This window comes from Phenylobacterium deserti (assembly GCF_003254705.1).
Taxonomy (GTDB): Bacteria; Pseudomonadota; Alphaproteobacteria; order Caulobacterales; family Caulobacteraceae; genus Phenylobacterium; species Phenylobacterium deserti.
In genome coordinates this window covers 440,278-493,911 of the sequence record NZ_QFYR01000001.1, presented here as the reverse complement: position 1 = coordinate 493,911, position 53,634 = coordinate 440,278, and the positions used below count along the sequence as shown (strand labels likewise).

At 68.3% G+C, this 53,634-nt stretch carries 58 protein-coding genes and 1 tRNA gene (2 of these 59 cut by a window edge); 28 read left to right on the top strand and 31 right to left on the bottom strand.

All coding sequences use genetic code 11. The features are described from left to right. The 3 genes from pgm to DJ018_RS02450 form a co-directional block, all read right to left on the bottom strand. Window positions 1–483, bottom strand: partial view of a phosphoglucomutase (alpha-D-glucose-1,6-bisphosphate-dependent) gene (gene pgm / locus DJ018_RS02460; protein WP_111513267.1) — the 5' end (the start) only. The gene continues 1,158 nt to the left of window position 1, outside the view; the window shows 483 of its 1,641 coding nt (coding positions 1–483); it begins with the start codon at window positions 481–483; its stop codon lies beyond the left edge, outside the window. A gap of 115 nt (window positions 484–598) precedes the next feature. Further along, window positions 599–1,564, bottom strand: coding sequence for a KpsF/GutQ family sugar-phosphate isomerase (locus DJ018_RS02455; RefSeq protein WP_111513266.1), 966 nt, complete (start codon window positions 1,562–1,564; stop codon window positions 599–601). Then, window positions 1,561–1,806, bottom strand: coding sequence for a hypothetical protein (locus DJ018_RS02450; protein WP_111513265.1), 246 nt, complete (start codon window positions 1,804–1,806; stop codon window positions 1,561–1,563). Before DJ018_RS02450 ends, DJ018_RS02455 begins: the two co-directional genes overlap by 4 nt. 113 nt (window positions 1,807–1,919) lie before the next feature. On the opposite strand from DJ018_RS02450, the gene gpmA reads away from it, so the two are divergent. Beyond that, the gene (gpmA, locus tag DJ018_RS02445) at window positions 1,920–2,630 is read left to right on the top strand and encodes a 2,3-diphosphoglycerate-dependent phosphoglycerate mutase (RefSeq protein ID WP_111513264.1); all 711 of its coding nucleotides are present in this window, start codon (window positions 1,920–1,922) and stop codon (window positions 2,628–2,630) included. Here gpmA and DJ018_RS02440 read toward each other — a convergent pair. Next, the gene (locus DJ018_RS02440; protein ID WP_111513234.1) at window positions 2,627–3,652 is read right to left on the bottom strand and encodes a tetratricopeptide repeat protein; all 1,026 of its coding nucleotides are present in this window, start codon (window positions 3,650–3,652) and stop codon (window positions 2,627–2,629) included. The two genes, gpmA and DJ018_RS02440, sit on opposite strands and share 4 nt — an antisense overlap. A gap of 62 nt (window positions 3,653–3,714) precedes the next feature. On the opposite strand from DJ018_RS02440, the gene DJ018_RS02435 reads away from it, so the two are divergent. Further along, on the top strand, window positions 3,715–4,149 hold the full coding sequence (locus DJ018_RS02435) for a bifunctional diaminohydroxyphosphoribosylaminopyrimidine deaminase/5-amino-6-(5-phosphoribosylamino)uracil reductase RibD (protein ID WP_111513232.1): 435 nt from the start codon (window positions 3,715–3,717) through the stop codon (window positions 4,147–4,149). Window positions 4,150–4,192: 43 nt separating this feature from the next. After that, window positions 4,193–5,458, top strand: coding sequence for a pentapeptide repeat-containing protein (locus DJ018_RS02430; RefSeq protein WP_111513230.1), 1,266 nt, complete (start codon window positions 4,193–4,195; stop codon window positions 5,456–5,458). A gap of 61 nt (window positions 5,459–5,519) precedes the next feature. On the opposite strand, the gene DJ018_RS02425 is transcribed toward DJ018_RS02430, so the two are convergent. Beyond that, complete coding sequence (locus tag DJ018_RS02425; protein WP_111513228.1) at window positions 5,520–5,975, bottom strand: Hsp20 family protein; 456 nt, start codon at window positions 5,973–5,975, stop codon at window positions 5,520–5,522. 241 nt (window positions 5,976–6,216) lie between these two features. Between DJ018_RS02425 and DJ018_RS02420 the strand changes: the two genes are divergently transcribed. From DJ018_RS02420 to DJ018_RS02410, 3 genes are read left to right on the top strand one after another with little or no spacing between them, the layout of a single operon-like run. Further along, complete coding sequence (locus DJ018_RS02420) at window positions 6,217–7,104, top strand: class I SAM-dependent methyltransferase (protein WP_111513226.1); 888 nt, start codon at window positions 6,217–6,219, stop codon at window positions 7,102–7,104. 60 nt (window positions 7,105–7,164) lie between these two features. Next, entirely contained in the window at window positions 7,165–7,476 is a 312-nt protein-coding gene (locus DJ018_RS02415; RefSeq protein ID WP_111513225.1) for an SCP2 sterol-binding domain-containing protein, read from the top strand. Between the two features lie 10 nt (window positions 7,477–7,486). Next, window positions 7,487–8,995: an alpha/beta fold hydrolase gene (locus DJ018_RS02410; protein ID WP_111513223.1), complete on the top strand. Its 1,509-nt coding sequence runs from the start codon at window positions 7,487–7,489 to the stop codon at window positions 8,993–8,995. Here DJ018_RS02410 and hisN read toward each other — a convergent pair. Both hisN and DJ018_RS02400 read right to left on the bottom strand, forming a co-directional pair. After that, window positions 8,992–9,804 (bottom strand): histidinol-phosphatase, encoded by an 813-nt coding sequence (hisN, locus tag DJ018_RS02405; RefSeq protein WP_111513222.1) that lies wholly within the window; start codon window positions 9,802–9,804, stop codon window positions 8,992–8,994. The genes DJ018_RS02410 and hisN overlap by 4 nt on opposite strands. Window positions 9,805–9,814: 10 nt before the next feature. Beyond that, window positions 9,815–10,210: a helix-turn-helix domain-containing protein gene (locus tag DJ018_RS02400; RefSeq protein WP_111513220.1), complete on the bottom strand. Its 396-nt coding sequence runs from the start codon at window positions 10,208–10,210 to the stop codon at window positions 9,815–9,817. 112 nt (window positions 10,211–10,322) lie between these two features. On the opposite strand from DJ018_RS02400, the gene DJ018_RS02395 reads away from it, so the two are divergent. Then, window positions 10,323–11,243: a lysophospholipid acyltransferase family protein gene (locus tag DJ018_RS02395; RefSeq protein ID WP_111513218.1), complete on the top strand. Its 921-nt coding sequence runs from the start codon at window positions 10,323–10,325 to the stop codon at window positions 11,241–11,243. Here DJ018_RS02395 and DJ018_RS02390 read toward each other — a convergent pair. The 3 genes from DJ018_RS02390 to gcrA all read right to left on the bottom strand — a co-directional run bounded on the left by DJ018_RS02390 (window position 11,240) and on the right by gcrA (window position 13,638). Further along, window positions 11,240–11,461, bottom strand: a complete 222-nt coding sequence (locus DJ018_RS02390; RefSeq protein ID WP_111513216.1) for a DUF2093 domain-containing protein — start codon at window positions 11,459–11,461, stop codon at window positions 11,240–11,242. The genes DJ018_RS02395 and DJ018_RS02390 overlap by 4 nt on opposite strands. A 28-nt stretch (window positions 11,462–11,489) precedes the next feature. Further along, window positions 11,490–12,953 (bottom strand): exodeoxyribonuclease VII large subunit, encoded by a 1,464-nt coding sequence (gene xseA / locus DJ018_RS02385; RefSeq protein WP_111513215.1) that lies wholly within the window; start codon window positions 12,951–12,953, stop codon window positions 11,490–11,492. Window positions 12,954–13,131: 178 nt separating this feature from the next. Next, a complete protein-coding gene (gene gcrA / locus DJ018_RS02380; protein ID WP_111513214.1) occupies window positions 13,132–13,638 on the bottom strand; it encodes a cell cycle sigma 70 cofactor GcrA in 507 nt (168 codons plus the stop codon). 220 nt (window positions 13,639–13,858) lie between these two features. Between gcrA and DJ018_RS02375 the strand changes: the two genes are divergently transcribed. From DJ018_RS02375 to DJ018_RS02360, 4 genes are all read left to right on the top strand, one after another. Beyond that, complete coding sequence (locus DJ018_RS02375) at window positions 13,859–14,677, top strand: ABC transporter permease (protein ID WP_111514637.1); 819 nt, start codon at window positions 13,859–13,861, stop codon at window positions 14,675–14,677. A 155-nt stretch (window positions 14,678–14,832) separates the two neighbouring features. Further along, window positions 14,833–16,011 (top strand): aspartate aminotransferase family protein, encoded by a 1,179-nt coding sequence (locus DJ018_RS02370; protein ID WP_111514636.1) that lies wholly within the window; start codon window positions 14,833–14,835, stop codon window positions 16,009–16,011. Beyond that, a complete protein-coding gene (argF, locus tag DJ018_RS02365) occupies window positions 16,008–16,943 on the top strand; it encodes an ornithine carbamoyltransferase (RefSeq protein ID WP_111513213.1) in 936 nt (311 codons plus the stop codon). Before DJ018_RS02370 ends, argF begins: the two co-directional genes overlap by 4 nt. A 71-nt stretch (window positions 16,944–17,014) precedes the next feature. Beyond that, the gene (locus DJ018_RS02360; protein WP_111513211.1) at window positions 17,015–17,914 is read left to right on the top strand and encodes an Hsp33 family molecular chaperone; all 900 of its coding nucleotides are present in this window, start codon (window positions 17,015–17,017) and stop codon (window positions 17,912–17,914) included. 60 nt (window positions 17,915–17,974) lie between these two features. Here DJ018_RS02360 and metZ read toward each other — a convergent pair whose 3' ends face one another. Further along, on the bottom strand, window positions 17,975–19,159 hold the full coding sequence (gene metZ, locus DJ018_RS02355) for an O-succinylhomoserine sulfhydrylase (protein ID WP_111514635.1): 1,185 nt from the start codon (window positions 19,157–19,159) through the stop codon (window positions 17,975–17,977). 129 nt (window positions 19,160–19,288) lie between these two features. Here metZ and DJ018_RS02350 point away from each other — a divergent pair, with 129 nt between their 5' ends. The 4 genes from DJ018_RS02350 to DJ018_RS02335 all read left to right on the top strand — a co-directional run bounded on the left by DJ018_RS02350 (window position 19,289) and on the right by DJ018_RS02335 (window position 21,991). Then, window positions 19,289–20,308, top strand: a complete 1,020-nt coding sequence (locus DJ018_RS02350; protein ID WP_111513209.1) for a 2'-deoxycytidine 5'-triphosphate deaminase — start codon at window positions 19,289–19,291, stop codon at window positions 20,306–20,308. Window positions 20,309–20,425: 117 nt separating this feature from the next. Continuing rightward, entirely contained in the window at window positions 20,426–21,313 is an 888-nt protein-coding gene (locus DJ018_RS02345; protein WP_165842775.1) for a TraB/GumN family protein, read from the top strand. Window positions 21,314–21,395: 82 nt separating this feature from the next. Continuing rightward, window positions 21,396–21,800, top strand: a complete 405-nt coding sequence (locus tag DJ018_RS02340) for a hypothetical protein (RefSeq protein WP_111513206.1) — start codon at window positions 21,396–21,398, stop codon at window positions 21,798–21,800. Further along, complete coding sequence (locus DJ018_RS02335; RefSeq protein WP_111514634.1) at window positions 21,797–21,991, top strand: helix-turn-helix transcriptional regulator; 195 nt, start codon at window positions 21,797–21,799, stop codon at window positions 21,989–21,991. Before DJ018_RS02340 ends, DJ018_RS02335 begins: the two co-directional genes overlap by 4 nt. 3 nt (window positions 21,992–21,994) lie before the next feature. On the opposite strand, the gene DJ018_RS02330 is transcribed toward DJ018_RS02335, so the two are convergent. After that, complete coding sequence (locus tag DJ018_RS02330) at window positions 21,995–22,246, bottom strand: YciI family protein (protein WP_111513204.1); 252 nt, start codon at window positions 22,244–22,246, stop codon at window positions 21,995–21,997. Between the two features lie 14 nt (window positions 22,247–22,260). Beyond that, window positions 22,261–23,214, bottom strand: a complete 954-nt coding sequence (gene ispH, locus DJ018_RS02325) for a 4-hydroxy-3-methylbut-2-enyl diphosphate reductase (RefSeq protein WP_111513203.1) — start codon at window positions 23,212–23,214, stop codon at window positions 22,261–22,263. A gap of 127 nt (window positions 23,215–23,341) precedes the next feature. Here ispH and DJ018_RS02320 point away from each other — a divergent pair, with 127 nt between their 5' ends. Beyond that, a complete protein-coding gene (locus DJ018_RS02320) occupies window positions 23,342–24,043 on the top strand; it encodes a Tat pathway signal sequence domain protein (protein ID WP_111514633.1) in 702 nt (233 codons plus the stop codon). After that, a complete protein-coding gene (locus DJ018_RS02315; protein WP_111513201.1) occupies window positions 24,040–25,836 on the top strand; it encodes an arginine--tRNA ligase in 1,797 nt (598 codons plus the stop codon). The genes DJ018_RS02320 and DJ018_RS02315 overlap by 4 nt, the downstream gene beginning before the upstream one ends. Before the next feature lie 15 nt (window positions 25,837–25,851). Here the strand turns inward: DJ018_RS02315 and DJ018_RS02310 are convergent, their stop codons facing one another. After that, window positions 25,852–26,100, bottom strand: coding sequence for a glutaredoxin domain-containing protein (locus DJ018_RS02310; RefSeq protein ID WP_111513199.1), 249 nt, complete (start codon window positions 26,098–26,100; stop codon window positions 25,852–25,854). Between the two features lie 131 nt (window positions 26,101–26,231). Between DJ018_RS02310 and DJ018_RS02305 the strand changes: the two genes are divergently transcribed. Beyond that, window positions 26,232–26,306 (top strand) — tRNA-Gly (locus DJ018_RS02305). A gap of 100 nt (window positions 26,307–26,406) precedes the next feature. Further along, window positions 26,407–27,216: an LOG family protein gene (locus DJ018_RS02300; protein WP_111513197.1), complete on the top strand. Its 810-nt coding sequence runs from the start codon at window positions 26,407–26,409 to the stop codon at window positions 27,214–27,216. Between the two features lie 6 nt (window positions 27,217–27,222). On the opposite strand, the gene fixJ is transcribed toward DJ018_RS02300, so the two are convergent. Together fixJ and DJ018_RS02290 are read right to left on the bottom strand one after the other, a co-directional pair. Continuing rightward, window positions 27,223–27,825 (bottom strand): response regulator FixJ, encoded by a 603-nt coding sequence (gene fixJ, locus DJ018_RS02295; protein WP_111513196.1) that lies wholly within the window; start codon window positions 27,823–27,825, stop codon window positions 27,223–27,225. Then, window positions 27,818–29,320, bottom strand: coding sequence for a PAS domain S-box protein (locus DJ018_RS02290; protein WP_111513194.1), 1,503 nt, complete (start codon window positions 29,318–29,320; stop codon window positions 27,818–27,820). Before DJ018_RS02290 ends, fixJ begins: the two co-directional genes overlap by 8 nt. 288 nt (window positions 29,321–29,608) lie before the next feature. On the opposite strand from DJ018_RS02290, the gene DJ018_RS02285 reads away from it, so the two are divergent. Both DJ018_RS02285 and DJ018_RS02280 read left to right on the top strand, forming a co-directional pair. After that, window positions 29,609–29,974, top strand: a complete 366-nt coding sequence (locus tag DJ018_RS02285; RefSeq protein ID WP_111513192.1) for a c-type cytochrome — start codon at window positions 29,609–29,611, stop codon at window positions 29,972–29,974. Next, entirely contained in the window at window positions 29,974–30,447 is a 474-nt protein-coding gene (locus DJ018_RS02280) for an NUDIX hydrolase (protein ID WP_111513190.1), read from the top strand. Before DJ018_RS02285 ends, DJ018_RS02280 begins: the two co-directional genes overlap by 1 nt. A 28-nt stretch (window positions 30,448–30,475) precedes the next feature. Here DJ018_RS02280 and DJ018_RS02275 read toward each other — a convergent pair whose 3' ends face one another. The 5 genes from DJ018_RS02275 to DJ018_RS02255 form a co-directional block, all read right to left on the bottom strand. Beyond that, a complete protein-coding gene (locus DJ018_RS02275) occupies window positions 30,476–32,602 on the bottom strand; it encodes a M13 family metallopeptidase (protein ID WP_111513189.1) in 2,127 nt (708 codons plus the stop codon). A 99-nt stretch (window positions 32,603–32,701) separates the two neighbouring features. Then, the gene (locus DJ018_RS02270) at window positions 32,702–33,346 is read right to left on the bottom strand and encodes a Crp/Fnr family transcriptional regulator (protein ID WP_240609432.1); all 645 of its coding nucleotides are present in this window, start codon (window positions 33,344–33,346) and stop codon (window positions 32,702–32,704) included. Window positions 33,347–33,699: 353 nt separating this feature from the next. Next, on the bottom strand, window positions 33,700–34,197 hold the full coding sequence (locus DJ018_RS02265) for a pyridoxamine 5'-phosphate oxidase family protein (protein ID WP_111513186.1): 498 nt from the start codon (window positions 34,195–34,197) through the stop codon (window positions 33,700–33,702). 70 nt (window positions 34,198–34,267) lie between these two features. Further along, complete coding sequence (locus DJ018_RS02260) at window positions 34,268–35,368, bottom strand: NADH:flavin oxidoreductase/NADH oxidase (protein WP_111513184.1); 1,101 nt, start codon at window positions 35,366–35,368, stop codon at window positions 34,268–34,270. Between the two features lie 105 nt (window positions 35,369–35,473). Further along, complete coding sequence (locus DJ018_RS02255; RefSeq protein WP_111513183.1) at window positions 35,474–35,752, bottom strand: hypothetical protein; 279 nt, start codon at window positions 35,750–35,752, stop codon at window positions 35,474–35,476. A gap of 203 nt (window positions 35,753–35,955) precedes the next feature. Here DJ018_RS02255 and DJ018_RS02250 point away from each other — a divergent pair, with 203 nt between their 5' ends. Genes DJ018_RS02250 through DJ018_RS02240 form a run of 3 tightly spaced genes read left to right on the top strand, consistent with a single transcriptional unit; the run spans window position 35,956 to window position 38,078 of the window. Further along, on the top strand, window positions 35,956–36,600 hold the full coding sequence (locus DJ018_RS02250; protein WP_111513182.1) for a DUF47 domain-containing protein: 645 nt from the start codon (window positions 35,956–35,958) through the stop codon (window positions 36,598–36,600). A 9-nt stretch (window positions 36,601–36,609) separates the two neighbouring features. Further along, window positions 36,610–37,632: an inorganic phosphate transporter gene (locus tag DJ018_RS02245; protein ID WP_111513181.1), complete on the top strand. Its 1,023-nt coding sequence runs from the start codon at window positions 36,610–36,612 to the stop codon at window positions 37,630–37,632. After that, on the top strand, window positions 37,632–38,078 hold the full coding sequence (locus DJ018_RS02240; RefSeq protein ID WP_111513180.1) for an NUDIX hydrolase: 447 nt from the start codon (window positions 37,632–37,634) through the stop codon (window positions 38,076–38,078). The genes DJ018_RS02245 and DJ018_RS02240 overlap by 1 nt, the downstream gene beginning before the upstream one ends. Window positions 38,079–38,087: 9 nt before the next feature. Here DJ018_RS02240 and DJ018_RS02235 read toward each other — a convergent pair whose 3' ends face one another. The 6 genes from DJ018_RS02235 to DJ018_RS02210 all read right to left on the bottom strand — a co-directional run bounded on the left by DJ018_RS02235 (window position 38,088) and on the right by DJ018_RS02210 (window position 42,219). Then, complete coding sequence (locus DJ018_RS02235) at window positions 38,088–38,627, bottom strand: DUF4402 domain-containing protein (protein ID WP_111513179.1); 540 nt, start codon at window positions 38,625–38,627, stop codon at window positions 38,088–38,090. Window positions 38,628–38,638: 11 nt separating this feature from the next. After that, the gene (locus tag DJ018_RS02230; protein WP_111513178.1) at window positions 38,639–39,181 is read right to left on the bottom strand and encodes a DUF4402 domain-containing protein; all 543 of its coding nucleotides are present in this window, start codon (window positions 39,179–39,181) and stop codon (window positions 38,639–38,641) included. A 222-nt stretch (window positions 39,182–39,403) separates the two neighbouring features. Continuing rightward, on the bottom strand, window positions 39,404–39,748 hold the full coding sequence (locus DJ018_RS02225) for a DUF4186 domain-containing protein (protein WP_205853694.1): 345 nt from the start codon (window positions 39,746–39,748) through the stop codon (window positions 39,404–39,406). Next, window positions 39,745–41,427 carry an amidohydrolase gene (locus DJ018_RS02220; RefSeq protein WP_111513177.1) on the bottom strand — a complete coding sequence of 561 codons (1,683 nt, stop codon included), beginning with the start codon at window positions 41,425–41,427 and terminating at the stop codon, window positions 39,745–39,747. The genes DJ018_RS02225 and DJ018_RS02220 overlap by 4 nt, the downstream gene beginning before the upstream one ends. Before the next feature lie 171 nt (window positions 41,428–41,598). Next, complete coding sequence (locus DJ018_RS02215; RefSeq protein WP_111513175.1) at window positions 41,599–41,874, bottom strand: hypothetical protein; 276 nt, start codon at window positions 41,872–41,874, stop codon at window positions 41,599–41,601. A 156-nt stretch (window positions 41,875–42,030) separates the two neighbouring features. Further along, window positions 42,031–42,219, bottom strand: a complete 189-nt coding sequence (locus DJ018_RS02210) for a hypothetical protein (protein WP_111513174.1) — start codon at window positions 42,217–42,219, stop codon at window positions 42,031–42,033. Between the two features lie 332 nt (window positions 42,220–42,551). Here DJ018_RS02210 and DJ018_RS19085 point away from each other — a divergent pair, with 332 nt between their 5' ends. After that, complete coding sequence (locus DJ018_RS19085) at window positions 42,552–42,728, top strand: hypothetical protein (RefSeq protein WP_165842774.1); 177 nt, start codon at window positions 42,552–42,554, stop codon at window positions 42,726–42,728. Here the strand turns inward: DJ018_RS19085 and DJ018_RS02205 are convergent. Further along, window positions 42,725–45,334 (bottom strand): glucokinase, encoded by a 2,610-nt coding sequence (locus DJ018_RS02205; RefSeq protein ID WP_165842773.1) that lies wholly within the window; start codon window positions 45,332–45,334, stop codon window positions 42,725–42,727. The two genes, DJ018_RS19085 and DJ018_RS02205, sit on opposite strands and share 4 nt — an antisense overlap. Before the next feature lie 270 nt (window positions 45,335–45,604). Between DJ018_RS02205 and DJ018_RS02200 the strand changes: the two genes are divergently transcribed. Beyond that, on the top strand, window positions 45,605–48,124 hold the full coding sequence (locus DJ018_RS02200) for an ATP-binding protein (protein WP_111513171.1): 2,520 nt from the start codon (window positions 45,605–45,607) through the stop codon (window positions 48,122–48,124). 66 nt (window positions 48,125–48,190) lie between these two features. Next, window positions 48,191–49,801 (top strand): M20/M25/M40 family metallo-hydrolase, encoded by a 1,611-nt coding sequence (locus DJ018_RS02195; protein ID WP_111513169.1) that lies wholly within the window; start codon window positions 48,191–48,193, stop codon window positions 49,799–49,801. Here the strand turns inward: DJ018_RS02195 and DJ018_RS02190 are convergent. Next, the gene (locus DJ018_RS02190; protein WP_111513168.1) at window positions 49,798–50,676 is read right to left on the bottom strand and encodes an AraC family transcriptional regulator; all 879 of its coding nucleotides are present in this window, start codon (window positions 50,674–50,676) and stop codon (window positions 49,798–49,800) included. The genes DJ018_RS02195 and DJ018_RS02190 overlap by 4 nt on opposite strands. A gap of 142 nt (window positions 50,677–50,818) precedes the next feature. On the opposite strand from DJ018_RS02190, the gene DJ018_RS02185 reads away from it, so the two are divergent. Further along, on the top strand, window positions 50,819–51,694 hold the full coding sequence (locus DJ018_RS02185) for an oxidoreductase (protein WP_111513167.1): 876 nt from the start codon (window positions 50,819–50,821) through the stop codon (window positions 51,692–51,694). On the opposite strand, the gene DJ018_RS02180 is transcribed toward DJ018_RS02185, so the two are convergent. Further along, the gene (locus DJ018_RS02180; RefSeq protein ID WP_111513166.1) at window positions 51,691–52,815 is read right to left on the bottom strand and encodes an acyl-CoA dehydrogenase family protein; all 1,125 of its coding nucleotides are present in this window, start codon (window positions 52,813–52,815) and stop codon (window positions 51,691–51,693) included. The genes DJ018_RS02185 and DJ018_RS02180 overlap by 4 nt on opposite strands. An 11-nt stretch (window positions 52,816–52,826) precedes the next feature. After that, a protein-coding gene (locus DJ018_RS02175) for an acyl-CoA dehydrogenase family protein (RefSeq protein WP_111513165.1) crosses the window boundary here: on the bottom strand, window positions 52,827–53,634 show its 3' portion. It continues 416 nt past the right edge of the window; the window shows 808 of its 1,224 coding nt (coding positions 417–1,224); its start codon lies off the right edge, out of view; it ends in the stop codon at window positions 52,827–52,829.

Genomic DNA, 53,634 nt, shown 5'->3' with positions numbered 1-53,634 from the left:
GCCGGAGGGCGGATTGTACTTGAAGCCGCCGTCCCGCGGCGGGTTGTGAGACGGCGTGATGATGATGCCGTCCGCTTGGCGGCGGGAGCCTGCGCCATTGAGCTTCAGAATAGCGTGCGAGACGGCGGGCGTCGGCGTGAAGCCGTCGCGGGAATCCACCAGGAACTCCACGTCGTTCGCGGCCAGCACTTCCAGCGTGGTGCGGAACGCAGGCTCGGAAAGCGCATGGGTGTCGCGGCCGATCAGGATCGGGCCCGTCACACCCTCACTGGCGCGATACTCCACGATCGCCTGGGTGATGGCGGCGATGTGAGCCTCATTGAAGGAGCTGTCGAAGCTGGAGCCGCGGTGCCCGGACGTCCCAAAGCTGACACGCTGCGCCGGATCGGCCGGATCCGGGGTCAGCTCGCTGTAAGACCGGATCAGCGCATCTACGTCGACGAGATCTTCCGGACGCGCGGGCTGACCAGCTCGGGGGTGCATTCGAGACGCTCCTATCAATCAGTCGGGAACGGTCGCGGCAGCCGACTGCGAAGCACGCCTCTTCCCCGAGGCCACAACGCCGCGAGCACCGTTTTGGCGCCAAACAAGCGGCGGCTTACATCACGCCGGCGCGCAGCAGGTCGTGCACGTGCAGGATGCCCACCGGCTTGCCGTCGTCGACAACGAACAGCACGGTGACGGCCGGCGGCGGCTCGCTCATGCGCGCCAGGGCTTCGGAAGCCAACATGTCGGGCGGGACGGTCTTCTTCGGGCCGGGCGTCATCACCTCGCCGGCCGTGTGGTCCAGCAGGCCATCAATGTGGCGGCGCAGGTCGCCGTCGCTGATCGCGCCCACCAGGCGCCCGTCGGCGTCCGTCACGCCTACGATCCCCCACCGCTTTTCCGTCATCACCAGAAGGGTCTGGCGCATGGAGGCGTCCAGCGAGACCAGCGGCAGCTCGTCCGCGCCGTGCATCAGATCACGGACGATCCGGAGCATGGCGCCGAGCTTCCCGCCCGGATGGAAGACGTGGAAGTCCTGCGGCTTGAAACCCCGCCGCTCAAGAAGCGACACGGCCAAGGCGTCGCCGATGGCGATCTGCAGGGTGGTAGAGGTGGTCGGGGCGTTGACCTCGGCTGTCGCTTCGCGGGCGTCCGCCAGCTGGAGCACCACGTCGGCCGACCGGCCCAGCGCGCTGCCCGGCTGTGCGGTGATCGCGATCAGCGGAATGCCGAACCGCTTGGTGTAGGCCAGGATGTCGGCCAGCTCCTTGGCCTCGCCGGATTTGGACAGGCCGACGACCACGTCGTCCTGTGTGATCATCCCGAGGTCGCCGTGGCTGGCTTCCGCCGGGTGGACGAAGAAGGCCGAGCTGCCGGTCGAAGCGAAGGTGGCGGCGATCTTGCGCGCCACATGGCCGGACTTGCCCATGCCGGTGCAGATGATCCGTCCCTTGGCGTTGAACAGCAGGTTCACGGCGGTGGCGAAGGCGTCGTCCAGGGCGGCGGCCTGAGCGACCAGGGCCTCGGACTCGACGGTCAGCACGCGGCGACCGACGGCGATGGTGTCGAACTGGCTCATTGGGACGGGGCGATGGCCTGGGTCTGAAGATCGCGGATGGCGGCGCGGGCATCCTGCTCGCGGCGACGAGCGGCGGCGGCTTCGCGTTCGCGGGCCGCCTTCATGGCCGGCGTCTGCTGGACTGGCGTGTGGCCGAACGGGCCGGGCGAGCGCGCGCCCAGCCCTTGCGGCCACACCAGCGCCAGGGCGACCATGGCCACGGCGGCGGCGCCCAGGAGCGGGAGATAGAGGCGGTCGAACATGGCCACCCTATAGCGGCTGCGGCCGCCGGGGGCCAATCGCCGCGTGTGTTTGCTTGACGCGCAGCCCTTCCAAGCCCTAGCCGCTCACCACCAACCCAATTGGAGGCCGCCCCTTGCCGACGCTCATCCTGCTCCGCCACGGACAAAGCCAGTGGAACCTGGAGGACAAGTTCACCGGCTGGGTGGACGTGGACCTTACGTCCGAAGGCGAGGCGCAGGCCCGCAAGGGCGGCGAGCTGATCGGCCAGGAAGGCCTGCGCATCGACCGCTGCTACACATCGGTCCTGACGCGAGCGATCCGCACCTCCTGGCTCGCCCTCGCCGCGGCCAAGCAGGCCTATGTGCCGGAAGTGAAGGACTGGCGGCTGAATGAGCGCCACTACGGCGGCCTTACCGGCCTGAACAAGACCGAGACCGCCGCCAAGCACGGCGAGGAGCAGGTGAAGGTGTGGCGTCGCTCCTATGACGTTCCGCCGCCGCCCATGGAAGCGGGCTCGGAGTGGGACTTCTCCAAGGACCGCCGTTACGAAGGTGTCGAGCTGCCGGCTACGGAGAGCCTGAAGACCACGCTGGATCGGGTGCAGCCCTACTGGGACGCCGAGATCGCGCCGAAGCTGGCCGCCGGCGAGACCCTGCTCGTGGCGGCGCACGGCAATTCTCTGCGCGCCATCGTCAAGCTGCTCTTCGGCCTGAGCGACGAGGGGATCATGGGCGTCGAGATCCCCACGGGCAATCCGCTGGTGATCGAGCTGGACGCGCAGCTGAAGCCGGTGAGCGCCCGCTACCTGGATCAGGCGCGCGCCCAGCCGCTGCCGCAGGTCTAGCGCAAACCCTGGGCGGTCAGCTGGGCTTCGACCTCGTCCAGCACGGCCGCCCAGCCGCCCTCCGGCCCCTGCCGGAACAGCCGAGCCGACGGATACCACGGGCTGCCAGGGCCCTGGCGCAGCCAGCGCCAGTCCTGGCCTTGGCGGGCCAGCAGGATCCAGGTTGGCGCGCCGATACTGGCCGCCAGGTGAGCGATCGCGGTGTCCACCGTAACGACGGCGTCCAGCCCCGCGATGATCTGCGCCGTTTCCAGGAAATCCCGCGCGCCGGTCGCCTCGGGCGCCAGGTCGCGGCCCCAGGCCAGCACGCGCTCGGCCGAGACTTGATCAAGCGAGCGATGGGCGTCGTGCGTGTGGGTGGGACGGCCTCGCACCACCACGCCCACGCCGCCCCCGTGGGCTCCGCGCCAGCGGACCGGCAGGGGCAGCGGCGGCGGCAGGTTGCCGAGGGTGATCCCCAGCCGCAGGGGCAGCGATCCCACCAGCGTCCAGGCGTCGGCGTGAGCCGCCGGCGCGCCGATCTCGCCGGCGATCGCCTGGAACGGCTGACCGGCGAAAAGGCGGACCAGCCGATCCGAGCAGAGGTAGGTCACCTTCGCCTGTCGGCAGAGCGCAGGGATGAACCGCGCGAACTGGATCTGGTCGCCGAAGCCCTGCTCGCCCACCACAAGCAGGCGCTTGCCCTCCAGCGGCTCGCCCTTCCATTCCGGCAACTGCTTCACATGGGGAATGAAGAGGCCCGGCTGATTGCGGCGGCCTTCGTAGAAGGGCCAGGCTTCCGCGTAGGCGCCGCGCGCCAGCATTTGCATCGAGAGGCTGAAGGCGGGCGGCCCCGCCTGGGGGTTCAGCTCCAGCGAGCGGCGGAAGAAGGTCTCGGCCTCCTCGTGTCGGTGCAAGGTGGCCAGCAGGACGGCCAGGTTGTGCATCGCTCTCGGATCGTTCGGCATGGCGCGATAGCCGCGCTCCGCCGCTTCGAAGTCGCCTGCCCTGTGCGCCGCCGCGGCGCGATCCAACTCGTCCATGGCCTGCTCCTAGCACAAGTAGCCGCCTTGGCGGATGGGCCAGGATCGGGGACAAGCAGCAGATGAGCGACGACGTTCATTACATGCGCCGGGCCATCGCGCTGGCTCGCACCAAGGTCGGCTTGACCGGCGAGAACCCGTCCGTCGGCTGCGTGCTGGTCAAGGACGGCCAGGTCATCGCCGAGGCGGCGACGGGGGAGGGCGGCCGTCCCCACGCTGAGGAACAGGCGCTGGCCATGGCGGGCGCGGCAGCCGCCGGCTCGACCGCCTTTGTCACGCTCGAGCCTTGCGCCGCCCGCTCGGGCGGGACCGCCTCGTGCTCGGAGCGTCTGGTGCAGGCGGGCGTGGCGCGCGTGGTCATCGCGAGTGAAGACGCTTCGGTGTTCGCCGCCGGCCACGGTGCGAAGCGACTTCAGAACGCTGGGATCGACGTGACCACCGGCCTTCTCGCCGACGAGGCCGCTCCGCTCTACGTGAGCTACCGCCCCGCTAAATAATGGAAATCCGGCGTTAATCTGCCGGGCGTAGCGTTGCCTTGAAATGAGCTCGCTCCCGACCCAGGCCCTGGTTCTTCGCCGCCTCACCCAGGAGGAGCTCAACGCCGTTTGCGCGCGGCATGACCGCCTGTGGACCTCCAAGCCCGGCGGCGCTCGTGCGGTGCTGGCATGGCTCGATCTCAGCGGCCTTGATCTGAAGGGCCGCAACCTGTGCGACGCGGACCTGACGGGCGCGCTGATGCGCGACTGCAAGATGCGGGGCGCACGCCTGGATCATGCCACCTTGTTCGGCGCAGATCTGCAGAACGCTGACCTTTCGGAAGCCTCCCTTCGCCGGGCGGATCTGCGCGGCGCGTGCATGCGCAACGCCAATCTAACGGGCGCCGACCTCTTCGAGGCCGACCTGCGGGAAGGCGCTCTGGCCACCGCGGACCGCAAGTACGGCTTCCGCCGCCTGGAAGCGGGCATGACCTCCAAGCCGGGTGAAGTGCAGGGGGCGATCCTTGCAGGCGCCAACCTCGAGCGTTCGCGCTTGTCCGGCGTCATGGCGGTGCGCGCCGACTTCACCGATGCGGTGCTCAAGGATGCCAAGCTGATCCGGGCGAACCTGAAGCAGGCTTCCATGAAGGGAGCGAACCTGTCGGGCGCGGACCTTTCCGGGGCCGACCTGGCCGGCGCCGACCTGCAGGACGCGGTGCTGGTGGGCGCCAAGACCCTGTCCTGGAACGTTCAGAACGCCAACATGAGCGGCGTGCTCACCGACGAGCCTGCGGGCCGGCCGGTGGAGGCCATGCCCTACCAGCAGATGATCCAGGATCACGCGCGCTGGTGCGAAACGGATGGAGCCGAGGGCAAGCCATCGGTGTTCGATGGCGCGGACCTGCGCGAGTTGGAGAGCATTCGCGGCTTCAATCTTACGGCTTTGTCCGCCAAGGGCGCTACGCTCTACGGCCTCGACATGGAAGGCGTGCAGCTTCAGGGCGCCCAGCTGGAAGGCGCGGACCTACGCAATTGCAATCTGCGCCGGGCCGACCTGCGCGGGGCCAAGCTGAAAGGCGCGAAGCTCGGCGGGTGCGATCTGCGCGATGCTCAGATGGGGCCGCTGCTGCTGGGCGGCGATCGCGTCCTACCCTGCGACATGACCGGCGCGAGCCTGAAGAGCGCCGACCTTTCCCGCGCCGACCTTCGGCAGGCCCTGCTGGCCGGCGCCGACATCAGCCGCGCCAACTTCAGCGGGGCCCTGCTGCGGCAGGTGAATGTAACCGGTGCGATCCGTCAGGGCGCGCGCGGCCTGGACGAGATCATCTGACATGGAAAAAGGGCGACGCCTCGCGGCGCCGCCCTCGCTTCTCCGCTGAGAGGCTGGGGCCTTAAGCGGCCTTTTCGCCTTCGATCAGCGTGGATGCGCCCGTGCCGATCTCGATCCGACGCGGCTTCAGCGCTTCGGGAAGTTCGCGCTTGAGGGAGATCGAAAGGAGGCCGTCGGCCAGATTGGCGTCGGTCACCACGACGTAGTCCGCCAGCTGGAACCGGCGCTCAAAATTGCGCTCGGCCAGGCCGCGATGCAGGTAACGGCGGGTCTCGTCGTTGGCGGCCTTGCGGCCCTGCACGGTGAGGAGGTTTTCCTTCACTTCGACGTTCAGTTCCTCAGGCCGGAAGCCAGCCACCGCGATTTCGATGCGGTAGGAATTCTCGTCGACGCGCTCGATGTTGTAGGGGGGATAACCAGCCTGGCTGGTCTCGGTGCTGGCCGCTTCCAGCAGGGACGCCAGTCGGTCAAAGCCGACGACGGAACGATAAAGCGGCGAAAAGTCGATCGTACGCATAGGTCTCACATCCTTCTTCATAAGCAAGGTTGCGTCTGCGGAGCTTTCCACGACCCGAAGTGGCGTCGCGGGTTGCCCCGTGAAGGCCCGGACATCCAGCGCCTTCGAGGGATCATTTAGGGGCCCGAATTCGGCCTTCAAGGGGCGGAACAAGCACAGGCTTTGACGCTGGCGGATGCTGGCGTTAACTGAGCCCGACGAGCCATGCCGGGGGGCGTGAGAGGTCAGTTTGGCGCGCCCAATGCTTTACCCGTCCCGACGTCTCGTGCTCGCCGGCGCTGCGGCGCTGGCTGCGTGCAGTCCGAAAACGCCTGAGAAAAAGGCCCCTGCGCCTGCAGTTGGAACGGGTCCCACGACGCTGGAGGCTGCGGTCGCGGGCGCGTGGCGCACGCCCGCCGACAAGGCGCGCGACGCCTTCCGACATCCGGTGGAGAGCCTGAAGTTCTGGGGGGTGAAGCCCGGGCAGACGGTGGTGGAGTTCTGGCCGGGAGCCGGCTGGTACACCGACATCATCGCCCCGTTCCTGGCGGCTACCGGCGGCAAGCTCTACGCGGCCAATCTGCAAACGGACGATCTCGCCGACGTTCCGGCCCGCGAAGTGGTCGCGGCTTTCCGCCAGAAGATCGAGGCAGACCGCAAGCGGTATGGGGCGGTGGAGATCACGGCTTTCGGGCGGACCAGCGGCCCCGTGGCGCCCGCCGGTTCGGCAGACATCGTCCTTTTCCTGCGCAACCTCCACAATTGGATGGCGGCGGGCATCGCCGAGAAAGCCTTTCGGGACGCGTTCGCCGCGCTGAAGCCAGGCGGCGTCCTTGGCGTGGAAGAGCACCGGGCCGATCCGGGCGAAGCGCCGGACCTGTTGGCGGAGAGCGGCTACGTCCCGCAGGCCTACGCCGTGCGTCTCGCGCAGGAGGCGGGCTTCCAGTTGGCCGAGGCTAGCGAGATCAACGCCAACCCCAAGGATACCAAGGACCATCCGTTCGGCGTCTGGACCCTTCCGCCGGTGCGTCGCTCCAGCCCGCGCGGCGAGCCTGAGGACCCAGCGTTCGATCATTCGCGCTTCGATGCTATCGGAGAGAGCGACCGAATGACGCTGAGGTTCGTGAAACCCGCTCAACCGCAGGCGTGACGGTTTACTTCACTCCCGCGTGAGGTGAAGCTCCCAGTGAGTCGGGAGCGCAGTGGGGGCATGGCGACGCTCGAAGAGATCACCGATCGGATCCGTCGCGGGGCGGCGGCGTCCGGCGCGAGCGTCGGCAAGACGATCAAGCTCGACCTCAAGGGCGAGGGCGTCATCTACATCGATGGCGCTCAGGTCAGCAACGAGGACGCGCCCGCCGACCTGACCGTCACTATCAGCCGCAAGGATCTCGAGGCGCTCGGCAAGCGCGAGCTCGATCCTATGCGCGCGATCATGACCGGCCGCATGAAGCTGTCGGACATGGGCTTGGCCATGCGGTTGCAGCCGGCCATTCAATCTCTGTTTTCCAAGGCCGTCTAAGAACGCTGAGATGTTTGACGAAGCGCCTCTTGTTTCGACGCCTGACGCCCAGCCGCCGGCTGGCGGGGAAGCGGCCTGGATCGTCGGCGCCGGCGGCGGTCGATTGCGCGCCGCCCTGTGGCGCCCGGAAGGCCGCCCGCGCGGCTCCGTCATCCTGTCTGGCGGCCGCACCGAGCCCATTGAGAAGTACTACGAAGTCATCGGCGAGTTCCTTGAGCGGGGCTTCGTGGTCCTGGCGCATGACTGGCGCGGCCATGGCCTCTCCTCGCGTTTCCTGCCGGACCGGCTGAAGGGGCACGCCAAGGGGTACAAGGGCTTCCTCGCCGACTTCGACGCCCTGCTTGCGGCCTATCAGAGCCAACTTCCCAAGCCCTGGGTCGCTGTCGGCCACTCCATGGGCGGCTGTCTGACCCTGCTGGCGCTTGCCCATGGGGACTCGCGCTTCGCCGGGGCGGTGCTCTCGGCCCCCATGCTGGGTGTGCGCACAGGCAAGACATCGGTGGGCAAGGCGCGCTTTGCCGCTCGCCTGCAGGTCCTGCTCGGCCGCGCCAACCGCTATCTGCAGGGCCAGCCGGGGCGTCCTTTCGACGACGACTTCGAGGCCAACGTCCTCACCCACGACCGCGCAAGGTTCGCCCGCAACTGCGGACTTGTCGCCGCCGAGCCGCAGCTGGCGCTGGGAGCGCCCACCTGGGGCTGGCTCGACTTCGCCTTCCGCGCCACCGCCTTTCTCGCCAAGCCCGAGCACCTGCGGAGCGTCACGATCCCCGTGATGATCCTGTCGGCTGGCGAAGACAAGCTGGTCGACAACGCCGCGCAAGCGGCTGCGGCCCGACAGTTGCCGCAGGGAAAGCTGATCCAGGTTCCCGGCGCCTACCATGAAATTCTGATGGAGACCGACGAGATGCGAAACATCTTCCTGCGGGTGTTCGATGCGCTGACCGGGCGCGTCGCCCCGAAGCCGGCGACTGGCCCCAAGCCCACAGCCGCTGCGCCGGCCGCCGCGCCCAAGGCTGAAGCCAAGCCTGCCGAAGCGCCGAAGCCGGCGGTGGAGCCGGTGAAGCCTGCCGTGGCCGAGACCCCGAAGCCGGTGGCCGCGCCGCCGGCCGCCGCCGTCGCTCCGGCCGCTCAGCCCAAGCCCGCCGCTGCGCCGAAGGCCAAGGCTCCGGCGAAAACCACCGAAGCCAAGGCGGCTGCTCCGAAGGCCGCCGCCCCGAAGACCGCGGCTCCGAAGGCCGCCGCTGCGCCCAAGAAGGCTCCGGCGGCAAAGGCCGCCGCGCCGAAGGCGGACGCCAAGGCTCCGGCCGCCAAGAAGCCGGCCGCCGCCAAGGCCGCTGCGCCCAAGGCTCCGGCTGCGAAGGCCGCCGCCCCCAAGGTTGCCGCTCCGAAGACGGCTGCGCCTAAGGCTGCAGCCAAGCCCGCAGCGCCGAAAGCCGCCGCTGCAAAGCCTGCCGCCACGGCCAAGAAGCCCGCAGCCGCCAAGAAGCCGGCCGCGAAGAAGCCGGCTCCAGTCGCCTAAAGCGCCGAGCGCTTCAGGGCGACCAGGGCTTCCTCAAGGCAGGCCCTGTCGCCCGCAATGGCGATCTGGCCGCCGTTCGGCCCCACCGGATCGCCCCTCCAGTCGGTCACGACGCCGCCAGCGCCCTCGATAACGGGAATGGCGGCGTCGATGTCCCAGGCCTTCAGGCCCGCCTCGATCACCATGTCCATCGTGCCCGCCGCCACCATGGCGTAGGCGTAGGCGTCGCAGCCCAGCCGCGCGAGGCGGGCGGCGGCCCGTACCTGCGTCCAGGCTCCCAGCTCTGCGCCGCTGAAACAGCCTTCCGGGTCAGTCGTGGCGATGATGGCGTCCGTCAGTTTGGGGCAGGCGCGCACCTTTAACGGCTGCTCGCCAGCCGCACTGACAAGGCGCGAGCCGCCGGCATGGCCGATGTAGATTTCGCCAAGATAAGGCTGGGCGATGGAGCCCAGGACGGGCCGCCCCTCGTGCCGTAGGCCAATCAGCACGCACCAGAGCGGCAGGCCCGAGATGAACGCGCGCGTCCCGTCCACTGGGTCCAGCACCCAGACGAACTCCGCATCAGGCCGGTCCTCACCGTATTCTTCGCCGATCACCCCGTGCTCGGGATAATGCTCGGCGATCAGCTGACGGATCGCGCGCTCGGCTCCGCGGTCCGCCTCAGTGACGGGGTCGAAGCCTTTGGCGCCGCTCTTGTCCACCAGGCCGTGGTCGGCCCGGAACAGCGGCAGGATGGCGCCGGCGGCGGCGCGGTTTAGCTCGAGCAGGAAGCCGTCGAGCTCGGCGAGTTTTTCGGAAGAGAGGGCCATGCCCTCCGCTTTAGCGCGCCGTCGCCCGCTCGTCAGGCCCAGGCTCGCCGCCGTGCAGCGACTTCGCCAAGTCAAGCAGCCGGCGCCGCGGGCGCTCGCTCAGGCTGTAGTAGGCGCGGATCAGGTCCCGCGTCTCCTTGCGCGCCATCACTTCCCCGGCCTCGCTGTCGCGGCTCTTCGGAGCGCTGTCGCCCAGGCCCTCGTAGAAGTAACCGACAGGTACTTCCAGCGCTTCCGCCAGCTGCCACAGGCGGGCGGCGGACATGCGATTGGCCGCGCACTCGTACTTCTGGATCTGCTGGAAGCGCACGCCGCAGGCGTCCGCCAGCTGCTGCTGGGTCAGGCCCAGCAGGCGGCGGCGGCGGCGGAGCCGCTTGCCCAAATGGACGTCGATCTGGTCGTTCATCGTCTTGGCCGTCCGATTGTCCCGTCGTGGGACGCCTCGGAACAAGCGCCGCAAGAGCTGCGCCACCGCAACGTGCGTTGCCCCGGAAGGCCGACGCCGCCTAAACGGAGGCATGGCGCAACCCAAGCCCTCGTTCGGACAGGATCTCGCCTGGCGGCTGGAAGCCCTAGGCTTCGATCTTCTGACCGGACTCGCCCGGCTGTTTCCAATCGACTCCGTGTCCGACTTCGGAGCCTGGCTGTTCGCCTGGCTGGGTCCGATGACCAGCGCGCACCGGGTGGCGGACACGAACCTGCGCATCGCCTTCCCGGACGCTTCCGACGCCGAGATCGCAAGCCTGCTCGCGGAACAGTGGCGCCATCTCGGGCGCTGGGCGGCGGAGTTTCCGATCTTGGACCGCATCGCCAATGACCCGGGCCGCATCGAGGTGGTAGGCGCCGAGCGCTTGGAGGCGATCGCTGACGGGGCGGGGCCGGTGGTGTTCATCTCCGGCCATTTCTCGTCGTTCGAGCTGATGCCGGCGGTGATCCTGCGGGCGGGCGTCCCCTGCCAGGTGACTTACCGGGCCACCAACAACCCTTATGTGGACGAGCGCATCCGGGCCGCCCGCTTCCGCTACGGCGTGCGCCTTTTCGCCCCCAAGGGAACGGACGGCGCGCGCGAGCTCATGCGCGCGCTTTCACGGGGCGAGTCCGTGGCCTTGATGAACGACCAGAAGTTCAATGGCGGGATCGCCGCTCCGCTGTTCGGCGTCACCGCCCACACGGCGCCGGGGCCGTCGACCTTCGCCCTGCGCTACGGCGTGCCGATCCAGCCCATGAGCGTGGAGCGACTGCACAAGGCGCGGTTCCGGGTGATCGTTCACTCGCCGTTTCACTTGGAAAGCACGGGCGATCGAAACGCCGACATCGAAGCCGGTGTGAGGCGCATCAACGCCTTCATCGAAGATTGCGTCCGCGCCCGGCCGCCCGAGTGGTTCTGGGTCCACAAGCGATGGCCGAACGAGATCTACAAGAAGCGGAAGGCCGCCTAGCGGGGATTCCGCTGCAGCCAGCGCTCCAGCGCCTCGGACGGACCAGCGTAGGCTTCCTGAGTGGCCGCATTCCAGTAGCGCAGCGCTTCCAGGGGGATCTTCTTCCCGGTGATGGCGCAGATCACATAACGGCCAGGCTTGAGCACGGCGAAGTCGCCGTCGCCATAGTGAAGCTTGGCGATGTCATTGCCGGTGAAGTCGCGGTCGTGAGCGTTCATGGGCTTCTATCTAGCGTGACGAGGGGCGTCAGAACAGGTCGCCCTGGAGGCTGTCCGTCGCCTTGGCTTTAGGACGAGCAGGCTTGACGATCGGGGCGGACGGCGGCGGAGGTCGATCACTCCCCGACCCGTCCACGACCGCCTTGCGGGTGACCTGGTCGCCGAACTTGATATTCACCGCCTCGCCCGAAGCCAAGCTGGCTCCGGCGTGCACGATCGAACCGTCTTCGCGGGTCACTCGCGCGAACCCGCGTTGCAGCGGCCGGTCTGGATCCACCGATCCATAAAGCTTGCCCAGCGCTTCCAACCTCTCGGACAGGCGCTCCAGGCGCCGTTCCGCCGCGGGCTGCAGCCGCGCGGCCAAGCTGTCGAGGCGCTGCTGCTGCACTGTCTGGGGCCGCTGCAAAAGCAGCGGGGAAAGCCGGGAGGAGATCCGCACCAGGTCGCGCTCGTGCACCGCGGCGTTGCGGGCCAGCCCCGCGCCAAGCCGGCCGGAGACGATGTCGAACCGCTGCTCGGCCAAGCGGACCAGATCCGGCACTCGTCGAAGGGCGCGATCGGCGTGTTCCACCCGCGCCCGGCGATCCTGCACCGTGCGCCCGCCGCACCGGTGCATTCGTGCGTCGAAGTCGGCCACAAGGGCCTTCAGCTCCGCGAGCACGGGGGTGGCCATCTCGGCCGCAGCCGTCGGCGTCGGCGCCCGACGGTCGGACACGAAATCGATCAGCGTGGTGTCGGTCTCGTGGCCCACCGCACTGATCAGCGGGATGGTGCAGCCCGCCACCGTGCGCGCCAGGGTCTCGTCGTTGAAAGGCCAAAGGTCCTCCACCGAGCCGCCGCCCCGAGCGACGATCAGCACGTCCGGCTTCGGGATGGGCCCGTTTGGATCCAGGGCGCAGAAGCCACGGATAGCGGCGCAGACCTGAGCGGAAGCCGCATCGCCCTGCACCACGACGGGCCAGACCACCACCCGGCACGGCCAGCGGTCGCGGATGCGGTGAAGGATGTCTCGGATCACGGCGCCTGTGGGGCTGGTGATCACGCCGACGACCGCCGGCATCGCCGGGATCGGCTTCTTGCGCTCGGCGGCGAACAGGCCCTCGCCGTTGAGCTTGGCCTTTAGCTTCTCGAGTTGGGCGAGCAGGGCGCCGACGCCGGCCGCCTCCATGGTCTCGATGACGATCTGATAGCGCGAGCCGGCCGGATAGGAGGTGATCTTGCCGGTGACGATGACCTCCAGCCCGTGCTCGGGACGCACGCCCAGGCCACGAACCTGGCCTTTCCAGACCACCCCGTCGATGGCCGCCCGCTCATCCTTGATGGTGAGGTAGACGTGGCCGTTGGAGTGGTGCGTGACCTTGGACAGCTCCCCGCGCAGACGCACGAAGCCATAAGCGTCCTCCAGCGTGCGCTTCAACGCGAACGCCAGCTCCGAGACGGAGTAGGGGCGAGCGTTGCCGCTGGTGTCGGAGGCGGTCGCGACGTCGGTCATGGGCGGAAGGTAATCACGCGTGCTGGCCTGTCATCCCGGAAAGCGTGCGGCCCACCGTCTCGGATGTGGAAAGGGGCTTCGGATGTGGAAAGGGCGCGCCCGGCGTCCGAAGCCTTGCGGCTCCGGCGCCCGGCGCGCCCCCATCCCCAACGGATCTTCAGGCCGCGTCAGCCGCGGATCAGATGTAGCGGCGGAGCGAGCGGGCGAGCTCTGCCGGGCTGCCCTTCTTCTTGGCCTGGGCCGGCTGGTAGGCCACCTGGCTATGCTCCATGCAGTAGGGGCCTTCGTGCCCCGTGCGGCGGCCGCAGAAGGTGAAGCTTTCCAGGGCCGGATCGCCGATCGGCCACTTGCACATGTGGGCGCCCAGGGTCAGTACCGTGGCCATGCCGGGCTCTTCGTCCACGAAGCGCACCGGCGAGGGCGTCGGAGCCATGGCGGCCACCGGCTCTGCGATGCGGCGCGGCGCCGACGGCGCGGCCGGAGCCGGACGCGCGGGACGCGGCGCCTTGAAAACGGTGCGGGCGGGCTTCGACGGCGCGGCCCGGCCCGACAGGCCCAGGCGATGCACCTTGCCGATCACCGCGTTGCGGGTGACGCCGCCCAACTGCTTGGCGATCTGGGACGCCGAGAGGCCGTCCTGCCAGAGCTTCTTCAGCAACTCGACGCGTTCGTCCGTCCAGCCCATGTCTCGCCCTCCAACCCTTAACGGTCAGGGACGCCCCCGCGCCCCTGGAGATTCAACATCTTGTTGGGTTCTGGCTTCGCCGCCCCAACCAACCACTAGTACTAGTAAACAACTCGCTAACGGCCACAATAGGCGCCACCCACTTCGTCCACAGGAACTAGATCTTGCGTCAGGCTGCCGCACTCTTGCGGTCTCGCGAGCATGGGCGCACATGGGGCGCATGAAGGACATGCCGCTCTCTGAAGCCGTCATCCCGCCCGCTCCGCGCGACTACCACGGGGTCAACTGGGGCGGGCTCACGACGCTCTATCTGCGGGAGGTGCGGCGGTTCCTGAAGGTCGGCGGCCAGACCCTGGCCGCCCCGGTGGTCACGGCCCTGCTCTACATGTTGATCTTCGTGGTCGCCTCGCAGGGCGCGCACCCGATCCATGGCATGCCCTATGGCACCTTTGTCGCGCCGGGTCTGGTCATGATGCAGGTGCTGAACAACGCCTTCGCCAACTCATCGTCCAGCCTGATCCAAGCCAAGTTCAACGGTCTGATGGGCGACTTTCTGACCCCGCCGCTCAGCCCGTTGGAGCATGTGGCGGGCTTCGCCGGCGGTGCAGCGACGCGCGGCCTGGTGGTCGGCGCGGTGACCCTGCTTGCGGTGCTGCCTTTCGCCAAGGTCGGGATCGCCCATCCCTGGGCCATTCTGTTCTACGGCCTCGGCGCCTCGCTGATCCTGGGCTTCCTTGGGATCATGGCCGGCCTGTGGGCCGAGAAGTTCGACCACATCGCGGTGGTGACCAACTTCGTGGTCATGCCCCTGACCTTCCTGTCGGGCACCTTCTATCTGGTGGAGCGCTTGCCCGAGCCTTTCCGCACGTTCAGCCACTTCAACCCGTTCTTCTACCTGATCGACGGCTTCCGCTACGGCTTCACCGGCCACGCGGAAGGCTCTCTGCCGGTGGGCCTGCTCATGACGACGGTGCTTGTTGGCGTGCTGGGCTGGGTCTGCTTCCGGATGTTCAAGACCGGCTACAAGATCAAGACCTAGCCGAATTCGTTGACACACCTCCGTTCGGAGGAGAAAACGCCAGGCCTTCCAGTCCCCGTCGCCAAGCGGCGGGGACGCTTCCGTTTTGGAGGGCTCTCTCCGTGACCGAGAAGACCGCGAGCCAAGCCGCCGCGCCTGTTCCCAGCGACCACATCATGGGCGTCTACGCGCGCGCCCCGCTGGCGTTCGAGCGAGGCGAGGGGGCGCGTCTCTACACCACGGACGGCGACGCCTATCTGGACTGCATGGCCGGCATCGCGGTGAACGCGCTGGGCCACAGCCACCCCAAGCTCGTGCAGGCGGTAAAGGACCAGGCCGAGAAGCTCTGGCACGTCTCCAACGTTTTCACGATCCCAGGCCAGCAGAAGCTCGCGCAGCTGCTCACCGACAGCACCTTCGCCGACGTGGTGTTCTTCACCAACTCGGGGACCGAGGCGATCGAGTGCGCCATCAAGACGGCCCGCAAGTATCACTGGGCCAAGGGCCAGCCGGAGCGGATCGACATCATCGGCTTCGACGGCTCGTTCCACGGCCGCACCCTGGCGGCGGTGAACGCCTCTGGAAACGCTTCCTACCTCGAGGGTTTCGGCCCGCCGATGCCTGGCTTCGTCCACGCCCAGTTCGGCGATCTTGAAGCGCTCAAGGCGCTGGTGGGTGAGACCACGGCGGCCATCATCCTGGAGCCCGTGCAAGGCGAGGGCGGGGCGCGCTCGTGGGATGAAAGCGCCCTGCGCGAGATCCGCCGGCTGTGCGACGAGACCGGGACCCTGCTGATCTACGACGAAGTTCAGTGCGGCCTTGGCCGCTCGGGCAAGCTCTTCGCCTATGAGTGGGCGGGCGACGCGGTCCCCGACATCATGTGCGTGGCCAAGGCCCTGGGCGGCGGCTTCCCGGTGGGCGCCTGCCTGGCGACCGCGGAAGCGGCGCGCGGCATGACGCCGGGCAGCCACGGCTCGACCTATGGCGGCAACCCGCTCGCCATGGCGGTCGGTCTCGCCGCTGTCGAAGAACTGGTGAAGCCCGAGCTGCAGGCGCACGTGCGTGAGGTCGCCGGCTACTTCAACCAGCAGCTTTCGGGCCTGAAGGACCGCTTCCCCGACGTCGTGGTCGACATTCGCGGCAAGGGCCTGCTGATCGGTGTGAAGCTCGCCACCCCGAACCGCGAGTTCATGCAGCACGCGCGCGACCAGCACCTGCTGATCGCCGGCGGCGGCGACAACTGCGTGCGGCTGCTGCCGCCGCTGACCCTCACCCTCGAAGAGGCCCGCGAGGCCATCGAAAAGCTTGAGCGCGCCTGCGAGGCCGCCCGCCAGAAGGCCCAGGCCGCCGCATGAGCACGCCGCCCCGTCATTTCCTCGACCTCTGGAAGCTGGAGCCCGCTGAGCTCCGCGCCATCCTCGATGACGCCCACGCCCGCAAGAAGGCGCGCGCCGGCTGGCCCAAGGGCCGCGTCGACGCCGACCGTCCGGCCGACGGCCGCACCCTGGCGATGATCTTCGAGAAGAACTCCACCCGGACGCGCTTCTCGTTCGACGCCGCCATGCGCCAGCTGGGCGGAGACGTGATCATCAGCAATGCGGTGGAGATGCAGCTTGGCCGCGGCGAGCCGATCGAGGACACCGCCCGGGTGCTCTCGCGCATGGTCGACGCCATCATGCTGCGCGCCAACAGACACGAAGACATCGAGCGGCTGGCCTTGGCGGCGGACGTGCCGGTGATCAACGGCCTGTCGGACAAGAGCCACCCGTGCCAGATTCTGGCCGACATCCTTACCATCGAAGAGCACCGCGGCCCGATCGCCGGCAAGACGATCGCCTGGGTGGGAGACGGCAACAACGTTTGCTCAAGCTTCATCCACGCTGCGCCGAAGCTCGGCTTCACCCTGAAGATCGCCTGCCCGGCGCTCTACCATCCCGACCTGCTGGACCTCGCCCGCGCGGCCGAGCAGGGCGGCCGTGTGGAGGCCGCCGAGAACCCGGAGGACGCCGTGCGCGGAGCCGATGTGGTGGTCACCGACACCTGGGTCTCCATGGGCGACACCGACCATGACGAGCGCCTGGAGGCCTTTGAGGCCTATCAGGTGGACGACGCCATGATGGACAAGGCCGCCTCCGACGCCATCTTCCTGCACTGCCTGCCCGCACACCGCGGCGAGGAGGTGACGGACGAGGTGATCGACGGGCCCCGCAGCGTGGTGATCGACGAAGCCGAGAACCGCATCCACGCGCAGAAGTCGATCCTGGCCTGGTGCTTCGGCAAGATCTGACAGCCTTACGGTCCGAGCCTCGCAAACGGGCCCATCTCGCAAACTGAGATGGGCCTCCTATATGAGCCGCCATGTCCGAAAATACCGTTCCTGACGACCTCGTCGGCGCATTCCAGATCGAGGGTGAGCCGGTGCGCGGCCGCGTCGCCCGCCTCGGCGTCTCCGTCGATGAGATCCTGAAGGCGCACGCCTATCCCGAGCCGGTGGCCAACCTGCTGGGCGAAGCCTGCGCGCTTGCCGCCCTGGTCGGCTCCAACCTGAAGTTCGACGGTCGGCTGATCGTCGAGGCGCGGGGCTCGGGCCCGGTGCGCTACGTCGTGGCCGACTATGACACCTCCGGCGGCCTGCGGGGCTACTGCCGCTACGACGAAGACGAGGTGGCCCAGGCCTCCGCCGGCTTCGTCCGCCCCGGCGCCCGCAGCCTGCTGGGCGACGGCGTGTTCCTCATGACGGTGGACCAGGGCGCGGACATGGACCGCTATCAGGGCATCACTGCCATCGAGGGTGAGACCCTGGCGCTCTGCGCCGAGCAGTACTTCGCCCAGTCCGAACAGACGCCGACCCGGGTGCGCCTGGCCGTGGGTCGTGAGGACGGCGCCTGGCGCGCTGGTGGCGTGCTGATCCAGAACATCGCCGAGGACGACGCCCGAGGCTCCACCGAAGAGGCTTGGACGCGCACCCAGGCGCTGTTCGAGACCATCGGCGAGGACGAACTGGTCGACCCGGAGCTCGCCTCCAACACCCTGCTGTTCCGCCTCTTCCACGAGGACGGCGTGCGGGTGTTCGGCTCCAAGCCCCTGCGGGCCTTCTGCCGTTGCGGTCAGGATCGGATCGAGACGGTGCTGAAGTCCTTCCCTGCCTCGGATCGCAAGGACATGGTCGAGCCTGACGGCCTGATCCACGTCACCTGCGAGTACTGCAGCCGCGTCTACGCGGTGGATCCGGCCAAGCTCGAAGAGGCCGTGCAGTAGGCGCGGGCGGCAGCTCTAGAAGTTCTAGACGGCCGGGCGGATCGCCCGGCCGTTTTGCTGTCACGCCGCGTCCAGCGCCCGGCTCACGTCGCGCACTAGGTCGCCGGCGCCCTCCAGCCCGACGCTCATCCGCACCCAGCCTTCCGTCAGGCCGATCTCGATCCGTTCGGCTTCCGGCATGGAGCGGTGGGTAGTGGTCGAGGGGTGGGTGGCCATCGACTTGGCGTCACCCAGGTTGTTGGAGATATCGACGATCTCCAGCGCATTCAGGAAACGCCAAGCCACATCCCGGCTGCCCAGGTCGAAGGCCAGCACGTTGCCGCCGCCGCTCATCTGCCGCGCGATGACCTCGGCCTGCGGGTGGTCGTGGCGGCCGCACCAGACCAGCTGCTGGGTCTTGCCGTGGCCGGCCAGCGCCTCTGCGACCTTGGCCGCATTCTCCGTCTGGCGGCGCACCCGCAGCTCAAGCGTCTCGAGCCCCTTCAGCAGCACCCAGGCGTTGAACGGCGACAGCGCCGGACCCGTATGCCGCAGCAGGTCCTTGTAGGCTTCCGTCATTAGCTCGGCGCCGCCCAGGATCGCCCCGCCCAGCACGCGGCCCTGGCCGTCGATGTGCTTGGTTGCGGAATAGACGACCACGTCCGCGCCCAGCGCCAGCGGCTTCTGGAAGACCGGCGTGGCGAAGACGTTGTCGACCACCAGCTTGGCGCCGGCGTCCTTGGCCACCTGCGCCACAGCCGCGATGTCGGTGATCTCGAGCAGCGGGTTGGCCGGCGTCTCCACCAGGAACGCCTTGGTGTTCGGCCGCACGGCGTTGCGCCAGGCCGACAAGTCCGTGGCGTCCACATAGGTGGTCTCCACGCCGAACCGCGGCAGCAGCTCCGAAACGATCCAGCGGCAGGACCCGAACAGGGCGCGGCCGGCCACCAGGTGATCGCCCGCCCGCAGCAGGCCCATCAGCGCCATCTGCACGGCCGCCATGCCGGACGCCGTGGCGCGGCACTGCTCTGCGCCTTCCAGCAGGGCCAGACGGTCTTCGAAGATCGATGTCGTGGGGTTGCCGAACCGTTGGTAGATGAAGCCCGGGTCTTCGCCGGAGAACCGGCGATCCGCCGCTTCGGCGCTGTCGTAGGCGAAGCTCTGGGTGAGGAAGAGCGCTTCGCTCATCTCCCCGTACGGCGTGCGCGCCATGCCGCCGCGCACCAGCCGGGTTTCGACTTCCCAGGTGTTCGGATCCTCGGCCATCATGCGCTCCTGCCGTCTGAAGGGAGGTCGCTTGAACGCCCGGGGGGCGGGAGCGTCAAGGGCCGCTTTCCTCCAAGCGGCGCCAGATCGCTTGCAAGCAAGGGATTCTCCGCTAAGGCTTGCCCGCCCATGAGCGACGCCGAACGCCCGGGCATCCTGCCCTGCCAATCCATCGACGCCCTGATAAGCCAGGGCGCCATCATCTCCCAAAGCCCGTTCGATCACGACCAGGTCCAGCCGGCGAGCTTGGACCTGCGCCTGGGGTCACGGGTGTGGCGCGTCCGCGCCTCGTTCCTGCCGGGTCGGCACACCGTGCGCGATCGGATCGCCGAAGTGGCGATGCACGAGCTCGATCTGGAGAAGGGCGCGGTTCTGGAGAAGGGCTGCGTCTACATCGCCGAGCTGCAGGAAAGCCTCGCCCTGCCGCCGGGCGTCGCCGCCCGCGCCAACCCGAAGAGCTCCACGGGCCGAGTGGACGTATTCGTCCGCCTGCTCACCGATCGCGGCAACGCCTTCGACGACGTGGAGGAGGGCTACCACGGCCCCACCTTTATCGAGATCGCGCCTCAGACCTTTTCCGTGCTCGTCCGGCGCGGTACGCGGCTGAACCAGCTGCGCCTCAAGCGTGGCCGCCCTGAGCACCTGCGCACCGAAAGCGTCGGCGTCGACCTCTCCAACGGCATCGCCGGGTTCCGCGCTCGCCGCCATGCTCCGGTCGTCGACCTCGATCACGTCGATGGCCACGATCCCCGGCAATATTGGGAGCCACTGATTCCGCAGAACGGCCAGTTGCTGCTGGATCCGGGCGAGTTCTACATCCTGGCCTCCAAGGAGGCGGTGGAGATCCCCGTGCTCGAGGCGGCCGAGATGACGCCGATTGATCCGTCGGTGGGCGAATTCCGCGTGCACTATGCGGGCTTCTTCGATCCCGGCTTCGGGACGGATGAAGCGCACGGCAAAGGCTCGCGGGGCGTTCTGGAGGTGCGCAGCCACGAGACGCCATTCATCCTGGAGGACGGCCAGACTGTCGCGCGACTGGTCTATGAGCCGCTAACTAATCGCCCGACACGACTTTATGGCGACCTCGGGTCGCATTACCAGCGTCAGGGACTGAAGTTATCCAAGCACTTCAAGGCTTGGAACGGGTAGTCACGGGCGCATCCTGGAGAGCGCGCCCGTGGCGCCTGGGGACGCCGGCGGTGGGGGCCGCCGGCGGTCCTTCAGCGGGGCGGGGCTTCCTTGTGGAGCCTCGTGGAGGGGGCGAACTTGGGCTGGTTTCGCAGGGCCGCGCTTGTCGCGACCGCGATCCTTGTCGGGTGGCTGTCGAGCGCCGGAGCGGTGGGGGCCGCTCCGGCGCTTTGGCTGGTCCGGGACCAGGACTCCGAAATCTATCTCTTCGGCACCTTGCATGCCCTGCCAGCGGGACTGAGCTGGCGCACCCCGCTCTATGACGCCGCCTATGCGCGTGCCCATACTGTCTGGTTCGAAGCGGACTTGAGCGGCGCCGACCCTCGCACCATCGGCGACATCGTCCGGCGCTATGGCGTTGATCCCGGTGCGCCGCTCAGCCGCAAGCTGCCGGCGGCTGATCTGCGGGCGCTTTCCCAGCAGGTGGACCTTGCCCGCATCGACCACCTGCGGCCTTGGGCGGTGGCCCTGATGCTGTCGGTTCGCGGCGCGGCAGCCGGCGGAGCCCAGGTTCAAAAAGGCGCTGATCTGGCCGTCACCCGCACCGCGACCCGCGACGCCAAGCCGATGCGGGCCTTCGAGACCCTTGAAGATCAGGCGCGCATGTTCGCCAGCCTCTCCAACGCCGCGGAGGTCCAGTACCTGTCGGACGTGATCCGCGAACAAGGCCGTCGCCGGGCTCGTCTAACCCTCGCCGCTTCAGGCGAGAGCCTCCAGCAGGCCTGGATCAGTGGCGACGTGGAACGTCTCGCGCCTGGCCTGGTGGGCGACATGCGCCGCGAAAACCCCAGCCTCTATGACGCCCTTCTCCGCCGGCGAAACCTTGCCTGGACGGACGCCCTGGTCCGTCAGATGGCCGGCTCGGGGGTGGAGCTTGTGAATGTGGGAGCGTTGCACCTGATCGGCGAGGACGGCTTGCCGGCTCTCCTGCAAGCGCGGGGCTTCGAGGTCACTCGGGTTCAGTAGCAAGCCTACATAGCATTTTGTCATGCGTCCTTGACACCCCTAGTGTGTCGTGTTTCCTTGTCATCCAGACAAGGAGGCTTGCATGTCACGTTCGAAATGGTCGCCGGCGAACCGGCGCTACCAACGGCGGTTCTGGCCCGCCATGATCGCCTACGTCGCTCTTGTCGTGCTGATCAGTTGGGTGACGCCGATCGAGAACTTGCCCGACGGTCCGAAACACGCCGCTGCGCTTCTGCCCGTGATCCCGATCGGCGTCGTGATCTGGGCCATGGCGCGCCTTCTGGAAGAGCAGGAGGACGAGTACTTCCGGCTTCTGCAGGCTCGCTCGATGCTGCTGGCCACCGGCGTGATCCTGCTGGGCGCGACAGCCTGGGGATTCCTTCAGGAGTACACGGACCTGCCGCCCTTCCCCGTGATCATCCTGTTCCCCTGCTGGTGCGCGGCCTGGAGCCTGACCTCCGCCTGGGTGGCATGGAGGGCGCGTTGAAGAACCGTCTCAAGGTGTTGCGGGCAGAGCGCGACTGGAGCCAGGGCGATCTGGCCGACCGGCTCGGCGTTTCCCGTCAAAGCGTCAATGCGATCGAGACGGGCAAGTACGACCCGTCCCTGCCGCTGGCGTTCAAGATCGCGCGTTTGTTCGCCCTGCCCATCGAGCAGATCTTCAGCGATGAAGGCTGACGCTTACTTCGCGTCCCATTCGTAGACCGTCAGGTCAGAGACGCCTTCAAGGACGAGCGGATCGCGGGCCACCATGGCCTTGGCTGTCTCCAGGTCGTCGGCCAGCACGACATAGGCGCCGCCGGTCTTGTCGGTGAAGCCCCCGGACTGCTCGATTTTGCCTTGACCGCGCAGCTCCGAGAGGAAGGCTTGGTGAGCGGCGCCCACTTCCGCGCGGAAGTCAGGGCGCCGGATCGCCACCACCAGATACTTCATCTTGCTTGCGCCCCTCAGCTCGCCAGAACGCGCGGCAGCTTGAAGCTAACCGTTTCGCGCGCGGCTTCCACTTCCTGCACCTCGACCGAGAACACTTCGGCAAGGCGGTCGATCAGGCCCTGCACCAGCACTTCGGGCGCCGAGGCTCCCGCCGTCACACCCACCACCCGCGCGCCTTCTAGCCAGGCGAAGTCGAGCTTGCTGGCGTCGTCGATCAGGTAGGCTGCCGCGCCCGATCGCCGTCCGACTTCAGCCAGGCGGACCGAGTTTGACGAGTTGGCGCTGCCCAGGACCAGCAACACGTCGCTTTCGCCAGCGATCGCCTTGACCGCTTCCTGGCGATTGGTGGTGGCGTAGCAGATGTCTTCCTTGTGGGGCGCGCTGATCCCGGGGAACCGCGCCTTCAGCGCCTCCACGATCTCGGTGGTGTCGTCGACCGAAAGGGTCGTTTGGGTGACGAACGCGACGTTCATCGGATCCTTCGGCGCGAAGGTCGCCACGTCGTCCACAGTCTCGATCAGGCTGACCACGCCATCGGGCAGCTGGCCCATGGTCCCGACCACCTCAGGGTGACCCGCGTGGCCGATCAGCACGATCTCGCGCCCGGCGTCATAGTGCCTTTGCGCCTCGACGTGGACCTTCGAGACGAGCGGGCAGGTGGCGTCCAGGTAGAGCATCTGGCGAGCCTTGGCCTCAGCCGGCACGCTCTTAGGCACTCCGTGCGCCGAAAACACCACGGGGCGGTCCGCCGGGCATTCTTCCAGCTCTTCCACGAACACCGCGCCCATGGCCTTCAGTCGGTCCACGACGTGCCGGTTGTGCACGATCTCGTGGCGGACATAGACCGGCGCGCCGTACTTCTCGATGGCGCGTTCGACGATCTGGATGGCCCGATCGACGCCGGCACAGAACCCGCGGGGGGTCGCCAGGAGGACGGTTAGTTCGGGGCGGGCGGCGGGCAGGTCCATGGCGCAGAACCTAAGGGTTCCGCCCCCTTACCGCCAGCCGCGTTGCGGCCTTATTCGTGAGGCTGTAGTGAAGGCCGACATTCCCGCGCGCGCCGCGCGCGCCTCCCTATCCATGGACGCTTGCTTGATGCGCCGCCTGCTTACCGTCGTCGCCGCCGTTGCGGTGGCCGCCACCAGCCTTCCGATGAGCGCCGCCGCCCAGGGCCGCAGCCGCCAGGCCGACGGCAGCGGGCAGGAGGACACCGCCAGCGCCCGCCGCAAGCGCGAGGAGGAGTGGGGCAACCGCCAGGCGCCGCTCGCCGCCATGCGCAACTCCGGCCCGTGCCCCTTCGTGAAGACGCTCTACGACGCTGCGCGCTACGTCGAGTTCAAGGACGGGCGCGAAGCGGCGGCCAACGTGGCCTACACCGGCGAGATCCAGGGCATCTCGGCCGGCTGCCAGTACAAGGACGAAGAGCCGATCCGCGTGCGCATGGAGATGCTGTTCGAGCTGGGCAAGGGCCCGCAAGCCGAAGGCTCTGCCAAAACCTACCGCTATTGGGTGGCGGTGACCGACCGCAACCGCGAGGTCATCACCAAGGAATTCTTCGATCTGCCGGTCACCTTCGATAAGGGGCAGGACCGTGTCTACGTCACCGAGACCGTCGGCGAGATCGTCATTCCGCGGGGCACCGCCACGACCTCGGGCGCCAACTTCGAGGTGCTGATCGGCTTCGAGGTGACGCCGCAGATGGCCGCCTTCAACCGTGACGGCAAGCGCTTCCGCCTGACGGCGGGCTCCGCCGCCGCCGCCGCCGGCTCCGCCGGGAGCGCCGCGCAAAACCAATGAGCGATCTGAAGACCGGTCTCAGCGAAGCGGCGGCCGCCGCCTTCGCCGCCCTTGGCTTGCCTGCCGACAACGCGCGGGTGACGCCCTCCGACCGGCCCGACCTGGCCGACTTCCAGTCCAACGGCGCCCTGGCGGCCGCCAAGCGCGCGGGCAAGAACCCGCGCGAGATCGCCGCCGCCGTGGCCGAAAAGCTGCAGGGCGATCCGCGCCTGGCCTCGGTCGAGATCGCCGGACCCGGCTTCATCAACCTCAAGGTCAGCGACGCCGCCCTGTCGCAGCGCGCCGACCAAATCGCGGCCGACCCGCGCGCGGGCGGCGAGCTCGTCCCCGAGCCCCGCAAGGTGCTGGTCGACTACGGTGGACCCAACGTCGCCAAGCCGATGCACGTCGGCCACCTGCGCTCGTCTATCATCGGCGAGGCGATCAAGCGCCTCTACCGCTTCCGTGGCGATGTGGTCATCGGCGACGCCCACTTCGGCGACTGGGGCTACCAGATGGGCCTGCTGATCGGCGCCGTCTGCGACGAGGACGAAGCCGTCCGCGCCGAGGTCGAACGCCTGAACGCCGCCGCCGATCTGCCGGCCGAATGGATGACCAGCCTTGAGCCGGAGGTGTTCGGCAAGGTCAGTCTCGCCGATCTCGACCGGCTCTATCCCCAGGCCGCCGCCAAGGGGAAGGAAGATCCCGCGTATCGCGACCGCGCCCGCAAGCTCACGGCCGAGCTGCAGGCCAAGAAGCCCGGCGCCTACTTGCTGTGGCGCCAGTTCGCCAAGGTCACCCGGGTCGCCCTGGAGCGCGACTTCCACGCCCTGGGCGTCGACTTCGACCTCTGGAAGGGCGAGAGCGACGTGGACGATCTGATCCCGTCCATGGTCGCCGAGCTCGCCGACAAGGGCCTGCTGGTCGAGGACGCCGGCGCTCGCATCGTCCGCGTCGCCCGCGAAGGGGACAAACGCGAGCTGCCGCCCCTGCTGGTGGTCTCCTCCGAAGGCTCGGCCATGTACGGCACGACCGACCTGGCCACCATCCTGGACCGCAAGAACAGCTTCCACCCCGACCAGGTGATCTACTGCGTCGACCAGCGTCAGGCTGACCATTTCGAGATCGTGTTCCGTGCGGCTTACCTGGCCGGCTACGCCCAGGAAGGTCAGCTGGAGCACATCGGCTTCGGCACCATGAACGGTCCGGACGGCAAGCCCTTCAAGACCCGCGAGGGCGGCGTCCTGAAGTTGAACGACCTCATCCAAATGACCCGCGACAAGGCCCGCGAGCGCCTGCTCGAAGCCGGCTTGGGCGAGAACCTGCCGGAAGCCGAGTTCGAGGACATCGCCGGCAAGGTCGCCGTCGCGGCGCTGAAGTTCGCCGACCTGCAGAACTTCCGCGGCACCTCCTATGTCTTCGACCTCGATCGGTTCACCAGCTTCGAGGGCAAGACCGGCCCCTACCTGCTGTATCAGGCTGTTCGGGTGAAGAGCCTGCTGCGCAAGGCGGAAGGGGAGGGCGCCGTCGGCGGCCCTGTGGCCGTCACCGAACCGGCCGAGCGCGACCTGGTGCTGACCCTCGACGCTTTCGATGCGGCGCTTGTCGAAGCCTACGACAAAAAGGCGCCGAACGCGGTGGCCGAGCACGCCTATCGCCTCTCGCAGAGCTTCTCGAAGTTCTACGCCGCCTGTCCGATCCTGTCGGCCGAGCCGGCGGTGCGCGCCTCGCGCCTGACCCTGGCCCAGGCCACCCTGCGCCAGCTGGAGCAGGCCCTAGACATCCTCGGCATCGCGGTTCCAGACCGGATGTAGGCCGCCGCCGGCGGCCTAGTCGCGCAGCAGGTAGGCTTCCAACTCGTCGGCGCCGCCGATCGGCTCGCCGTCGACGAACACCAGGGGCGTGGTCGCCACGCCATGCTCCGCCTTGAAGGCGTCCACCTCCTCGCGGCTGCGCAGCAGCCGGTCGTCCACGCTGTAGCTGGCGGCTTCCAGCATCTGCTTGGCCATGACCCCAAACGGGCAGGTGTGGTCCGGCAGGACCATCCGATAGAGCGTTGCGCTGCGTTGTTCCGACATGGCTGGCGTCCTCACCCGCCGCGTGCGGGTGGGGAAAGAGCGCGGCAGCCGGCCCGGCGTTCCAGCTTGAGAGCGCCGGGAAGAGCCGCTAAAGGAAACAGCCCCGAACGCCGCTCCGCCGGCCCGGGCACGCGGGTGTAGTTCAGAGGTAGAACGTCAGCTTCCCAAGCTGAATGTCAGGGGTTCGATTCCCCTCACCCGCTCCAGATTTCCCCTTATCGCAGTCGCGTGTTGGCTGGGGCCTGCGCCGTTCATTCCTTTGCGACGCTCGAGCGTTAAGCAGGGCCAGTATCTTCAGGAGTTCCCATGGCTGACGATCGCCAAGCCCCGCCCGCCGACGATTTCCCGCAGCTCGCCTCGCCCTCTTACCGCCTGGCCGCGCTGGATCGCGACTTCCTGCTGGGGCCGTCCATGCGCGGCGTCCGCTTCCTGCTGGAGTTCGCCAAGGCGGACGAGGCCCTGCGCGACTGGGGCGTGCGCTCAACCGTGGTGGTGTTCGGCAGCGCCCGTGTGCGCGAGGACGGCGCGGGCCAACACGCCCGCTGGTACGCCGAGGCGCGCCGCTTCGGGCAGATCGCCTCCGAGCGCGGCGGCGCCTTCCAGGACAGCGCCGGGGGCCGCGAGAACGTCATCGCCACCGGCGGCGGGCCGGGCATCATGGAGGCCGCCAACCGCGGGGCCAGCGACGTCGGCGCGCCCTCGATCGGCTTCAACATCTCCTTGCCCCACGAGCAGGAGCCGAACCGCTACTCCACGCCGGAGCTGACCTTCCGCTTCCACTACTTCGCCATGCGCAAGATGCACCTGGCCATGCGCGCGGCGGGCCTGGTGATCTTCCCCGGCGGCTTTGGCACCTTCGACGAGCTGTTCGAGATCCTCACCCTTCGCCAGACGGGTCGCTCGCAAACCATCCCCGTCGTGCTGTTCGACGAGGCTTACTGGCGCTCGGTGTTCAACTTCGACGCTCTGGTCGACGCCGGCATGATCAACCCCGCCGACCTCGACCTGTTCTGCTACGCCGAGACGGCTGAGGAGGTGTGGGAGAAGCTGGTGGAGCGCGGCCTCAAGCCGGGCGAGGCGCCGGCCGGCGTCGCCGCCGACATCAAGGACGTCTGAGACCCGTCAGCTGCGGGTCAGCAGCACCATCCGGACCAGTTCCGACAGGCCCCGGGCGCCCGTCTTCGACATGACGTTGGCCCGGTAGACCTCGACCGTGCGCGGGCTGATCCCCAGCTCGTGCGCGATCACCTTGTTCAGCTTGCCTTCGACGACCCCCTGCAGCACCTCGCGCTCGCGGGGCGACAGAGTCTCGATGATCTCGCGCAGCCGGACCTTCTCGGCGTCGTCCTCCGACGCCTTGGATCCGTCCGCCAGGGCGGTGCGAATGGCGCCCAGCAGAGCGTCGTCGTCGAACGGCTTCTCCAGGAAGTCGACCACGCCGGCCTTCATGGCCTCCACCGCCAGCGGCACGTCCCCGTGGCCGGTGATCACGATGATCGGGTGCGGCGCGCCACGCGCCTTCAGCCGGCGGACGAGCTCCAGCCCGTTCATTTCCGGCATGCGCACATCGGTGACGATCACGCCAGGCTCCAGCTGCTCGCGCTCCAGCAGCTGCAGGGCGGACTCATAGGTCCGCGCCTTCATGCCGGCGCTGTCGAGCAGGAAGTCCAGCGACTCGCGCATGGCCTCGTCGTCGTCGATCACGTGCACCACGGGCTCACTCATGCCCCTGCAGCTCCTCCTTGCGCACGCTTCGCAGCGTGAAGTGGAAAGTGGTCCCGCCGCCGGCGTTCGGCTCGGCCCAGATGCGCCCGCCATGGGCCTCGATGATGGTGCGGGAGATGGACAGGCCCACCCCCATGCCGGCGGCCTTGGTGGTGAAGAACGGCTGGAACAGCTGATCCATGGCCTCCGGCGCAATGCCGGGGCCTGTGTCGGCGACGCTGACCTGAACCATGTCCTCGGGCATCGGGCGGGCGGACACCGTCAGCTCGCGCCGCGGGGTGTCTTCCATGGCGTCCACGGCGTTGCGCATCAGGTTCAGGACCACCTGCTGGATCTGCACCTTGTCCGCCAGCACCAGGTCCACCTTGCGTCCGATCTCGAACCGCAGGCGGACGCCGCGCTCCTTGCCGCCGATCATGGCCAGGGCGCCCGCCTCTTCCAGCAGCTTGGGCAGGCTCTCGATCCGCCGGTCCGCCTCGCCCTTCGCCACGAACTCGCGCAGCCGGCGGATGATCTGGCCGGCCCGCAGCGCCTGCTCGCCGGCGGATGACAGCGCGCCCTTGATCTTGTCGCGGTTGATCTCCTCCGCGCCCAGCAGGCGCTCGGAGCCCTTCACGTAGTTGGCGATGGCCGCCAGGGGCTGGTTCAGCTCGTGCGCCAGGGCGGAGGCCATCTCGCCCATGGCCGTCAGCCGCGAAACGTGCACGAGTTCGGACTGCAGGTCCTGCAGCCGCCGCTCGGTGCTCTGGCGTTCGGTCAGGTCGCGGACGAAACCGGTGAAGAACCTTTGCCCGCCGATGTTCACCTCGCCCACCGACAGCTCCATGGGGAAGGTCGAGCCGTCCTTGCGCTCGCCCACCACCACACGCCCGATGCCGATGATCCGCCGCTCGCCGGTGGTCATGTAGCGGTCCATGTAGCCGTCGTGCTGTTCGCGGTACGGCTGGGGCATCAGCTCGGAAACGTTGCGCCCGCGCGCTTCGGCTTCGGTCCAGCCGAACAGGCGCTCCGCCGCCGCGCTGAACGACTGCATCACGCCCTTCACGTCGATCACGATCATGGCGTCGGGAACGGTGTCGAGGATCGAGCGCAGGTGCGCCTCGCGCTCCGCCAGATGCCGGACGGCCTCTGCGGCTTCCTTGGTCCGTCGGCCGACCACCTCGCCGCCGACCCCCAGCGCCGGACCCAGGGCCATGAACAGCAGGGCGTCCAGCAGGTTGGCGGGGTCCTGGTAGAGGCTGGCTCCGCTGAAGAACAAGCTCGCCGCCAGGCCGATCACCGTGGCGACGAGCGCCGGCCCCATGCCGCCGATGGCGGCGCTGAAGATCACCGCTGGCACGAACAGCACGAACACCGTCCGCTCCAGGAACACCGGCTCGAGAGCCAGTCGGAAGCCGACGGACACCAGTCCCGCCGCCACGGCCAACAGATACGCCAGCCACGGCCTGGCCCGGATGGGCGACAGGGTCAGGACGGTGCTTGCGGCGAGAGCCATGCCCTCACCGTTAGAATTCGCCCCGGTCAGGCGCAAGCTCCGCCCCTATCTGGACGGCCGGGACCACAGGCTGGCCGCCAGCAAGGTGACCACGAAGAGGGCGAAGGCGGCGACCACCAGGCCGAGGTAGAGGTGCTGGAACAACATGTCGGTCCCCTTTGATCTGATGGAGACAGGATCGTCCGAATGGCGCGGGTCGGAAATTCGGGACACGTCCCTAAGTAGAGGTACGGAGGCGACGCCCAAGCTTGGTTGCCGGACCTTCAGGATGTCTGGGAGGGATCGCTCATGCGCATGACATCTGCAGTTCTGGCCACCGTCTGCCTGACGGCGGTCGCGTTGTCGGGTTGCGCCACGCTTGGAGCGGCTGGCGCTTCGGCTGACGCTGACGCCGCCGCCGTGGCGCGCGGACGCGTGTTCGCCCAGCGCGCCTGCAGCGGCTGCCACGCCATCGATGCGGCCGGCCAGAGTCCCAACCCGTCGTCGCCCGCCTTTCCGCAAGTCGCCCGCCGCTTCACCGAGCCTTCGCTCCGCCACCGGCTGCAGCTGATCTCTCGCAACGGGCACTACGAGATGCCGCCGATCTACATCACCCCGGCCGAAATCTCCGACGTCGCCGCCTACATCCGCACGATCAAGGCGCAGGGCGGCTGATGGCGCCGCCGGTCAGCGCGGGCATACTGGTCTGGCGGCGAGGAACGGCAGGAGCCGAGTTCCTGCTGGCCCATCCTGGCGGCCCGTTCTGGCGCGGCAAGGACGAGGCGGCGTGGTCGGTGCCGAAGGGCCTTGTCGATGAAGGCGAAGATCCGCTCGCGGCCGCCCTGCGCGAGTTCACCGAAGAGCTTGGCCAGACCGTCTCCGGCGAGTTTGTCGAGCTGAGCGCCTGCCGCACGCCCGGCGGCAAGATCGTCCGCTGCTGGTTGGTGGAAGGCGACCTCGATGTGAGCCGGATCGTCAGCAATACGGTCGAGGTGGAGTGGCCGCGCCGCTCGGGCCGGATCCTCCGCTTCCCGGAGGTCGACCAGGCCGCCTACTTCGATGCCGAGGCGGCCCTGGTCCGCATCCACAAGGGCCAGCGCCCCATAATTGTGGAAGCCATTCGCCGGCTGGCGGCGCCCGGGGGCTGACCCCAGGCGCCTTCCAGCCAGCCTGACGTCACCAGATCCGGACGCGCTGTTCCGGCGGAACGTAGAGCGCGTCGCCGGGCTTGATGCCGAACGCGGTGTACCAGCCGTCGATGTTCCGGATGGTGCCGTTCACGCGGTAAAGCGCCGGCGAGTGCGGATCGGTCACGACCTGCTGACGCAGAGCCTCGTCCCGCTGCTTCTGCCGCCACACCTGCGCCCAGCCCAGGAACACGCGCTGATCGCCGGTCAGGCCGTCGATGGTCGGCGCCGGCTTGCCCTTGAGCGAAGCGTGGTAGGCGTCCAGCGCCAGCGACAGCCCGCCCATGTCGCCGATGTTCTCGCCCATGGTCAGGGCGCCGTTGACCTTGAAGCCCGGCAGCGGCTCGAACGCGGAGTATTGCGCTCCCAAGCGCTCGGCCTGAGCGCCGAACTTGGCCGCGTCCGCGCTCGTCCACCAGTCGCGCAACACGCCATCGCCGTCCGACTTGCGGCCCTGGTCGTCGAAGCCGTGGCTGATCTCGTGGCCGATCACCCCGCCGATGCCGCCGTAGTTCACCGCCGGATCGGCGTCAGGGTCGAAGAACGGCGCCTGCAGGATGGCCGCCGGGAACACGATCTCATTCAGGGTCGAGTTGTAGTAGGCGTTCACCGTCTGGGGCGTCATGCCCCATTCGTCCCGGTCCACCGGCCCGTTCAGCCGCGCCACGCGCCGGCGCCATTCGAAGGCGGTCGCCCGCTCGCTGTTGCCGTACGGATCGTCGGCCTTGATCACCAGGGCGGAATAGTCCCGCCACTTGGTGGGGTAGCCGATCTTCACGTTGAACTTGTTGAGCTTGTCGAGCGCCCGCTCGCGGGTCTCCGGACCCATCCACTGCAGCTTCTCGATCCGGCCGCGCATGGCGGTGCGGATGTTGGCCACCAGGTCGTCCATCTTGGCCTTGGACTCTGGCGGGAAGTAGCGGGCCACATACACCCGGCCCACGGACTCGCCGAGCTGGCCGTTCACGGTCGAGACGGCGCGCTTCCAGCGGGCCCGCTGTTCCGGCTGGCCGGCCAGAGTTTTGCTGCGGAACTCGAAGTTGGCGTCCACGAACCGCTTGGACAGCAGCGGGGCGGCGTCGTCCGCGAGATGGAAAGCCTGCCAAGCCTTCAGCGTATCGATCGGCGTCGCGCTGTAAATCTGGGCGATCTTCGGGAAAGCGGTGTTGGTGGTCACCACCACCCGGTCCACCTTGGGCAACTCGGCCGCCGCCAGATAGCGGTTCCAGTCGTAGCCCGGGCTCATGGCCTGCAGCTCGGCCAAGGTCGCCGGATTGTAGGTCTTGCTGCGGTCGCGGCGCTCGGCGCGCGTCCAGGTCGCCTCGGCGATCTTGGTTTCGAACTCCACCACCGCCTGCGCTGCGGCGGCCGGGTTGTCCCAGCCGACCATGGTCAGCATCTGCTGCACGTACGCGAGGTAGGCGGTCTTCTTCTCGGCGAAGCTGGGCTGCAGATAGTAGTCGCGATCCGGCAGGCCCAGCCCGCCCGTGCCGGCGTAGACGGCGTAGCGGTTCGGGTCCTTGGCGTCGGCGTTGATGCTCAGGTTGAGCAGCGAGGTGTAGCCGGACAGGTTTGAGCGGCCCATCAGCGCCGTCATGTCGTCGCGGGTCTTCACCGCGCGGATGGCGGTCAGCTCCGGCTGCAGCGGCTTGGCGTCCAGACGCTCGACCAGCGCTTCGTTCATGAAGGCCGAATAGGCAGCGCCGATCTTGGCGGCGTCCGCGTCCTGGATCTTGCCGCTTGCGGCCTCTTCCAGGATCGCGCGGCTGCGGGCTTCCGACAGGATCGCCAATTGGTCGAAGTTGCCGAACCGGGTGCGGTCCGACGGGATCTCCGTGCGCGTTTCCCACGCGCCGTTGGCGAACTTGAAGAAGTCGTCGCCGGGCTTCACGGACCGGTCCATGCCCGAGACGTCGAAGCCCCAGGTCCCGTACCTCGGCGACGCCAGCGAGGCGGCCGCGCCGCCGGTGGGCGTGTCGGCGGCCACGAACAGGGCTTCGCTATCACAAAGCTGGTCGAGACAGCTGTGTTCGTGCGGGGCGGCCTGCGCGGCGGAGGCGGCGAGGGCGCCCAGGGCGCATGCGGAAAGGAGAACGTTGCGAAGAACGCGGGTCATCGAAGGTGAACTGTCCCGGAATGAGCGAGAGCAGGCGTGTTCCGCCTGCAGACCTCACTAGAGTGGGACTTTTTCTGCCCTCCGCAACTACGGAATGGCTCAATCGCCGGGAAGCAGGCGCTCGTAGTTCCGACGGATTGTGCCGTAGCACTCGCAGGTGAGCGCCTCGAGCCCTGGGCGATCGATGATGTCCACCACGCCGCGCCGATAGCTGATCACGCCCTTGTCCTGCAGCGCCCGAGCCACCGCGGTGACGGTGGTGCGCTGCACGCCGAGCATGTCGGCGAGGAACTCCTGCGTCAGGGCGATGGTGTCGCTGGAAATCCGGTCATGGCAGGTCAGCAGCCAGCGGCAGAACCGCGCTTCCACCGAATGCAACGCATTGCAGGCCACCGACTGGATGGCGTGGCCGAACAGCGCTTCGGCATGACGATCCACCAGGTCGCGGATGCGCGGGCTCTTCTCCCAGGCCTCGTGCAGCTGGGCGACGCTGATGCGGCTGGCGCGGACCGGAGTCTGGACGATCGCGCGGACCAGAGACTGCCGCGGCGCAGCGGCCGCGCTCAGGCCGAGGGCGCCTTCCGGACCGATGGTGGCGCTTTCGATCGCCGCGCCGCTCTCCATCAGCGTCATCAGGGAGATCACGCCGTCATGGGGGAAATAGATGGTATCGATGCGGTCGCCCGGGTCGTACAGCAGGCGCCCGCGTTCGAGGTCCACCTGTACGAGATGGGCTGCGATCAACGCGTAATCGTCTACCGGAAGGGATACGAGCAGGCGGTTTTGCAACGCGGATTGAAGCCTTGGCATCGAGGAATCAAAACGTCGCCGTGCGGCGACGGTTTCAAGTTATCGATGCGGCGCAATAAAAACTGTCGAGAACACGACACTTGCGGCAAGTCGTCGCCCAAAATCTAACGGCATGCGCTCAGGAGCTGTGGAAGGAGGCGATCAGTTTGCTTCCTAACGATGTCGCCTACCCGACCGATGAATATCTCACGCGACCTACGCCGAGGCGCGTGACGCTAATCTCATTTGTAAAAACAATGGCGGCGCCGAGCTACTCGGCGCCGCCTTCTTGATCAGTTTCAGCAGAACTACTGCAGATTGAGATCGGCGCGGCCGCCCAGGTCAGGCGTGGTGTGGGTGGCGTTGGCGCGCGTCACTTCCCAGCCGTACTTCACCGGGCCGGCGTCGGTGATCCAAACCTGGGCGTCCTCGCAGTTGAGCCGCAGCATGGTCAGCCGCGGGTCGTCCTTGCCTTCCGGGTACCAGGCCGCGACGTGCGCGTTCCAGTAGCGGTTCATGCGCTCGGTGTCGTGCTGCACGCTCAGGCGGCCGCCGACGCAGGCTTGGATCTTGTCCTGCTGGAAGGTCATCATCGCGGACGCCCCGCCCTGAGCCGCTTCGGCCAAGTCCGTGTCCTTGTAGGTGAAGAACCAGACGTCGTTCGTCTCGCGCTCCACGAAGGCGGTCATCGGCTGGAAGTGCTGAGCGTCGGCGCCCACCACTCCCAGCATCACGGTCCGTTCGTCCTCGATTTCCTTCCAGAGCCGGTCTTCGACCGCGGCCTGGTCTTTCACGTCGGTGCTCATGGGGAGGGCTCCTCATCCTGTCGGAAGTCGCCTCCTCAACACCGCACCTAGACCGCAGTTCCGCTCATCCTCAGCCGAACAGATCCTTCAGATGGCGCGGCTGCGAGCGCAGGTACTGGTTCGGCGCATGGACCTTTCCGCCCAGCTCCGCCGCTGCGTGCCAGGGCCAGCGGGGGTCGTACAGCGCGGCGCGGGCGATCCCCACCATGTCCGCCTGGCCGCTGACCAGGATGTGCTCGGCCTGGTGCGCCTCGGTGATCAGGCCCACCGTGATGGTCAGCAGGCCGGTCTCGCGGCGGATCCGTTCGGCGAAAGCGGTCTGATAGCCCGCGCCCACGGTGATCTTCTGTTCGGGCGACAAGCCGCCGGTGGACACATGGATCACATCCAGGCCGAGCTCCTTCAGCGCCTGGGCGAACACCACGCTCTGCTCGAGGTCCCAGCCGCCTTCGACCCAGTCGGTGGCCGAGATGCGCACGCTGATCGGCTTGTGCGCCGGCCAGACGGCGCGCACCGCCTCGAAGACCTCCAGCGGGAAGCGCATGCGGTTCTCGAGGCTTCCGCCGTAGGCGTCCTCGCGTCGGTTGGACAATGGGGAAAGGAACTGGTGCAGCAGATAGCCGTGAGCGGCGTGCACCTCGATCATGTCGAAGCCCAGCCGCTCGGAACGGCGCGCCGCCTCCACAAAGGCGTCACGCACCCGCGCAAGGCCAGCCTCGTCCAGCTCCTGCGGCTCCACGTCGGAGTGCATGAAGCCGACGGGGGAGGGGGCCCAGGTGCGCCAGCCGGTCGGCTCGTCCGGGCGGATGTGGTGCCCGCCTTCCCACGGCACGCGGGTCGAGGCCTTGCGGCCTGCATGGGCGAGCTGGATGCCCAGCGGCATGGGCGAGTAGCGCCGCACGCTGTCGATCACCCGCTTCAGCGCCGCTTCCGTGCGATCGTCCCACAGGCCGAGGTCGTCGGGCGAGATCCGGCCGTCCGGCTCCACCGCCGTAGCTTCCAGGATCAGCAGCCCCGCGCCCGAAAGCGCCAGCTGCCCCAGGTGCAGCAGGTGCCAGTCCGTCGCCGCGCCGTTCCCGTCCGCCGAATACTGGCACATGGGGGCGATCACGACGCGATTGGGCAATTCCAACTCACGCCATTTCACGGGTTCGAACAGGCGGCTCGCCATCGCGGTGCTACTCCTTGCAACTGGGCGTCACAGGTGGGGCGGCCGGTGCAGCTGCGCCACCCCTGAAAAGCTGCGGGCGCTTATAGCGTCGCGAGGTGCGCGTTCTCAGCCCAGCCAGCGGCGGGGATGCTTCCAGCCGAGCTCGCGGACCTCTCCGGCCTTGAGGCCGAGCACCGCCATCTTGGCCGGCGTGTATTGGCGAAGCGCTTCCACAGGCTCGGCGCCTTCCACCGGGCTGGTGGCGACGTCGCCGATGCGGATTGCGCAGTCCACCGCCGTCCACTCGGCCTTGTGCCGATCGCTGTCGCCGACAGCATAGTAGTGGCGCTGCATCCGCTCCCCGCGCGGGGCGACCATCACTCCGATCAGCCAGCCTCCGGCCATTCGGCTCTCCTTTTGACAGCCGGGTGTCTAGCGCGCACCGTCGCCGCTTGGAACGCGCTTTCGCGGCACGATGGCCTTCCGACCGTCCGCTCTTTTAGGGCGCTGGATCGCAAAACGCGTCCACTGCGGCTCCGTGGACGTTTACAGGCGGCGGCTCAGGCCCTAGGGCAGACCGACATTTTTGACCGCCAAGGTTGCTCCGTATGCTGAGATGGTTCCAGGCGCTGATGCCGAAGGAAGAGCGCTTCTTCGACATGTTCGAAGCGCACGCCGCGACCCTGTGCTCGGCCGCCCGTTCGCTGCGCCAGCTGCTCGACGGCGGCGCGGAGGTTCCTCAGCACTGTGCGGAGATCTCGCGCTTCGAGCACGAGGCCGACGACATCGCCCGCGAGGTGCTCCTGGCGGTGCGCCGGACCTTCATCACCCCGTTCGACCGCAGCGACATCCGTGGCCTGATCACCTCGATGGACGACGCCATCGACCAGATGCACAAGACCGCCAAGGCGATCACTCTGTTCGAGCAGCGCCAGTTTGCGCCGGACATGGTCGTCCTCGGCGACGTCATCGTGAAGACGGCCGACCTGACCGCTGAAGCCGTCCCGCTGCTTCGGTCGCTGCGCGCCAACGCCCAGCGCCTGAACGGCCTGACCGAGCAGGTGACCCGCCTCGAAGGCGACTCCGACGATCTCTATGACAAGGGCATGGCCGCCCTTTATCGCGGCCCCGCGCGTACCGATCCCATGGCCTACATCGTGGGCGCCGAGATCTATGATCACCTGGAGAAGGTGGTCGACCGCTTCGAGGATGTGGCCAACCGCATCAACGCCGTCCTGATCGAGCAGCTGTAGGCGGAGCCCGTGGATCCCGCCTTCGCCCTGCTGATCTTCCTGATCGGCGTCGCGCTGCTGTTCGACTTCCTGAACGGCCTGCACGATGCGGCCAACTCCATCGCCACCATCGTCTCCACGCGCGTGCTGCCGGCCAAGTGGGCGGTGATCTGGGCCGCGTTCTTCAACTTCATCGCCTTCCTGGTGTTCGGCGAGCAGGTCGCCAAGACCGTCGGCAAGGGGATCCTCGAGCCTGGCATCCTGTCGGACGCGGTGATCTTCGGCGCACTCGGCGGCGCCATCTGCTGGAACGTGATCACCTGGTGGGCGGGTATTCCGTCCTCGTCCTCGCACGCGCTGATCGGCGGCTTGCTCGGGGCCGGGGTCGCCAAGGCGGGCCTGGACCCCGTGGTCTGGGGCGGCGTGCTCAAGACGGCCGCCGGCATCGTGGTCTCGCCGACCCTCGGCTTCATGCTGGCGTTGGCGCTGGTGTTGCTGGTCTCATGGCTGTTCTTGCGAACTACGCCCGCTTTCGCCGACGGCATCTTCCGCAAGCTGCAGTTTGTCTCCGCCGCTCTTTACTCCGTGGGCCACGGCGGCAACGACGCGCAGAAGACCATGGGCATCATCACCGCCCTTCTGGTGGCGCACGGCGCGGTCAATCAGCCGCCCGGCGGTGGTTTCGATGTGCCGCTTTGGGTGGTGCTGGCCTGCCATGCCGCCATGGGCCTGGGAACTTTGACCGGGGGCTGGCGGATCGTTCATACCATGGGCTCCAAGATCACGCGTCTGTCGCCCCAGCAGGGCTTCTGCGCCGAGACCGGCGGCGCGATCACCCTGTTCCTGGCCACTCACGTGGGCGTGCCCGTCTCGACCACCCACACCATCACAGGCGCCATCGTCGGCGTGGGCGCCGCGCGTCGGGTCTCGGCCGTGCGCTGGAATCTCGCCACCGGCATCGTGTGGGCCTGGGTCATCACCATGCCCATCGCCGCCGCGCTTGGTGCGGCCTTCTACTGGCTTGCCCGGCTGGTGGAGCGGATGTTCGGCTGATGGCCAAGAAGGACCAGGTCCCGGCAGAGCCCGACCGCGAACCGCGGCAGCAGTACGCGGCCCTGCCTTGGCGCAGGGCGCCGGGCGGCGATCTCGAGGTGCTGCTGATCACCTCGCGCGAGACCCGCCGCTGGGTCATCCCCAAGGGCTGGCCGATCAAGGGGCTGAAGTCGCCCCAGTCCGCCGCCCGCGAGGCGCTGGAGGAAGCCGGCGTCGAGGGCGAGACCGGCAAGTCGAAGCTGGGGATCTTCCACTACGACAAGAAATTGCGCAGCGGTCGCGTGCAAAAGGTCCGCGTGGCCGTCTACAGCCTGCAGGTCACCCATGAGCGGGAGAGCTGGAAGGAAAAGGACCAGCGCGAGAAGCTCTGGACCACGCCAGAGCAGGCCGCCTCCCTGGTCGAAGAGCCCGAGCTGCGGGCCCTGATCGCCGCCTTCGCGCCCTGACGGGCCGTCCTACTGGTAGGCGACGGTGACCGTGAAGGTGCCGGAGTAGGATCCGCTCAGCGTGGTGTTGCTGATGCTCACCTGCCCGCCGATGCCGAAGTTGGCCGTGCCCACGCCGCCGGTCGTACCCACCAGCTGCGCGCTGCCGACGCTGGCGTTCAGCGTCACCGGGATCGTCTCCGACCCGTTCTGACGGGTCATGTTGAAGGTCTGCGGGTACTGGACGTTGAAGTTCATCCCCGCATCACCGGTCACGGTGAAGGTCGCGCGCGAGGCGGCGTTGCCGTTGGAGACCTGCGTGATGCCGCCGGTGGCGGTGAGCGCGCCGGTCTGGGCGTCGATGACCACATTGCCGGTGCCCGAGGAGGGCCGCATCACCGTCCCGAAGGACAGGTTCGTCTGCCGGGTCAGCTGGATCGGCTGGTAGATGCCGATGGTGCCGGTGGTGGACTGGTTCGCGCTGGTCTGGGCGAGCGCCGGCGAGGCGAAAACGGCCGCTGCAACGACGGCGAGCGGCAGGATGCGCTTGGCGAGGCTTTGGATCTGCATGTGCGCTGAACCTAGTTGTAGGCGACGGTGACGACAAAGGTGCCGGCGTAGGCTCCGCTCGCGGTGCCGTTGGTCACCGGGATCGTGCCGCCGACCCCGAAGGTCGAGGTGCCGGTGGTCCCCAGCACACCGCTGAGGGTGCCCGCCCCGGCGGTGGAGGACAGGGTCACCTGGATCGTGTCGGCGCTGCCCTGGCGCGTCATGTTGAAGCTGGCCGGCACGGTGATCGAGAAGTTCTGCCCGCCTTCACCCGTGACCGTATAGCTCGCCCGTCCCGGAGTGGCGTTCGGGCCGGTGTTGATGATGGCCAGCGGGCCGCTGGCGCTGCGCGCGCCGTTGGCGGGATCGATGGTGACGGTGCCGTTGCCCGAGATCGGCCGCACGATATTGCCGAACGACAGGTCGCTGTTCTTGGCCAGCTGGATCGGCTGGAAGATGGTCGCGGTCGAGCTGGTGGTCTGGCTGGCCTGCGCCTGCGCGTGGGCCTCGGCGGCAAGCGCGGCCGACGCCAAGACGGCGAACGCGGCGAAGATGTGCTTGCGGGCGGTGTTCATCGTGGTTCGTTCGAACTCGGTCTTGTTCGGCGGCTCTGGGACATGTGCCGGAATGGCACGAGTTCCGTGGCCTGGTTTTCCGACCTGCCAAGCTTAGCAACCCGGGGGCCAGAAGTCGCCGACCTGTGTTTTTGGCGCGCTGCACGCACATGGCGCCGCACCTGCGAACGAACCTGCGCTGTAGAGCGGTCAAGCTCCACGGCCTATAGGTTGAATCCGAGCTTAACCTTCTAGCCAGCGCCGGACGGCCGCCAGAACGTGCGCCTGCTCGGCCGCGGTGAGCGCCCGTCCCGAGGGGATCGCGTGCCACTTGGCCAGACAGCTGCGGCAGCAGGTCGCGGTGGCGTGCTGGGCGATGAACACCGGATGGCCGCGCATTGGCGTCTGCTTTCCGTCGTTGGCCGGCTCGGCTCCCGCAAGACGTGCGCTGATGAAGTCGCGCCCGTGGGACAGCACTGTCTCCAGACCCTTGTCGTCCAGATAGGCGCGCTCCTTCGGTCCCAGCTTGAACCTGCGTCGGAACGCGGACCCGGAAAGCCGCTGGAAGACGCTGTCCAGATCCCTCACGGCGCCTGGTGGACCACCTGGCCGTCGACCACCGTCAGCACGGCGCGCCCCTTGGGGATTTCAGCTTCGGGCGCGGTCATCAGGTCGACGGAAAAGGCGGTCAGGTCCGCCCGCTTGCCGACTTCCAGGGTTCCCAATTCGGTCTCGCCAAAGCGCGCGAAGGCGGCGTTGGACGTGAACAGCTTCAACGCCTCCGCGCGGCTCAGCCGCTCCTGCGGCCTCCATTGCGGCGTGGAATGCCCGGACAGGTCCTTGCGCGCTACGGCGGCGTAGAACTCGATCAGCGGATCGCCGCGCTCGACCGGCGCGTCGGAGCCGCCGACCACCACCGCGCCCGAGTTCGTCAGGCTTTTCCAGGCGTAGGCGCCGTCCAGCCGCTCGGGGCCCAGGCGCGCCGGCGCGAAATGCAGGTCCCCGATCGCGTGGCTCGGCTGCATGGACGCGATCACCGCCATCTGTCCGAAACGCGGAATGTCCGCCGGCCGGATGATCTGGGCGTGCTCGATGCGCCAACGCGGCTCCATCCTGCGCACGTTCGGCGGAACCTTGAGGAACGCCTCGCCGAACAGGTCCAGAGCCGTGGCGTTGCCCCGATCGCCGATGGCGTGGGCCGACACCTGGATCCCGCGCGCGAAGGCGCGGTCCAGCACGGGCCGGATCGCCTCCGGCTCCGTCACGAACGCGCCGCTGGTCTGCGGCGCATCGGCGTAGGGCGCGAACAGCGCGGCCCCGCGCGAGCCCAGCGCGCCGTCCACATAGATCTTGATCGCCCGTGTGGTCACCCGACCGTCCGCTGCGCTGCGCGGCCCGCTCTCGAACAGCGGGCCGGCCAGATCGAAGTCCACGGCGTTGTAGACGCGCAGCGGGACCTGCCCACCCTTCGCCAGGGTCTCCAGCAGCTCCACGTCCGCCCAATCCACGCTCATGGAATGAACGCCCGTCCAGCCGTAGGCCGTCTCGACCTTGAACGCGGCCTGGAAGGCTGCGCGCCGGTCCGCTTCGCTGGGCGCCTGGCGCAGCTTCGCCACCAGGTTCATGGCGTTATCCACCAGCATGCCGGTCAGCTTGCCGTCGGCGCCTTTCAGGATCTGTCCGCCAGCCGGCGCCGGCGTGCGCTCATCCACGCCCGCCGCCTTCAGTGCGGCCGAATTGGCGACCAGGGCGTGGCCGTCGGCGCGCATCAGCAACACCGGAACCGCGCCGGAGACGGGGTCGAGGTCCCGCCGCTCCAGGAACCGGTTCTCGGGCCAGCCGGTCTCGATCCACCCACGCCCCCAAACCGCGCCGGCCGGCTTGCGCTCGGCGATGTAGCGCCGCACCCGCCCTGCCGCCTCGGCGGCGGACTTGGAGCCCTCCAGGTTCAGGGTCAACTCGCGCTCGCCGATCCCGCGCAGGTGGGCATGGCTGTCGGTGAACCCGGGAAACAGCGCCGCGCCTTTCAGGTCGATCACTCGCGTTTCGGGGCCGACCAGCGCCTCGGCGCCCCTTCGGGGACCCACGAAGGCGATCCGCCCGGCGCGGACCGCCACGGCCTCGGCCCGCGGGGCTGCGTCCACGGCCGTGTAGACAGGACCGCCCCAGATCACCAGGTCGGCAGCTGATCCAGCTCGAGGCTGAACCTGGGCGGAGGCGGACGCGGAGCAGGCGAGGGCCGCGAAGGCGATGAGAGGCATGCGCATTGGTGCAGGCTAGCGGCCGCCGCAAGCGACCTCAATCACGCGGCCTGCCAGCGAGCTTGCGCGAGAAGCGCTTCTCAGCAGGCGAGCACGATGGACGGCGCCGGCGCGAACGCCGGTTGAAACTCGTTTTGTCCGGAGATCACACGAAGCCGCATCGAAGCGGCGTCCAGGTCAGGAGCGGACGGTGCTCTTGGAATCACGCGCGGCGGCGCGGGCCGGCGTCAGGGCTTCGCCCTCTTCCAGCGCATCCACCACCATGGTCAGGCGGTTCGGCACCGGGCTGCTTTCGATGTCGTGGAACATGCCCCGGAGGTCCGCTTCCATGGCGGCGACCTTGCGGGCGTGCGCAGCGGCGCGAGCCTTGGACCACAGCACCAGGGCCAAGCCGGCCCCAAGGGGCCAGACCACCGCGCCAGCGACCGTGGCGATCTGCAGTGTGGTAGGCAAGTTGCTGTCTCGTCCAAACGTCAGTTCGGCTTAAGCAAGCTCAACCACAGAAGCTTGGCAAGGAATAAAACGTCGCTCGATCACTCGTATCCCGAGCAGGGATGGCGCTTCGCCTCAAATGTTAGCCATATGCCTTGGCGGTGTTCGGTCGGCCCCTTAGGCGGCGCCGTCATCGTCCGAGAGACAGTGAGAGTAGATGGCCGACGCTACGCCTCGCAGGGTCATGGCCGCCGTCTGGAGCGCCGTCTGGCTGACCAGGCTGGCCGCCTCGTCTTCCATGCGCTCGAGCTGTTCCGCCATGCCAGACAGGTTCCGGTAGACGTCGAGATCGGAAAGCGGCGGCATCGGCGGGCCCGTCTGGTTGCAGGGCCGCCTCATACCGCGGATTCGGCCGCGTTGAACCGCGCCACGTAATCCGGCGTGCAGCCCCACCGACGGCGACGCTGCGACATAAAGGGCGCCATCTGCGGTGGAGCAGCATAGGAGAGTCTCCATCCGAGGTTCGCAGCTTGGACTGAATGTCGCAGCAAATGAAAAGAAGTTCTCGCTCGTGGCGATGCTGGGCGATGTGTCCCTTAATCTGCAGACAATCTGACGCAGCTCGTGTGTCGGGTCGCCGGCAGAGCGGCGGAGCGTTGTTCTGCTAATCGTTGCCTGCCGTTTGAAGGGACGCTTACGTGCAGGATTTTCGCATCTACGGACTGACCACCACTGGCGCTGTCGCCTTGTCGGAAGACATCCCGTGCATGTCGATGGACGAGCTTCGCAGCCTTGCCCAGGGCAAGCTCGATCACTGTGACGAGGTGGAAGTCTGGCAGGGGCCGGTGCGGGTCCTGCGCCTCCGGCGCGACTAACCGACCGCCTGCGCCTTCGGCTCGCTCTCGCGGCTGTCGCCGTCCACCTGCTCCACAATTGCCCGGAACAGGGCTTCGGCCTGGATCGGCTTGGCTACGTGGCCGTTCATCCCCGCCTTCATGTATTCGCTGATCTGATGCGACATGGCGTTGGCGGTCAGCGCGATGATCGGCGTGTGGGCCCGACCGCTCTCGGCCTCTCTTCGGCGGATCTCTCGAGCGGCTGAAACTCCGTCCAGCTTCGGCATCTGGATGTCCATCAGCACCACGTCCCAGGTGCTGGTCTCCCAAGCGTCCACCGCCTGCTGGCCGTCTTCCACGATCACCGGGTCGATGCCCAGCTGATGCAGAAGGGTCTTCAGCACCAGCCGATTGACAGCGTTGTCCTCGGCGGCCAGCACGCGCAGCGCCATTTGCCGGGCCGGGCCCTCGTCTGACGGCAGGGCTGCAGCCGCGGGCCTGGAGGCCACCTTCGGCATGGGCGCGCGGAACACCACGGTGGTGCCTTGGCCCACAGCGCTTTCCGCAGCAATCGAGCCGCCCATCATCATCGCCAGTTCGCGGCAGATGGCGAGCCCTAGGCCCGTGCCGCCGTACTGGCGCGTGGTCGAGGTGTCGGCCTGGGTGAACCGATCGAACAAGGCCGGCAGGCGCGCAGGGTCCACCCCAATGCCCGTGTCCGCGACGGTCAGGCGGAGCTCACCCTCTGCGTAGCCCGCGGAGACGCGCACCTCGCCGGCCTCGGTGAACTTCAGGGCGTTGGAGACCACGTTGTAGAGGATCTGGCGCAGGCGGGTCGGGTCGCCACGATAGGTCCCGTCCGAGCCGTCTTCGACCTGCAGGGTGAAGGACAGGCCCTTCTTGTTGGCCAGGGCGGTGAAGGCCGCGTGCGCGCCCAGGAGCAGGGTGCGCAGGTCGAAGTCGACCTCCTCGAGCTCCAGCTGACCGGCCTCGATCTTCGACAGGTCCAGGATGTCGTTCAGGATCGCCAGCAGCGACTCGCCCGATTGGCGGATGATGTCCAGCCGCTCGCGCTGGATGGTCGACAGTTCGTCGAAAGCGATCGCCTGCACCATGCCCAGCACGCCGTTCAACGGGGTGCGGATCTCGTGGCTCATGGTGGCCAGGAAGGCGGACTTGGTGCGATTAGCCGCTTCGGCGGCGTTGCGCGCTTCGCGCAGTTCACCGGCCAAGTCTTCGAGCTCGCGCGCCCGCCGCGCTGCGCGGGTGATGTCCTGTGAGGTGATCACCCAGCGCCCGTCCGGCAGAGGGCGTGCGTCGTCTCTCAGCAGCATCCCGCCGAGCGCGCTGCGCTCCAGGCTGTAGGGCTGACGCTCGGACAGGCGGCCAAAGGCGCTGGAGGCGGTCTCGTGCGTCCAGTCGCCGGCCTCGGCCATGGCGTAGAAGGCTTCCTCGATCATCCGCCCATTGCGGCGCAGATGCGGCGGCGCGGACGAGCCGACCCAGAACCGGTCGTTGCTGGCGGCGATGCTCAGGTCGGGATTGAGCACCAGCAGGCCCGCGGCCGCGCCGTCCAGCAACTCCTGGGCCTCCACCTGCGGCGGAAGACTGACGATCGGGGCCGGATCCGCGTCGGCTTGCGCCTGAGCGGACCGACCGCTGTCGAGCGCAAGCTCGATGACCAGCTTGCGGGCCGCGCCGGTGAGCACGCTCCCGGGGTTGGCGAGCGCCCAGGTCGGCACGCCCTTCACGAAGTGGGAGAGCCGCCCCTTGGCTTCGAACCGCTTGCGGAAGCCCGCCCAGTCGGCCTGGTCGTGGGCTTCGAACAGGAAGCGACCGGTCAGGAACACGCCGCCGTCGATGCCCATCGACAGGGCCACGTCACCAGCGAACGAGCCCAGAATGCGCGAATAGCAGGCGAGGGCCTGTACGCAGGCCGGATCGCCGCCGGGCCGGCCGTTCAGCACCACTTCAAGGGGGGACAGGGGTTCTTCGCCCGTGCCGAACCGGTCCGCGAGAATGGCGTGGATCTGCGATAGCCCGGGCCAGCCCAGCAGCCGCTCGTAGGAGACGCGGCCGTGAACCGCGCGCAGGCGGCTCGCCAGCTTTTCTTCCAGCTCGCACTGAGGCGCAAAGGCCATATGCCCGGCTTCGGTGTCGATGATCCGCACGCCCTGGGCGCTCAGTCCCACGGCGGAAACGCCCAGGCCGAAGTCCAGGCTGATCAGCGCATAGCGCCCAACGCCCAGGGGATTGTGGGGCAGGGCCGAGCCGCCGAGCGGAGCGGCGTCGCGCATGTCCATGACGCTCAGCGCCAAGGCGACGGCCGCCGCATCGTTGATCGGCACGATACGGGTGAAGCCGAAGGCTTGCGCGAGCTCCTGCTCGGAGATGCGCCATCCGGATTGGGTGATGGTGTGCTCGGTCCCGTTCACCGGAGCGGACACCGAAATTCCCAGGCGGGGGGGCAGAGGGCGGCCAAGCGCATCGGCATAGGCCTGGAAGGCTTCGACAACGCCCGCGAAGTCGCCGGCCCTGAACTCCATGAAGTGCGACAGCGCCGGTTGCGCAGCCGCAAGGTCGCTCATCAGCGCGAACCGGCAGGCCGCCGGGCAAATCGCGGCGACTAGAGCGACGTCGTTCAACTCGTTTCCCCTTTTTGTGAGCATGAGAACAAAAACGATTAAGCAACCTTGAAACCGCTGGTCGCCCAATCGCAGTCGCTGCTGCTTTTTCGACATGGCCGCCGGGAAAAGTCGGGCCGAACTTCAACGGCTTGGCCGTCCAGACGCATCGAATGGCTCGGCGGCTGATGCTCCTGTGGCTGACGATCGGCGATTCACATCGTTCGTAAACCGGTGGGCAACGCTAGGGCGCTAACGTTTGCGCTTCCTTTCCCCGGCGACGCCTTGTTGATGAAATCGCTCTCGCGCAGCTTTCTGATCAGCGTCGCCTTGATGTCGCTGGTGATGACGGCCTTCGGCACGGTCGCTGCCTTCGTGATCTTCCAGCGCGACCTCACTCACCGGCAAATCGGCTTCCTGCAGGACTATGTCCGTGAGCGAAGCGCCAACATCGACCGCCGCTTCTCCAATCTCACGGCCCTGCATCGCTCCGCCAATGCCGAGCTGCAGCGCCGCATGGACCACCTCCCCGATGCCGAAGTGGCTGCCTTGGCGGACGAGTACTTCCCGCTGCGGCCCGACGGGACTCGCCGCTCACGCCCGCAGTACTTCGACGGGACGATGCGTCATGGCGGCTACACCTATGGGGTCGGCGCCTTCATCGGCGAGGCGCAACACATCACGCCTCGAGACCTGAAGACCCTGGTCGCCGCCTTCGAGCTGGTGGGCGACTTCGGCCAGGCCGCGCGCGCCGAGTACGACAACTTCTATTTCTTCACCCCGCCGCTGGCCCGGCTGGTGATGTTCGGGCCCGATCGCCCCGACCGTCTGATGTTCTACCGGGAAACCGCGCCCGCCGACCTCAGCATCGCCGCTGAGGAGATGAGCTACATCACCAACCCGGTGTTCAACCCGCAGCGGGCGACCCGTTGCACCAAGCTGCAGCGCCTGCTGCAGGACAAGACCGGCGCGCGGCTGGCCACCGCCTGCCTGACGCCTGCCTTCCTTGACGGTCGCTACGTGGGCGCCTTCGGCTCCTCGATTGAGCTCACCGGCTTCTTCCTGAACGCGGTCAAGAACCCGCTGCCGGGCGCGGCCAGCCTGATCGTCACCAATCGGGGCGAGTTGATCGCCTATCCCGGCTTCACCACCCCGGGCCAAGCCTCGGAAAAGACCATCGCCGCCTACGAGCGGGGCATGGGCCTGAAGAAGATCGCCGCCGACATCGCCCAAAAGGGTCAAGCGGCCGGCGTGCTCACCAGCCCAGACAGTCGCCAGATTGTCGCCTATGGCCGGCTGTCCGGTCCCGACTGGTACCTGCTGATGACCTATCCGAAGGCCAAGGTCGCAGCCTCCGCCGCCCGCTCGGCCGTGTGGGTGCTGGTCGTCGGCGCGGCGGCCACCCTGCTGCAGACCTTGCTGGTCGTGTGGCTGGCTCGGCGCAAGCTCGTGCGGCCGATCTGGCGCCTCGCCAGCTCGTGTGAACCCGAGGCGTTCGGCGCCCGCGCCCGCCCCGACGTGGCCGACGTGGAGGACCGGGACGACGAGCTCGGCGTCCTCGCCCGGTCGCTGCGCAAGGAGCGAGAGGCCTCCGAAGCATTGCTCGCGTCCCTGGAGGATCGTGTGGCCGAGCGCACCGCTCAGCTGGAGCGCGCCACCGCCGAGAAGAGCCAGTTCCTGGCCAACATGAGCCACGAGCTCCGTACGCCTCTCAACGGCGTGATCGCCGTCTCCGAAAGCCTGGCGCGCGAGCAGTCGACACCTCGCGGCCGTGAACTTGCCGGCCTGATCGTGTCCTCCGGCCGGCTGCTGGAGCGGGTGATCAACGACATCCTGGATTTCTCCAAGATCGAGGCGGGCGAGATCCGGCTGGCCCGCGACGAGTTCGAGATCTCGCGCCTGGTGTCGAGCATCGCCGAACTGCACCGCGCGTCCGCCGAGGCCAAGGGCTTGGCCTTCTCCTGGACCGTTGCGCCCGCCGTCGACGGCCGCTTCGCCGGCGACACGGTGCGTCTGACCCAGGTGCTTTCGAACCTGCTCAGCAACGCCGTGAAGTTCACCGAAACCGGCGCGGTGCGGCTCGACGTGTCCGGCGAGGGCCGCGAGATCCGCTTTGTGGTCAGCGACACCGGCATCGGCTTCGACGCTGAGGTGAAGGCACGCCTGTTCCGCAGGTTCGAGCAGGCCGACACCTCCATCCGCCGCCGCTTCGGCGGCACGGGGCTGGGCCTAGCCATCAGCCGCTCCCTGGCCGAGATCATGGGCGGCCGGGTGGAGGCCGACTCCGCGCCGGGCCGCGGCTCTACCTTCACCGTCACCGTGCCGCTCGAACGCCTGGCGGACACGCCGGCCGCCGAACCCGAGGCCGCGCAGGAGCCCTTCGACATCTCCGGCCTGCGCGTCCTGCTCGCCGAGGATCATCCCACCAACCAAAAGGTCGTTCAGCTGGTGCTGGAGTCCGTGGGTGTCGTTCCGCTGATCGTCGACAACGGAGTGCTGGCGCTGGAAGCGCTCGCCGAACAGGCGTTCGATGTCGTGCTTATGGACATGCAGATGCCCGAACTCGACGGTCTTGAGGCCACTCGCCGCCTGCGCGCTCTTGAGGCCGCCCAGGGCCTGGCGCGCACGCCGGTGATCATGCTCACCGCCAACGCCCTGGACGAGCACATCCGCGCCGGCCGCGAGGCGGGGGCCGACTTCCACCTGGCCAAGCCGATCCGCGCCCAGGCCCTGATCGACCACATCCTGCTGGCCCTGGCCTCGACTGCCCGCCAGGAGGCAGACGCCGCCGCCCGGGGCTCCGCCGCCTAAGCCGCCCTTGTGTCCGGGTCCGTCAGCGGTGAAGCTGCCGCCGACGTCACTTCGGGAAAATGTTACATGAAGAGCCTGCTCCGCCTCGCCGCCGCCTGCGCCTGCGTGTCGATCGCCGCGCATGCGTCGGCCGCCGACCTTGGCGCCGTGAACCGGATCAACGACCAGGCCTTCAACCATTCCCAGGTGCTGCAGACCGCGGCCCACCTCACGGACGGCATCGGCGGGCGGCTCACCAACTCCCCCGCCATGCGCAAGGCCGAAGCCTGGACCCAGGGCAAGTTCCGCGAGTGGGGCCTGGCTCACGTCCACACCGAAGGCTTCGAGTTCGGCCGCGGCTGGTGGATCGAGAACAGCCGGGTGCGCATGACCGCCCCGCGCCCGATCGAGCTGCGCGCCATTCCCGTCGCCTGGACGCCCGCCACCAACGGCCCGCTAGCAGCCCCGGTGATCGTCGCCCCGATGTCCAGGGAACGCGACTTCGCCGAATGGCGCGGCAAGCTGGCCGGCAAGATCGTGCTGGTCACCTGGCCCGGCCCGCCCAAGGACGCCACCGAGCCCGCCTTCAAGCGCCAAACCGGCGAGGAGCTCACCCAGAACAGCGCCTACCGCCAGCCGGCCCACGATCCGGACGAGTTGGACCGCTACCTGGAGAACCGCGGCTTCGCCGCCAAGCTCGACGCCTTCCTCAAGGCGGAAGGGGCGCTCGCCTGGGGGCGGATGAGCTACCGCGAGGGCGGGCTGGTGCACGGCGCCGGCTACCTGCACCAGGTGGGCGCCACCGCCGCCCTGCCGGGCGTGGAGATCGCCGCCGAGGACTATCGCCGCCTGGCGCGCCTGGCCAAGCTCGGCCCCGTCACCCTGGAGATCGACTCCAAGGTCCACTTCGACGACAGCGACACCCGCGCCTACAACGTCTTCGCCGAGATCCCAGGCCGCGATCCCAAGGCCGGCTACGTCATGGCCGGCGCCCACCTCGACAGCTGGGTGGCCGCGGACGGCGCCACGGACAACGCCGCCGGCTCGGCGGTGGTCATGGAAGCGGCCCGCATCCTCAAGACCCTGGGCGTGAAGCCCAAGCGCACCATCCGCTTCGCCCTGTGGTCGGGGGAGGAGCAGGGCCTGCTGGGCTCGGCGGCCTATGTCGACCGCCACCTGGCCCGCCGCCCGCCGCATTCTGATCCCGCCAAGCGCGCCTGGACCCTGCCGGTGGTGACCCAGAGCACCTATCCCGTCACGCCCCTCCCGGGCTTCAAGGACATGGCCGGCTACTTCAACCTCGACAACGGCTCGGGCAAGATCCGCGGCGTCTACACCGAAGGCAACATGGCCGCCGCCCCGGTGCTCAAGGAGTGGCTGGCGCCCTACGCCACCCTGGGGGCCACCACCGTCTCGGCCCGGCCCACCGGCGGCACCGACCACGTCTACATGGCCCGCCTTGGCCTGCCGGCCTACCAGTTCATCCAGGACGGGCTCGACTACTCCTCGACCACCCACCACAGCAACGTGGACACCTACGACCACCTGCGGCCGGAAGATCTGAAGCAGGCTTCCGCCGTCATGGCCTGGATGCTGCTGCAGGCGGCCGACGCCGATGCGCCGCTGCCGTCCAACGTCCTGCCGACGGAGCCGGTCCCTGCCGATCCGTTCGCCTATCCCGACCCCAGCAAGCGCTAGGGCACCGCCTGCGGCTGGGGCGAGGCCCTCAGCCGCACCGCATCCCGGCCCGGCGGGGCGCCGAACAGGCGGGCGTATTCGCGGCTGAACTGGCTGGGGCTGTCGTAGCCCACGGCGAAGCCGACGCCCGCCACATCGCCCGGCTGGGACATCAGGCGGCTGCGCGCCTCCTGCAGCCGCAGCTGCTTCTGGTACTGCAGCGGGCTCATCGCCGTCACCGCCTTGAAGTGCCGGTGAAAGGACGCGAGGCTCATGCCGGCCAGGTTGGCCAGCGCCTCGACCCGCATCGCCTCGGCATAGTTTGCGCGCAGCCAGCGGATCGCCCGGTTCACCTGCGACAGCCGGCTTTCGGACAGGGCGATCTGGCGCACCATCGGCCCGCTCGGCCCCTGCAGCAGCCGCCACAGCACCTCGCGCGAGATCATCGGCGCCAGCACCGGGATGTCGGCCGGGCGTTCCAGCAGCCGAGTCAGCCGGACAAGCGCGTCCACCAGGTCCGGCTCGGCCCGGTGCACCTCCAGTCCCACCGGCCCGCTGTCCGGCGCCGGGGGAAGGTCCAGCAGCAGGTCGGCGATCCGCGCGGGGTCCAGGTCGAAGCTGATCGCGGCATAGGGCGCGTCCGTCACCTGCCCGGTGACCGGCAGATCCACCGATGCGGCGATGTAGTCGCCGGCCGCGTACCGATAGACCCGCTCGCCCAGCACCGTCCGTTTGGCGCCGGCCACGATCAGGCACATCAGCGGCCGATAGACGATCGAGCTCGGCTCCCCGGCCTCGGCGGCCAGATAGAGGCCAAGCCCGGGTACGGCCGTCTCGGTTGCGCCGTTCTCACCGTACCGGCGGACGAGACTGAGAAGTTCGTGCATTTGATCCATGGCGTATCCAGAGCTCGCACAGGCCAGGGCGGCAAGCGCTTCTCACCTGCATTGAGAGGATCGTGCAAGAGGCGGCCAGGATCCGGATACCGCCGCGAGGCCTGATCGGGGTTTCCTGAACCTCGCCAAACAGGAGGCCTACATGAGCAAGATCTGGTTCATCACCGGCGCCGCCCGCGGGCTCGGCGCACAGTTCGCAAAAGCGGCCCTTGCGGCCGGCGCCAAGGTCGTCGTCACCGCCCGCCGCCGCGAGGCCCTGGTGGAAGCGTTCGGCCCGGACGGCGACAACCTGCTGTCCCTGGCGTTGGACGTCACCCAGGAAGCCGAGGCCCAAGCCGCTGTCGACGCCGCCCTGGCCCGTTTCGGCCGCATCGACGTGCTGGTGAACAACGCCGGCTTCGGCAACCTCGGCCTCTTCGAGGAGACCACCGACGCCCAGGCGCGCGCCCAGTACGACACCAACGTCTTCGGGACCTACAACGTCACCCGCGCGGTGCTGCCGGCCATGCGCGCCCAGCGCTCGGGCCATGTGTTCAACATCTCCTCGGTCGGCGGCCTGCTGGGCGGGGAGGGCGGCTCCCTCTACTGCGCCACCAAGTTCGCCGTTGAGGGCTTCTCGGAGTCCATCGCCAAGGAAGTGGCGCCCTTCGGCATCCGGGTGACCGTCGTCGAGCCCGGCTTCTTCCGCACCGACTTCCTGGACAGCTCCTCGCTGCAGCTCGGCGCGCGCCAGATCGCCGACTACGCCGAACTGTCGGCGCGGATGAAAGCCTTCTGGGAGGGGCGCAACCACGCCCAGGCGGGCGACCCGGCCAAGCTCGCCAAGGTGCTCGTCCAACTGGCGGACAAGGCAAATCCGCCCCTGCGCTTCGCCGCCGGCACCGACGCCCTGGCGATGATCGAGGGCAAGATCATGAGCCTGAAGGCCGAGCTCGACCGCTTCCGCGATCTCTCGGCCTCCACCGACAGCGACGACGCCGTGCGGACCACGGCTGTGGCGGGAGCCGCCTGGCTCTAGAAGCCCTGCAGCCGGGCATAGCGGTCGCGGTGGAAAGCCTGTCCACCGAAGGCCGCTTCCGCCGCCCGGGCCCGCTTCAGGTACAGGCCGGCGTCGTGCTCGTCAGTCATGCCGATCCCGCCATGCATCTGGACCATCTCGTTGGACACCAGGTGGAAGGTCTCGCCGGCCCGGGTCTTGGCCAGGCTGACCAGCTCGGCCGCGTTAGGCGCCTGCGCGTCCAGCGCGGCCAGGGCCGCTTCGACGGCCGACCGCGCCAGCTCCAGTTCCACGTACATCTTCGCCGCCCGGTGCTGCAGCGCCTGGAAGGAGCCGATCACCTGTCCGAACTGCACCCGGGTCTTCAGGTAGTCCAGGGTGGTCTCGAACGCCTGCGAGGCGGAGCCCAGCATCTCGGCCGCCAGCAGCGCCCGCGCGCGGTCGAGCACCTGGTCCAGCAGGTCGAGACCGCCCGCCAGCGCTGCGTCCTGACGCACCTCGACGCCTTCGAAGCTGATGTTGGCTGCGCCCCGGCTGTCTGCCAGTTTCAGCGCCTGCCGCTTCAGCCCCGCTGCGTCTCCCGGCACAAGGAAGAGGGTGATCCCCGACGCCTCGCCCGGCTGGCCCGATGTCCGGGCCGCCACGACCAGCAGATCGGCGGCCATGCCGTCCAACACGAAGGTCTTCGCGCCGGTCAGCGTCCAACCCACGGCGGAGCGCTCAGCCTTCAGGGCGATCTTGCCGGGGGCATGATGCGGCCCCTCGTCCACCGCCAGGGCGCCGATCACCTCGCCGCCCGCCAGCTTCGGCAGCCACTCGGCCTTCTGGTCGTCCGTCCCGCCCAGGGTCAGGGCGGCGGCTGCGGCGGAGGTCGCCAGCAGCGGGGAGGCGGCCAGGGTACGGCCCATCTCCTCCAGGACCAGGCCCAGCGACAGCCAGCCGAACTCGGAGCCGCCGTGCGCCTCCGGTATCACCACGCCGGCCCAGCCCATCTGGCCCATCTCGCGCCAGGCGGCGGGATCGAACCCTAGCCCCGCGCCGTCGCCCCGCAGCTTGCGCAGCGCGCCGACGGGGCTCTGCTCCTGCACCCAGCTTTTCGCCGCATCCCGCAGCATCGACTGTTCTTCGCTCAGCACGGCCATGGCTCAGGACCTCACTTCGGGTCGGGCAGGCCAAGCACGCGCTTGGCGATGACGTTCAGGTTCACTTCCGAGGTGCCGCCCTCGATGGAGTTGCCCTTGGATCGCAGCCAGCCGCGGGTGGCCCGCAGCTCGTCGGGCGAGAAGCCCTCGCCGCTCCAGCCCAGGCCCTGGCTTCCCATGGCCTCGACCATCAGTTCGCTGCGTTCCTGGGCGAAGCTCGCGGCTGCGTACTTGACGATGGAGGTCACGGCCGACGGCCCGTTCGACGCCTTCTGCTCAGCGGCGATGCGCGCCATGGTTAGTTGCAGGGCGTGCACGTCCATCTTGTTGCGGGTGATCCGCGCCCGCAGGTCGGCGTCCTCCAGCCGGCCCTCTTCGTCGGTCCCGACATAGTCCTTGGCGACCTGCGCCAGATCGCCAGCCACGCCGCCCGCGCCGCCGCCCGCCCCAAAGCCGCCGGAGATGTTCTGCCGCTCGTACTGCAGCAGGCGCTTGGCGATGTCCCAGCCGCCGTTCACGCGGCCCACCAGGTTGTTCTTGGGGACCAGGACGTCGTTGAAGAAGGTCTCGCAGAACGGGCTCTCGCCGCTGATCAGGCGGATCGGCCGCGTCTCCACGCCGGGGCTCGACATGTCGATCAGCACGAAGCTGATGCCCTCGTGCTTCTTGGACGTGTCCGTCCGCACCAGGCAGAAGCACCAGTCCGCCTTGTCGGCATAGCTGGTCCAGACCTTCTGGCCGTTGATCTTCCAGTGCTCCCCGGCGTCCTCGCAGCGCGTCTGCAACGAGGCGAGGTCGGAGCCGGCCCCCGGCTCGGAA

Bases quoted from the DNA above. Each gene is read 5' to 3' on its own strand.
- DJ018_RS02280 (WP_111513190.1), top strand. From the start codon at position 29,974: ATGGCGCCGCCGGTCAGCGCGGGCATACTGGTCTGGCGGCGAGGAACG.
- fixJ (WP_111513196.1), bottom strand. From the start codon at position 27,825: ATGAGTGAGCCCGTGGTGCACGTGATCGACGACGACGAGGCCATGCGC.
- DJ018_RS02230 (WP_111513178.1), bottom strand. From the start codon at position 39,181: ATGAACACCGCCCGCAAGCACATCTTCGCCGCGTTCGCCGTCTTGGCG.
- DJ018_RS02180 (WP_111513166.1), bottom strand. From the start codon at position 52,815: ATGGCCGTGCTGAGCGAAGAACAGTCGATGCTGCGGGATGCGGCGAAA.
- DJ018_RS02425 (WP_111513228.1), bottom strand. From the start codon at position 5,975: ATGCGTACGATCGACTTTTCGCCGCTTTATCGTTCCGTCGTCGGCTTT.
- DJ018_RS02285 (WP_111513192.1), top strand. From the start codon at position 29,609: ATGCGCATGACATCTGCAGTTCTGGCCACCGTCTGCCTGACGGCGGTC.
- DJ018_RS02185 (WP_111513167.1), top strand. From the start codon at position 50,819: ATGAGCAAGATCTGGTTCATCACCGGCGCCGCCCGCGGGCTCGGCGCA.
- gcrA (WP_111513214.1), bottom strand. From the start codon at position 13,638: ATGGGCTGGACGGACGAACGCGTCGAGTTGCTGAAGAAGCTCTGGCAG.
- DJ018_RS02220 (WP_111513177.1), bottom strand. From the start codon at position 41,427: ATGCGCATGCCTCTCATCGCCTTCGCGGCCCTCGCCTGCTCCGCGTCC.
- DJ018_RS02190 (WP_111513168.1), bottom strand. From the start codon at position 50,676: ATGGATCAAATGCACGAACTTCTCAGTCTCGTCCGCCGGTACGGTGAG.
- DJ018_RS02255 (WP_111513183.1), bottom strand. From the start codon at position 35,752: ATGGCCGGAGGCTGGCTGATCGGAGTGATGGTCGCCCCGCGCGGGGAG.
- DJ018_RS02415 (WP_111513225.1), top strand. From the start codon at position 7,165: ATGGCGACGCTCGAAGAGATCACCGATCGGATCCGTCGCGGGGCGGCG.
- DJ018_RS02400 (WP_111513220.1), bottom strand. From the start codon at position 10,210: ATGAACGACCAGATCGACGTCCATTTGGGCAAGCGGCTCCGCCGCCGC.
- DJ018_RS02320 (WP_111514633.1), top strand. From the start codon at position 23,342: ATGCGCCGCCTGCTTACCGTCGTCGCCGCCGTTGCGGTGGCCGCCACC.
- DJ018_RS02375 (WP_111514637.1), top strand. From the start codon at position 13,859: ATGAAGGACATGCCGCTCTCTGAAGCCGTCATCCCGCCCGCTCCGCGC.
- DJ018_RS02240 (WP_111513180.1), top strand. From the start codon at position 37,632: ATGGCCAAGAAGGACCAGGTCCCGGCAGAGCCCGACCGCGAACCGCGG.
- DJ018_RS02210 (WP_111513174.1), bottom strand. From the start codon at position 42,219: ATGCCGCCGCTTTCCGATCTCGACGTCTACCGGAACCTGTCTGGCATG.
- DJ018_RS02440 (WP_111513234.1), bottom strand. From the start codon at position 3,652: ATGGACGAGTTGGATCGCGCCGCGGCGGCGCACAGGGCAGGCGACTTC.
- DJ018_RS02390 (WP_111513216.1), bottom strand. From the start codon at position 11,461: ATGAACGCTCACGACCGCGACTTCACCGGCAATGACATCGCCAAGCTT.
- xseA (WP_111513215.1), bottom strand. From the start codon at position 12,953: ATGACCGACGTCGCGACCGCCTCCGACACCAGCGGCAACGCTCGCCCC.
- DJ018_RS02195 (WP_111513169.1), top strand. From the start codon at position 48,191: ATGAAGAGCCTGCTCCGCCTCGCCGCCGCCTGCGCCTGCGTGTCGATC.
- DJ018_RS02290 (WP_111513194.1), bottom strand. From the start codon at position 29,320: ATGGCTCTCGCCGCAAGCACCGTCCTGACCCTGTCGCCCATCCGGGCC.
- argF (WP_111513213.1), top strand. From the start codon at position 16,008: ATGAGCACGCCGCCCCGTCATTTCCTCGACCTCTGGAAGCTGGAGCCC.
- DJ018_RS02300 (WP_111513197.1), top strand. From the start codon at position 26,407: ATGGCTGACGATCGCCAAGCCCCGCCCGCCGACGATTTCCCGCAGCTC.
- metZ (WP_111514635.1), bottom strand. From the start codon at position 19,159: ATGGCCGAGGATCCGAACACCTGGGAAGTCGAAACCCGGCTGGTGCGC.
- DJ018_RS02455 (WP_111513266.1), bottom strand. From the start codon at position 1,564: ATGAGCCAGTTCGACACCATCGCCGTCGGTCGCCGCGTGCTGACCGTC.
- DJ018_RS02410 (WP_111513223.1), top strand. From the start codon at position 7,487: ATGTTTGACGAAGCGCCTCTTGTTTCGACGCCTGACGCCCAGCCGCCG.
- DJ018_RS02395 (WP_111513218.1), top strand. From the start codon at position 10,323: ATGGCGCAACCCAAGCCCTCGTTCGGACAGGATCTCGCCTGGCGGCTG.
- DJ018_RS02330 (WP_111513204.1), bottom strand. From the start codon at position 22,246: ATGAAGTATCTGGTGGTGGCGATCCGGCGCCCTGACTTCCGCGCGGAA.
- DJ018_RS02340 (WP_111513206.1), top strand. From the start codon at position 21,396: ATGTCACGTTCGAAATGGTCGCCGGCGAACCGGCGCTACCAACGGCGG.
- DJ018_RS02450 (WP_111513265.1), bottom strand. From the start codon at position 1,806: ATGTTCGACCGCCTCTATCTCCCGCTCCTGGGCGCCGCCGCCGTGGCC.
- hisN (WP_111513222.1), bottom strand. From the start codon at position 9,804: ATGGCCCTCTCTTCCGAAAAACTCGCCGAGCTCGACGGCTTCCTGCTC.
- DJ018_RS02435 (WP_111513232.1), top strand. From the start codon at position 3,715: ATGAGCGACGACGTTCATTACATGCGCCGGGCCATCGCGCTGGCTCGC.
- DJ018_RS02430 (WP_111513230.1), top strand. From the start codon at position 4,193: ATGAGCTCGCTCCCGACCCAGGCCCTGGTTCTTCGCCGCCTCACCCAG.
- DJ018_RS02260 (WP_111513184.1), bottom strand. From the start codon at position 35,368: ATGGCGAGCCGCCTGTTCGAACCCGTGAAATGGCGTGAGTTGGAATTG.
- ispH (WP_111513203.1), bottom strand. From the start codon at position 23,214: ATGGACCTGCCCGCCGCCCGCCCCGAACTAACCGTCCTCCTGGCGACC.
- DJ018_RS02350 (WP_111513209.1), top strand. From the start codon at position 19,289: ATGAGCGACGCCGAACGCCCGGGCATCCTGCCCTGCCAATCCATCGAC.
- DJ018_RS02315 (WP_111513201.1), top strand. From the start codon at position 24,040: ATGAGCGATCTGAAGACCGGTCTCAGCGAAGCGGCGGCCGCCGCCTTC.
- DJ018_RS02420 (WP_111513226.1), top strand. From the start codon at position 6,217: ATGCTTTACCCGTCCCGACGTCTCGTGCTCGCCGGCGCTGCGGCGCTG.
- DJ018_RS02310 (WP_111513199.1), bottom strand. From the start codon at position 26,100: ATGTCGGAACAACGCAGCGCAACGCTCTATCGGATGGTCCTGCCGGAC.
- DJ018_RS02265 (WP_111513186.1), bottom strand. From the start codon at position 34,197: ATGAGCACCGACGTGAAAGACCAGGCCGCGGTCGAAGACCGGCTCTGG.
- DJ018_RS02275 (WP_111513189.1), bottom strand. From the start codon at position 32,602: ATGACCCGCGTTCTTCGCAACGTTCTCCTTTCCGCATGCGCCCTGGGC.
- DJ018_RS02235 (WP_111513179.1), bottom strand. From the start codon at position 38,627: ATGCAGATCCAAAGCCTCGCCAAGCGCATCCTGCCGCTCGCCGTCGTT.
- DJ018_RS02200 (WP_111513171.1), top strand. From the start codon at position 45,605: ATGAAATCGCTCTCGCGCAGCTTTCTGATCAGCGTCGCCTTGATGTCG.
- DJ018_RS02360 (WP_111513211.1), top strand. From the start codon at position 17,015: ATGTCCGAAAATACCGTTCCTGACGACCTCGTCGGCGCATTCCAGATC.
- DJ018_RS02250 (WP_111513182.1), top strand. From the start codon at position 35,956: ATGCTGAGATGGTTCCAGGCGCTGATGCCGAAGGAAGAGCGCTTCTTC.
- DJ018_RS02370 (WP_111514636.1), top strand. From the start codon at position 14,833: ATGGGCGTCTACGCGCGCGCCCCGCTGGCGTTCGAGCGAGGCGAGGGG.